We start from the raw sequence: 57,671 nt of genomic DNA, 5'->3' as shown, positions 1-57,671 counted from the left end.
GCCGGCATGGAGGTGCTCGGCATGTCGCTGATCACCAACCTCGCCGCCGGCATCCAGCAGACCCCGCTGAGCCATGAGGAGGTCATCGAGGCCGGACGACTCGCCGAGCCCGTCATCTCCTCGCTGCTCGCGAAGATCGTCGCAGAGCTCTAGGAGACCCGGATGTCGCAGCCAGACGCCTCGACCACCGTCCCGTCCGACGCCGACCGCGAACGCATCGCCCTCGCCGAGGCCTGGATCACGCAGGACCCCGACCCCGAGACGCGTGCCGAGCTCGCGGCCATCGTGGCGCGCACGCAGGACGGCGACCCCGCGGCATCCGCCGACCTCGCCGACCGGTTCGACCAGCGGCTGGCCTTCGGGACCGCCGGCCTCCGCGGCGAGATCGCGGCCGGCCCCAACCGGATGAACCGGGTGCTGGTCTCCCAGGCGGCGGCGGGGCTCGCGGCCTACCTGCTCGAACGCAGCACCGACGGCACGCCCTCGGTCGTCATCGGCTACGACGGGCGCCGCAACTCGGCGGTGTTCGCGCGCGACTCCGCCGAGATCCTCGCGGGTGCCGGCGTCCGCGCGATCCTGCTGCCGCGGCTGCTCCCGACCCCCGTGCTCGCGTTCGCGGTGCGCCACCTCGACACCTCGGCGGGCGTCATGGTCACCGCCTCGCACAACCCTCCGAACGACAACGGGTACAAGGTCTACCTCGGCGGTCGCGACCACGGCTCGCAGATCGTGTCGCCGGCCGACGCCGAGATCGCCGCGCACATCACCGGCATCGCGGCCACCGCCTCGGTGCCCGACCTCCCCCGTGGGGAGGTCGAGATCGCCGACGAGTCCGTCCTCGAGGCCTACGTGCACCAGACGGCGCTCGAGGCCGGGCATGCGCCCGCCGCCCAGCCGAAGGTCGTCTACACCGCCATGCACGGTGTCGGGTGGGAGACCGCCTCCCGCGTGCTCGCCGCGGCCGGGTTCGACGCGCCGACGCTCGTCGACGAGCAGATCCATCCCGATGCGGCCTTCCCGACCGTCGCGTTCCCGAATCCCGAGGAACCGGGCGCGATGGACCTCTCCTTCGCGCGGGCCCGGCAGGTCGGCGCCGACCTCATCGTGGCGAACGACCCCGACGCCGACCGGCTCGCGATCGCGATCCCCGATACCGCGGCCGACGCCGGGTACCGCCGTCTCACCGGCAACGAGGTCGGCCTGCTGCTCGGCTGGCGGGCCGCCCGCCACGCCGCCGGCGCCTCGGGCGACGGCGGAGCCGACGGCACCCTCGCCTGCTCCATCGTGTCCTCGCCGGGGCTCGCCGAGATCGCCGACGCCTACGACCTCGACTTCGAGGCCACCCTGACCGGGTTCAAGTGGATCTCCCGGGCACCGAACCTCGTATTCGGCTTCGAGGAGGCGCTCGGCTACCTCGTGAACCCGGGCACCGTGCGCGACAAGGACGGCATCTCCGCGGCCGTCGCCTTCCTCTCCCTCGCCGCGGAGCTCAGGACGAGCGGACGCACCATCGCCGACCACCTCGACGAATTCGTCGAGCGGTTCGGCTGCCACGTGTCGAGCCAGATCTCGATCCGCGTCACCGACCTGAGCCGCATCGACACGATCATGGCGCGCCTGCGCGCCGAGCCGCCGGCCTCCGTCGGCGGCGTGCGGGTCGAACGCATCGAGGACCTCTCGCACGGCTTCGGTTCGCTCGCTCCGAGCGACGTCCTGCGCTTCGTCATCGAGGGCGGTGCGCGCGTCATGGTCCGCCCCAGCGGAACCGAGCCGAAGCTCAAGGCCTACCTCGACGCCGCCTCGCACACGGGCACGGTCGCCGAGCGCCGGGCCGCGGCATCCGCAACGCTCGAACGGCTGGAGACGGGCATGCGCGAGCTCTTCGCCTGAGCCGGCCCGAGGGCAGCGCCCGATCGATCAGCCGAGCGATTCCTCGAGCTTGCCGCTGATCTCCTCGACGTCGAAGTAGTTGACCACCTCGATGATCTCGGCGTGGCTGCGTCCGAGGGCCGTGCGGACGGCCGCGGCGAGCTCGGTCGAGGTCAGCACCACCTGGGCGTCGGATGCCGCGACGGCGATGGACGCGAGGTCGCTGGCGTCGACCACGGCCGTGAGGCCGAGCCGGCCGAGCGCTCGCTCCGCATTCACCTTCAGGATGGCCGAGGTGCCGATGCCCGAACCGCAGACGGCGATGATCCTCATGCGTGGGCCCCCAGGCCGTCGCCGCCTGGTTCGCCGCTCGGCACCCCGAGGCCCAGGAGCGCACGGACCTCATCGGCCGTTCGAGCCTCCGCGATGCGGGCGATCACCTGCTCGTCGTTGAACACGTTCGCGAGCCGTGCGACGGAGGCCACGTGCTCCTCGGCATTGGCCACCGCGAGGCCGATGACGACGCGCACCGGGTCGTTGTGCGGGTGCCCGAAGTCGACGGGCGTCGCCAGCGTCACGACGGAGAGCCCCTCGTGGAGGACATCGGAGCCGGGGCGGGCATGGGCGAGCGCGAGGCCCGGGGCGATGACGACGTAGGCGCCGAACTCCTCGATGACGCCGATCATGCGCTCGGTGTACTCGTCTCGGGTGGCGCCGGCGCGGGTGAGGGCTCGACCGGATTCGCGGACGGCCTGCCGCCAGTCGTCGACACGTGCGCCGAGGAGCACGGCCGCGTCGGGAAGCGACGGTGTCGTCATGGAGGATCCGTTCCGCACGGCGATCGCGCGTGGTCGTGGGTTGCGGGTGCGGTGGCGTGGATGACGCCCCCGTGGATCGGGCCGCCGGCGGCGGCATCCGCTCAGGCGTCGTCGAAGCCCTCGCGGATGAGCTCGGCGAGCTCGTCGCGGTCGTCGACCGGAAGGAACGTCGCCGCCGCCGCGTTCAGCTGGAACGTCTCGAAGTCGTCGAGGTCGTAGCCGAAGGCGTCGCTGAGCAGCGCGAGCTCGCGGGTGATGCTCGTCGAGCTCTGCAGGCGGTTGTCGGGGTTGACGGTCACCCGGAAGCCCAGCTGGTAGAGCAGGTCGAAGGGGTGGTCGACGAGCTCGTCGCCCCACGCCTCGATGGCACCGGTCTGCAGGTTCGACGACGGGCTCAGCTCGAGCGCGATCTCGCGATCGCGGACCCACTGGGCGATCGGTCCGAGGGAGACGTAGGTGTTCTCGTCATCCTGGCGCTCGATCACGAGGTCCTCGGCGAGGCGCACGCCGTGGCCGAGGCGCAGTGCCCGCCCGTCGAAGAGCGCGCTCCGGATGGACTCGAGGCCGTCGGCCTCGCCGGCGTGCACGGTGACGGGAAGGTACTGCCCGGCGAGGAAGTCGAACGCCGTGCGGTGCCGGCTCGCGGGGAATCCCGCCTCGGCGCCGGCGATGTCGAAGCCGACCACGCCGCGGTCGCGGTGCCGCACGGCCAGCTCGGCGATCTCGAGCCCGCGGTCGGCGTGGCGCATGGCCGTGATGAGCTGGCCGGTGCGGATGCCGTGACCGGCGTCGCGCGCATCGTCGGCGCCCTGCTCGAGCCCCTCCTGCACGGCCGCGACGACCTCGTCGAGGTCGAGCCCGCCCGCGAGGTGCTGCTCGGGCGCCCAGCGCACCTCGCCGTAGATCACGCCGTCGGCCGCGAGGTCTTGGACGAACTCGCGCGCGACCCTCGTGAGGCCCTCGCGGGTCTGCATCACTGCGGTCGTGACGTCGAACGTCTTCAGGTACTCCACGAGCGAGCCGGAGTCGGACTTCTCGGCGAACCAGGTGCCGAGCTGCTCGGCATCGTGCTTCGGCACGTCGACGCCCGTGGCGTCGGCGAGCTCGATGACGGTCTGCGGACGCAGACCCCCGTCGAGGTGGTCGTGCAGTGAGATCTTCGGGAGCGCCTGGATGTTCGCGCCATCGCCCTCGAGCCGGTACTGCGTCGCATTCGTGTTCACGGCTCAACGATACCGGCGAGGCCGCCGCGAAGTCTCGGCAATCTCAGAGCAATGGCGCCGCACGACGCAGCATGGGCGTGTCGGCGTCAGCGCCCGATGCGGTCCGCGATGAGCGGGCCGCCGTCGGCGACCTGTTCTCCCGCGTCGCCGATGCGGTACGCACCCTCGACGGCGTCGAGCGCCCTGGCGAACCGGGCGGGCTCGTCGGCGAGCAGGGTGAACAGCGGCTCGCCCTTGCGCACCGTGTCGCCGGGCTTGGCGTGCAGGTCGATGCCCGCGGCGTGGTGCACCGGGTCCTCCTTGCGCGCACGGCCCGCCCCGAGCCGCCAGGCGGCGATGCCGAACGGCAGCGCCGACTGCTCGACCAGCACGCCGTCGCGGTCGGCCACGACGGTGTGCGTCTCGCGTGCGACGGGCATCGCGGCGTCGGGGTCCCCGCCCTGCGCGATCACGAAGGCGCGCCAGCTGTCCATGGCACGGCCGTCGTCGAGCGCCGCGGCGACGTCGGCGTCGCGGACGCCCGCGAGCTCGAGCATCTCCTGCGCCAGCGCGATGGTGAGCTCCCGCACGTCGGCGGGGCCGCCGCCGGCCAGCACCTCGATCGACTCGCGCACCTCGTTGGCGTTGCCGATCGTGAGGCCGAGCGGCACGTTCATGTTGGTGATGAGGGCGGATGTCGCGACGCCGGCGTCCTCGCCGAGTTCGACCATCGTGCGGGCGAGCTCGCGCGACCGCTCGATGTCCTGCAGGAAGGCCCCCGACCCGAACTTCACGTCGAGCACGAGCGCACCCGTGCCCTCGGCGATCTTCTTCGACATGATTGAGGAGGCGATCAGCGGGATCGCCTCGACGGTGCCGGTGATGTCGCGCAGGGCGTAGAGCTTCTTGTCGGCGGGGGCGAGGCCGCTGCCCGCGGCGCAGATCACGCCGCCCACGTCGCGGAGCTGCGCGAACATCTCGTCGTTCGTCAGGTCGGCGCGCCAGCCGGGGATGGACTCGAGCTTGTCGAGCGTGCCGCCGGTGTGGCCGAGTCCGCGGCCGGAGAGCTGCGGCACCGCCACGCCGAAGCTCGCGACGAGCGGCATGAGGGGGAGCGTGATCTTGTCGCCGACTCCCCCGGTGGAGTGCTTGTCGGTGGTCGCCTTGCCGAGGCCGCTGAAGTCCATGCGCTCGCCCGAGGCGATCATCGCCATCGTCAGGTCGCGGATCTCGCGCCTCGCCATGCCGTTCAGGAAGATCGCCATGGTCATGGCGGACATCTGCTCGTCGGCCACGTACCCGCGCGTGTAGGCGTCGACGAGCCAGTCGATCTCGGCGGTCTCGAGCTCGTGCCCGTCTCGCTTGGCCCGGATCAGGTCGACCGCGTCGAAGGCCTCGACGCCGCTCATGCGCCCGCTCCGCGGTACTCGGCGAGCTGCCTGGGTCCGAAGGCGTCGGGAAGCACCTCGTCGATCGTCCTGAAGCCGGAGACGGTCTCGAGGACCATGCCCTCCGCCGAGTGCTCGAACAGCAGTTGGCGGCACCGTCCGCACGGCATCAGCACGTTCCCGTGGCCGTCGACGCATGTGAACGCGACGAGCTTGCCGCCCCCCGACATCGCGAGCGCCGAGACGAGCGAGCACTCCGCGCAGAGCGTGACACCGTACGAGGCGTTCTCGACGTTGCACCCGCTGACGACGCGGCCGTCGTCGACGATCGCCGCCGCGCCCACCGGGAACTCCGAATAGGGCACGTACGCCTTGGCCATGGCCTCCCGCGCGCGCTCGCGCAGGTCGGTCCAGTCGATCGCATCCGTTGCGGTCATGATGCTCCCCCGTTCCAGGATGGGTGTTCGTCGTGTCCCGCCGCACGTCGGGGTGCGGCGTGGCCGGTCAGGCCTTGATGTAGGGCTTGCCCGCGGCAGCGGGCCCACGCACCTTGCCCACGAGGCCGGCGACCGCGAAGATCGTCACCACGTACGGCAGCATGAGCATGAACTCGCTCGGCACCGGAGACCCGATGACGCCGAGCGTGTTCTGGAGGTTCGACGCGAAGCCGAACAGCAGTGCGGCGAGCGTCGCCTTGATCGGGTCCCACTGCCCGAAGATCACGGCGGCGAGGGCGATGAAGCCGGCTCCGGCGGTCATCTCCTTGTTGAACGCGCCGACGGACCCGAGGGTGAAGAACGCACCGCCGAGGCCCGCGATCGCACCGGCCAGGGAGACATTCCAGAACCGGGTGCCCGTGACGTTGATGCCGACGGTGTCCGCGGCTTGGGGGTGCTCGCCCACGGCGCGCAGCCGGAGGCCCCACTTGGTGTGGAACAGCCCGATGTAGACGGCCGCGACGGCGACGTACATGAGGTAGACGATGATGGTCTGCCGGAAGAACGTCGGCCCGATGAGCGGGATCTCGGAGAGGATCGGGATCGGGATGCGCTCGAACCGCGGCGGGGAGTTCAGGGTGGTCGCGTTCGGCGCCAGGACCTGAGAGAAGAAGAAGCTCGTGAGACCGAGCACCAGCACGTTCAGCACGACACCGACGATGACCTGGTCGACGAAGTACTTGATCGCGAAGGCGGCCAGCACGAACGAGACGAGCACGCCCGCGACGCCGGCGGCGAGCAGCCCGGCATAGGGGTTGCCGGTCGCGGTCGCCACGACGGCCGACGTGAAGGCACCCGCCAGGAGCTGGCCCTCGATCGCGATGTTGATGACGCCGACGCGCTCGGAGATCACGCCGCTCAGCGAGCCGAAGATCAGCGGCACGGAGAGGCTGAGCGCACCGGCGAGCAGTCCCGCGACCGGGATCACGTTCGTTCGGGCGCCCGCGGCGGCCCACGTCAGGAACCCGATGAGGAACACGACCGCGAACACGGCCATCAGCCACACGGGGACCTTGCGCTCGGAGCGCACGAGGAGCGCGCTCGCGACGGTGATCGCGAGGAGCAGGATGGTCGAGGTCCACGCGACGACGGTCGCGTCGAGCACGATCTCGGGCAGCTGGAGGGCGTCACCCGCGGCGGAGATGCGGAACACGGCCTCTCCGCCCTGCCCGGCGACGAGGAAGAGGATGGCGGCGAGGACGGTGATCACGCCGAAGGCGATCGGGGCCTTCCAGCTGACGACGACGGTCCTCGCGAGGGCCGGCTCCTGCGGCGCGGCGGCATTGTGCTGGGTCGCGGTGGTCATTTCGGCTCCACCTCCTTCGTGACGTTGGGTCGCGGTCTGCGCGACGCGCTGCCCGGGGCGGGGAGCCTGAAGATGGCGCGCACGAGCGGCGGGGCCGCGATGAAGAGCACGATGAGCGACTGGACGACGAGGACGATGTCGATCGGGACGCCCTCGGCGGCCTGCATCGCGAACCCGCCGGCCTTGAACGCGCCGAAGAGGATGCCGGCCGCGAGCACGCCCCACGGGGTCGAGCGGCCGAGCAGCGCGACGGTGATGGCGTCGAAGCCGATGCCCGCGTCGATGCCGCTGGAGAACCCGGTCGTCACGGTGCCGAGCACCTGGCTGACGCCGGCCAGTCCGATGAGCGCGCCCGAGATCAGCATCGCGTAGACGTACATCGCCTTGACGTTGATGCCCGCGACGCGAGCCGCGTTGGGGTTCTCGCCGACCGCGCGGAACTGGAAGCCGAGGCTCGATCGGTCGAGGATCCACCAGACGAGCACGACCGAGGCGATCGCGAGGAGGAAGCCGAAGTGCAGGTTGTAGCCGTCGCCGAGGATGGCGGGGAAGATCGCCGTGTCCTTCATGGGCGGCGTCTTGGGGTTGTTCGAACCGGGGGCCTGCAGCAGGCCGGGCGTCCGCAGCATCCAGGTCACGAGGTAGAGCGCGACGTAGTTCAGCATGATCGTGACGATGACCTCGTGGGCGCCGGTGCGCGCCTTCAGGAGGCCCGCGATGCCGGCCCACAGCGCGCCGGCGAGGAGGCCTGCGAGCAGCGCGACGAACATGTGCACGCCGAAGGGGAGGTCGAACGAGAACGCGACCCAGCCCGCGGCTGCGGAGGCCATGAGCATCTGGCCGCGGCCGCCGATGTTGAACATGCCGACGCGGAACGCGAGCGCCACGCCGAGGCCCGCCGCGATGAGCGGGGTCGCGAACGTCAGCGTCTCGGTGAGCGGCCGGATGCCGGCGGCGAAGTCGGGCCGGCGGAAGTTGTAGATCGAGCCCTGGAAGAAGGCCGAGTAGGCGCCGGAGACCGACTCCCAGATCGCGACGAACGTGTCGCCCGGCCGGGCGAAGAAGTAGCCGGATGCCGCCTGCACGCGCTCGTCGGTGAAGGCGATCATGATCGCACCGACGATGAGTGCGAGCACGACCGCGAGCACGGAGATGATGGCGTTGCCCGTCGCGACCTCGCGGAGGGCGCGGTGCCAGCGCGACTCGGGCTCCGGCTCGGGCTCGGCCCGCCTCACGGGCTCCGCCGGCGGGACCTGCGAGCCCGTCTCGACGGCGACGTCGGGGTCGCTCGGTCCTTGCGCGCTCATGCCGCGGCTCCTTCGGGGTTCGGGGCCTCGCCGGCCATCATCAGGCCGAGGGTCTCGCGCGGGGTGTCCCCCGGCACGATGCCCACCACCTTGCCGCGGTACATGACCATGATGCGATCGGCGAGGGCCGTGACCTCATCGAGCTCGGTGGACACGACGACCACGGGCACGCCGGAGTCACGGGTCTCGACGATGCGCTTGTGGATGAACTCGATCGACCCGACGTCGACTCCACGGGTGGGCTGGGCCGCGACGAGGAGGCGCAGCTCGCGGCTGAGCTCGCGCGCGAGCACGACCTTCTGCTGGTTGCCGCCGGACAGCCGGCCGACCTTCGTCTCGATGGAGGGCGTGCGGACGTCGTACTCGGCGACCTTCTCCTCGGCGAACTCGGCGAGGGTGGCGAGCTGGAGGTTGCCGCCCTTGACGAACGGAGCTCCCTCGGCACGGTCGAGCATGAGGTTCTCGGCGATGGAGAACTCCGCGACGAGCCCGTCCTCCTTGCGATCCTCGGGCACGAACCCGACGCCGGCGTCGAGGATGCTGCGGACGCTGTCGCCGTTGAGCTCGTTGCCGTCGAGTCGCATGGAGCCGCGCACCCGGGGCTGCAGGCCCACGAGCGCCTCGGTGAGCTCGGTCTGGCCGTTCCCCTGCACGCCCGCGACCGCGAGGATCTCGCCGCGGCGCACCTCGAAGGAGACGTCGTTGACGACGAGCTGGCCGATCGGGTCGACGACGGTCAGGCCCTGGACGACGAGCGCGGGGTCGCCGAGCTGCGGTGCGTCCTTCTGGACGGTGAGCTCCACGGCGCGCCCGACCATGAGCGAGGCCAGCTCGGCGTTCGAGGCGGTGGGCGATGCCTCGCCCACGACCTTTCCGAGCCGGATCACGGTGATGCGGTCGGCCACCTCGCGGACCTCGCGCAACTTGTGCGTGATGAAGACGATGGAGGTGCCCGACTCCTTGAGCTGGCGCATGATGGCCATGAGCTCGTCGGTCTCCTGCGGCGTGAGCACGGCCGTCGGCTCGTCGAACACGAGCACGCGCGCGTCGCGGGAGAGCGCCTTGATGATCTCGACGCGCTGCTGCACGCCGACGGGAAGGTCGTCGACGAGGGCGTCGGGATCGACGTCGAACCCGAAGCGGTCGGAGATCTCCCTGACCTTGGCGCGGGCGGCCGGCAGGTCGAGCCTGCCGCCGAAGCGCGTCTCCTCGTGGCCGAGCATGACGTTCTCGGCCACCGTGAAGACGGGGATGAGCATGAAGTGCTGGTGCACCATGCCGATGCCGGCGCGCATCGCGTCACCCGGTCCGGCGAAGCTCTGCACCCGGTCGTCGAGGAGGATCTCGCCGCCATCGGCCTGGTACAGGCCGTAGAGCACGTTCATGAGGGTGGACTTGCCTGCGCCGTTCTCGCCGAGGAGGCAGTGGATCTCGCCGGCCTCGACGGTGAGGTCGATGTGGTCGTTCGCCACGAGCGTCCCGAACGTCTTCGTGATGCCCCGGAGCTCGAGTTTCATGTCATCGATCCTACTGATTGGCCTGCATCCGCAGCAGGTGCTGCTCGGATGTCGCTCGCCGTGCGAGCGGGCTGCTCAGATGCAGCCGATCCCGCGCAATCGCGGGGAACGACGACGGGGAGGCCGGCACGAGCCGACCTCCCCGCCGCGGTTGGGCCTTATTCGGCCAGGTAGGACTCCACCGTGATGTCGCCGGCGATGATCTGGTCGCGCAGCTCCTGCACCTTGGCGTCGAGGTCGGCCGGAACGGCGTCCGCCCAGTCGTGGTAATCGGCCAGGCCGACGCCCTCGTTCTCGAGCGTGCCGACGAACGGGGTGGCGTCGAACTCGCCGTTGCCGGCCTCGATGATCGCGTCCTCGACACCGACGTCGATGCCCTTGAGGATCGAGGTCAGGAGGAGGTCGGCGACCTCGGGGTCGGTCTCGAACACGTCGGCGTCGACACCGAGCAGGGCGATCTCACGACCGGCGTCGCGGATGGCGACGGCGGCCGACTGGTAGATCGGGCCGCCGACGGGCAGCAGCACGTCGACGTTCTGGTCGATGAGGCCCTGGGCGACCTGACGGGCGCCGTCGTTGGCCTCGAAGCCACCGGTGAAGGAGCCGTCCTGCGCGTCGCGGTCCCAGCCGATGACCTTGACGGCGGTGCCGTTCTCCTCGTTGTAGTAGTCGACGCCCTGCGCGAAGCCGTCCATGAAGATCGTGACCGTCGGGATGTTCATGCCGCCGAAGGTGCCGACGACGCCGGTCTTCGAGACGCCCGCCGAGAGGTAGCCGGCGAGGAACGCGGCCTGCGCGGTGTCGAAGATGATGGGCTTGATGTTCTCGGCGTCGGTCGTGCCGTCGAAGTCGGTGTCGACCGTGTCGTCGATCGAGACGTACTCGATGTCGGGGTTGTCGGTCGCGGACTCGAGCGCGGCGGGCGCCAGCAGGAAGCCGACGGTCACGATCGCGTTGCAGCCCTGGTCGACGAGCGACTGCAGGTTCGAGGCGTAGTCGGTCTCCGCGGCCGACTCGACCGTCTTCGGCTCGACGCCGAGTTCCTCGGACGCGGCGGTGAGGCCCTCGAAGCCGAGCTGGTTGAAGGACTTGTCGTCGAATCCGCCCGCGTCGGAGACCATGCAGGGCAGGAAGTCCGAGGCCGCCTCGGTGGAACCGCCGGACTCCTCGGGAGCCGACGCGCAACCGGCGAGCAACGCGGCTGCACCGAACATCGCGAGGCCGGCGAATCCGGCCTTCTTGGTCGTGACCTTCACTGTGTCCTCCAAATCGTGCGCCCAGAACCCAGAGCGGGGGGCCGTGTGGGTACGTTACCGAATGTTGCGGGCACGACCGGCGTAGTTGGCGCGCACGACATCCAATGGTTATGAAGACGCGACATTCTGCTCATATGAGCAGACCGGGGCTCCCCCGCATGGGGGACAGCGCTCGGATCAGGGCGCGCTCGGCGACTCCACGACGATCTCGCCGGCGATGATCGCCTGGCGCAGGCCCTCGATCTCACCGTCGAGCTCGGGCGTCACGAGGGACGCGAGGTCGTGGTACGGCGCGATCTCGACGCCCGCGTTCTCGAGGGTCCCGACGTACGGATCCGCGGTGAAGGCGTCATCCTGGACGTCGCCGACGATCGTCACCATCGCGTCCTGCGTGTTCTTCAGCACGCTCGTCAGGATGACCGGCCGGAAGTCGGCGGGCAGCGACTCGTAGCCGTCGCTGTCGACCCACACGATGGAGACGCCGTCGCGCTCGAGCGCCGCGGCCGCCGCGCCCTCGCCGACCTGCCCGGCCACCGGCAGGATGACGTCGGCACCCTGGTCGATGAACCCCTCGGCCAGCGTCTTGCCCTTGTTCACGTCCTCGAAGTCGCCGGTGAAGGCGCCGTCCTGGCTCGCCTTGTCCCAGCCGAGGGCCCGCACGCTCGTGCCGTGCACCTCGTTGTACTTGGCCACGCCGTCGACGAAGCCGTCCATGAACAGCGTCACCGGCGGTTGGTTGCCGCCGCCGAAGGTCGCGACGACGCCGGTCCTCGTGACCCCCGCGGCCAGGTACCCGGCGAGGTACGCCGCCTGTGCCGTGTCGAACACCACCGGCTTGACGTTGGGCGCCTCGACCGACTCGTCGACGATGGCGAACGCGACGTCGGGGTTGGCCGCGGCCTGCTCGAGGGTGGGGTCGGCGAGCTCCCAGCCGACCGTCACGACCAGTCCGCAGCCGGACTGCACGGCCTGCTCGACGTTGGGGGCCAGGTCGGTCTCGCTCGTCGAGACGATCGCCTCGGCCTCGACGCCGAGCTCCTCCTCCGCCTGCTGCAGGCCCTCCCAGCTGGACTGGTTGAACGACCGGTCCTCGAGTCCGCCCGAGTTCGTGACCATGCGGACGCAGCCCGCACTCGCATCCCCGCCGTCGCCCTTCTCGGGCGCCGCCTGGCACCCGGCCAGCACCACGGATGCCGCGACGAGCGCGACTCCGAATCCGACTCTCCTGCGCGACATCCGCTGCTCCCTCTTCGATCCGGTCAGAGCACGTCGCCCGAGCCGCCGAGGCGGAGCGCGTCGACCACGGCCTTCACGCGCTGCGCGTGCTCGCTCGTGGTCACGAGGAGCGCATCGGGTGTGTCGACGACCACGATGTCCTGCACGCCGATGAGGCTGATGACCCGCTTGGACCGGCTGATGACGATGCCGCTCGATGCGTCGGCGAGGACGCGCGCGTGCTCGCCGAGGATGGCGAGCTCGCCGGAGCGCCCGGAGGAGTTGAGCTTGGCGAGCGAGGCGAAGTCGCCGACGTCGTCCCACTGGAAGTGACCGCGCACGACGACCAGGCGTCCGGCATCCGCGGCCGGCTCGGCGACGGAGTAGTCGATGGCGATCTTCTCGAGCTTCGGCCAGATGCGATCGACGGCCGGCCCCCTGGTCGCGGGGTCGTCCCACGCCGCGGCGAGCTCGATGAGGCCGGCGTGCAGCTCGGGCTTCGTGCGGGCGAGCTCCTCGAGGAGCGTGGAGGCCTTCGCGATGAACATGCCGGCGTTCCAGAGGTGGGCGCCCCCGTCGACGTAGTCTCGCGCCGTCTCGAGGTCGGGCTTCTCGACGAAGTTCGCCACGACCTCGACCCGGCCGGCTCCCGGGATGGCGAGCTGCTGCCCGCACTCGATGTACCCGAAGCCGACCGCGGGCTCGGTCGGCGTGATGCCGATGGTCGCGATGTAGCCGTTCTTCGCGGCCGTGATCGCGTCGGCGACCGCCGAACGGAAGAGCGCGTCGCCCGAGATCACGTGATCGGCCGCGAACGACCCGATGACGACGCCGGGCTCGCGGAGTTCGAGGATGGCCGCGGCGAGGCCGATGGCGGCCGTGGAGTCGCGCGGCTCGGACTCGAGCACGACGTTGACGTCGGCGAGCTCGGGGAGCTGGGACTCGACCGCCGCGCGGTGCGCGCGGCCCGTGACGACCATGATGCGCTGTTCGCCCGAGAGGGGGGCGAGGCGATCCCACGTGTCCTTGAGCAGCGTCTGGCCGGAACCGGTCAGGTCGTGGAGGAACTTCGGCGCGTCGGCTCGGGACAGCGGCCAGAGGCGGGACCCGACGCCGCCGGCCGGGATGACGCTGTAGAACCCGTCGAACGGGACGGAGTGGGCTGACATGAGTCCGAGGATAGCCGGACGCGGCCGCGGGACGCCGGGAACCTCGGCACCCGGCATCCGGATTTTACAAACGAGATATCTCGACGTCGAGAGAGTTAGGCAGCCCTAAGCGGCGGCGTGGCGACCCCGGGACTACAATCGCATCGGGTCGTTCGGCCCGTTCGCGCCCTGAGATCGAGGGCCTTCAGCAGCCAGGGAGGGTTGTTCATGCCAGAGAACCCGGCAGGAACCCTGACCACACCCGCGAAGCCGGCGAAGCAGAAGCCTGGTGGCACGCTGTACCGCGGCCGCGAGGGCATGTGGTCGTGGGTATTGCACCGCATCACGGGCGTCGCCATCTTCTTCTTCCTCTTGGTGCACATCCTCGACACCGCGCTCGTGCGCGTGAGCCCCGAGGCGTACAACGCCGTCATCGGCACGTACCAGACGCCCATCATGGGCCTCGGCGAGGTCGCCCTCGTCGGCGCGATCGTGTTCCACGCCTTCAACGGCCTGCGCATCATCCTCGTCGACCTGTGGGCCTGGGCCACGCGCCACCAGAAGCTGCTCTTCTACATCGTCATCGCCCTCTGGGTCATCACGATGCTCGGCTTCACGCCCCGCCACCTCATCAACGTCTTCAGCCACTGAGGAGCCGCGACGTGACTGCCATCAACTTCCCGGGCGAACCACGCCGTCGAGGCACCAACCTCGAGAAGTGGGGCTGGATCTACATGCGCGCCAGCGGCGTCGTGCTGCTCGTGCTGATCTTCGGCCACCTGATCGTGAACCTCATGGTCGGCGAGGGCGTGAAGGCCATCGACTTCGGCTTCGTCGGCGGCAAGTGGGCCGACCCGTTCTGGCAGTGGTGGGACGTCACGATGCTGTGGCTCGCGCTCATCCACGGCGCGAACGGCATGCGCACGCTCGTGAACGACTACACGAACCCCGGCACGACGCAGAAGGTCCTGAAGGGCGCGCTCTTCGCGGCCGCGGCCGTGCTCATCGTGCTCGGCACCCTCGTGGTCTTCACCTTCGAGCCGTGCCCCGCCGGCTCCCCCGCAGACCTGCTTCCCTCGTTCTGCCCCGCTGTCTAGGAGAACCGTGACTTCCCAGAGCGCCCACGTCGAGACCAACGTCATCGACGGAGTCCACTACCACCAGTACGACATCGTGATCGTCGGCGCCGGCGGCGCGGGGATGCGCGCGGCGATCGAGGCCGGGCCAGGCGCGAAGACCGCCGTGATCTCGAAGCTGTACCCGACGCGCTCCCACACGGGTGCCGCGCAGGGCGGCATGGCCGCCGCGCTCGCGAACGTCGAGGAGGACAGCTGGGAGTGGCACACCTTCGACACCGTCAAGGGCGGCGACTACCTCGTCGACCAGGACGCGGCGGAGATCCTCGCGAAGGAGGCCATCGACGCGGTCATCGACCTCGAGAACATGGGCCTGCCGTTCAACCGCACGCCCGAGGGGAAGATCGACCAGCGGCGCTTCGGCGGCCACACCCGCGATCACGGCAAGGCGCCCGTCCGCCGGGCCTGCTACGCCGCCGACCGCACGGGTCACATGATCCTGCAGACGCTGTTCCAGAACTGCGTCCGGCTCGGCATCGAGTTCTACAACGAGTACTACGCGCTCGACCTCATCATGACCGAGGTCGACGGCGTCGAGCAGCCCTCGGGCATCGTCGCCTACGAGCTCGCCACCGGCGAGCTGCACGTCTTCCAGGCGAAGGCGATCATCTTCGCGACCGGCGGCTTCGGCAAGATCTACAAGACGACCTCGAACGCGCACACCCTCACGGGCGACGGCGTCGGGATCATCTGGCGCAAGGGCCTCCCGCTCGAGGACATGGAGTTCTTCCAGTTCCACCCGACCGGCCTCGCCGGCCTCGGCATCCTGCTCACCGAGGGCGCCCGCGGCGAGGGCGCGATCCTCCGCAATGCGAGCGGCGAGCGGTTCATGGAGCGCTACGCCCCCACGATCAAGGATCTCGCGCCGCGCGACATCGTCGCCCGCTGCATGGTCCAGGAGGTCGCCGAGGGCCGCGGCGCCGGCCCGCACAAGGACTACGTGCTCCTGGACTGCACCCACCTCGGCGCCGAGGTCCTCGAGACCAAGCTCCCCGACATCACCGAGTTCGCCCGCACGTACCTCGGCGTCGACCCCGTGTACGAGCCCGTTCCCGTCATGCCGACCGCGCACTACGCCATGGGCGGCATCCCGACGAACGTCGCCGCCGAGGTCCTCCGCGACAACCAGACCGTCGTGCCGGGCCTCTACGCGGCCGGCGAATGCGCCTGCGTCTCCGTGCACGGCTCCAACCGCCTCGGCACGAACTCCCTCCTCGACATCAACGTCTTCGGCAAGCGCGCCGGCCGCAACGCCGTCGAGTACGTCAAGACGGCGGAGTTCACGCCGCTCCCCGAGGACCCGGCTCGCGACATCCGCCAGATGCTGCAGCTGCTCCGCGACTCGGCCGGCACCGAGCGCATCGCGGCGATCCGCAAGGAGCTGCAGGACGAGATGGACAAGAACGCGCAGGTGTTCCGCACCGACGAGTCGCTGGCCCACGTCACGAACGTGATCGCCGGCCTCCGCGACCGCTACCGCAACATCGCCGTCCAGGACAAGGGCAAGCGCTTCAACACCGACCTCCTCGAGGCCGTCGAGCTCGGCTTCCTGCTCGACCTCGCCGAGGTCGTCGTGTACTCGGCGCGCAACCGCCAGGAGAGCCGTGGCGGCCACATGCGCGACGACTTCCCGAAGCGCGACGACGAGAACTACATGCAGCACACGATGGCCTACCTCTCGGGCGACGCGCACTCCTCGGATGCCGCCGACCACATCCGGCTCGACTGGAAACCCGTGACCATCACCCGCTACCAGCCGATGGAGAGGAAGTACTGATCGTGAGCACCACCACGCTCGAGCAGCCGCCCGCCGCCGAGGCGGCCATCCAGTCCTTCACCGTGACGTTCCTGATCCGCCGCTTCGACCCCGACGTGGACACCGAGCCGCGCTGGCAGGACTTCGACGTCGAGATGTACGCGACCGACCGCGTGCTCGACGCCCTGCACAAGATCAAGTGGGAGCAGGACGGCTCGCTCACGTTCCGGCGCTCCTGCGCACACGGCATCTGCGGCTCCGACGCCATGCGCATCAACGGACGCAACCGGCTCGCGTGCAAGACGCTCATCAAGGACCTCGACATCTCGAAGCCCATCTACGTGGAGGCCATCAAGGGCCTGCCGCTCGAGAAGGACCTCATCGTCGACATGGAGCCGTTCTTCGCGAGCTACCGCGAGGTGCAGCCGTTCCTCATCGCCAACTCGAAGCCCGAGGCGGGCAAGGAGCGCGTGCAGTCGATCGCCAAGCGCGAGATCTTCGACGACACGACCAAGTGCATCCTCTGCGCCGCGTGCACCTCCTCCTGCCCCGTGTTCTGGACCGATGGGCAGTACTTCGGCCCCGCGGCCATCGTGAACGCGCACCGGTTCATCTTCGACGACCGTGACGACGCGGCATCCGTTCGCCTCGACATCCTGAACGACAAGGAGGGCGTGTGGCGCTGCCGCACGACCTTCAACTGCACCGACGCCTGCCCCCGCGGCATCGAGGTCACCAAGGCCATCGCCGAGGTCAAGCAGGCCATCATGCGGGGCAAGCCCTGACCTCGATCGACGCGACACCGTCGCGCTGAAGAAGGGCCGATGCGAGAACGCATCGGCCCTTCTTCGTCCCCAGTCGCGTTCCCCCTCGCTTCCGGGTGTCGGTCACGGCCGCCCGGCGGGTTCATCCGCCGGGCAGCCGTGGATCAGTCTCCGGCGATCTCCCTGCGCCGCCGGACCAGGACCCAGACCACGGCGAGCCCGCCGAGGAAGAGCAGCCCTGCGGCGCCCCAGATCCACGGGCCGGTCGAGAACCCGGTGATCGCCGTGCCGCCGAGCAGCGTCACGCTGACCGTGTCGTCGGCGCACTCGGTGACCGGATCAGGGTCGTCCGCCGTCTGCCAGCACACCTCGCCGGTGTTGTCGATCGTCGAGACCGTCGTTCCGGGCTTCACGTGCACGGCCAGGTCGATGACCGGCGCCGTCGTGAAGTTCGGCCCGAGTTGGCCGAGCAGGTCGCAGTGGAGCGTTCCGCCGTAACCGCCCGAGTCCTGGCCCGTCACCTCGCAGTCCTCCCAGCGCGGGAACGCGGGAGCCGGCGCCGTCGTGATCTCGTCGACCCGCAGCATGGCCGGGATCTCGTCGAACACCTCGGTCGGGTCCGTCGCGCCCGTTCCGACCGACGTCACCTGCAGCGAGTAGCTGAAGTCGCCGTCCGCCTTCGTGCTGGTGACGCTCGCGGTCTTCTCGATCTCGAGCTCGGCCGGTCGGTCGACCGCACAGGTCGGGAGCGCCTGCGGGTAGACCGCGAGCACCGTCTGGCTCGGGTTCACCGAGAACTCGATGGACGCCGGGTTCTCCGTGTCCCGCCAGGCGTAGCTGGGCAGGCTGTCATCGAGGATGAGGTCGAGGAACCTGGTGCCGGGAGTCGGCGGGTTCGTGAGGTCCTCCTCGGTGATCGGACGCCAGCCCGGGAACGCATACGGCAGTCCGTCTGCGTCGACCGCGGCGCCCGGCCACAGGAGTCGGCCCTCGCGGTCGTCCCACGGGATCGTCTGCTCCTTGGTCTGCGTGCCGTCGGCCGAGGTCCACGTCACGGTGATGTCGCCGGGGGTGACGTTCTCGGTCGCCCGCACGTCGTAGTACAGCCACGGGACGTCCGCGACGCATCGCACGTAGGCTCCGGCGTCGACCTTCTTCACCGGCACCTCGGCATCGGCGCAGTCGTTGCCGGGGAAGATGTCGCCGATGTTGCCCTCGGGGACCTCGAGCGCCAGTGCCGCGAGCCCGGGCGCCGGCGGCTGGTAACCGCTGGTCGCCACGCACGCGTCCACGTTCGGGATCACCTGGTTCTCGGGGAAGTCAGGCAGCACCGGAGCCGGGTCGTCCGGCCCGACGGCCGGCGGCGCCTCGACCTCGTCCGGGAGCACCCGCACCGGGATCGTGATCGTCGTGACCTGGCCCTCGACGAAGGTCCCGGTGTAGTCGGCCGTGAACTGGTTGCCCACGGTCGACTCCGTCCAGTTCTCGGGAGCCTCGAACACGGCCGGCCCGGTGATCTCGAGTTGCGGATCGATGAGGTCCGTCACCTCGAGGTCCTGGACGTCCACTCCGTGGTTCGTGACCGTGAGCACCCAGTCGAAGGTGTTGTCCTCGGTGTCATCGACGGCCGTCACCCCATCCGGCAGCACGGCCGTCTTCTCGATGCCGACGTCGACGATCGGGATGTCGACGCAGGCGCTGATCGGCGTCGTGATCGTGCCGGTGGTGAACTCACCGCCGTTGTAGAACCCGCGACCGCTCGTCTCCTCGACGCACTTCGCATCGTCGGTGTTCGTGATCGTGTCGACCTTCACCGTGGCGTTGATGGTCCAGACCTCGACGGTCGGGCCCTCGCCGGTCCCTGCGGCGAGCAGGCGACCGTCCGCCAGCACGTCGTCGGGAGCGACACCCGTCCAGCCGACCACCGGGTCGCCGTCGGGATCGGTCGCCTGGGCCGTGAACGTCGTGCCCGCCGGGAAGGCCGGCGTGTCGCTCAGGTCGTAGTACTGGTCCTTGTCACTCGCGTTGGACACCATGATCTCGTAGGAGACGTCGAACGTGCCGTCGCCGTTGTAGACCGGCACACCCAGGACCTGCTTCTCGGCGAACGAGGTGCCGGGCTCGTCGCAGTCGGTGCGGACGGTCGGCAGGTCGTCGACCGTGAGCGTCGCGACGTTGCGGAACCCGCCGGGCTCGAACATCTCATCGCTCGAGCACTGCGTGGTGTCCTCGGTCCAGGCGCCCGCGGTGACCGTCGCGACGACGGTCACGTCGTAGGTGTGGGTCTCGCCCGCACCGAGCGCCTGACCGTCGGCGAGCGTGGTGTCGAGGTCGTCGGGAAGGCCGGTCCACTCGCCGTCCCGCCCGTCGGAGCTCGTCCACGAGGCCTCGTCGACCGTGATGCCCTCACCGAACTGGTCGAGCGTGTCGACGAGGTCGTACTCGAGCGGCGAGACGCCGCTCGTGTTCACGACCTCGATCGCGTACTCGACGAGCCATGTGCCGTCGGGCTGCTGCTCGGCCGACGTCACCGTCTTCTCGAACGTGTACGTGGCCGGCTCCGCCGTGTTCGTGATCGTGCAGGTCACGTCGTCGCCCGGCTGGAGCGTCACGGCCGCGTCATCGAGCGCGATGGGCGCTCCCTCGGCGTTCACGCAGGTCCAGTCGCTCGCCGTGAACTCGTCGGCCTCGTCGAAGCTCGCGGCCTCGGCCAGGTCGTACGCCACGTTCGAGTCGACCGCGCCGGTGGCTCCGCCGTCGCCCGACAGCACCTCGGTGCCGTTGTCGCTGGCGGTCAGGGTCCAGAGCGTCGGCGGGAAGTCGGTGGCGACGTCCTCGGGCTCCACGACCTTCACGAGCGTGAGCTCGGGCGCGATGTCCGTGTTCGTGATCTCGCACTCGACGCTCGCACCGAACTCGTTCACCGTGAGGGTGGCGCTCGTGTCGGTCGCGCCGGGCACCAGGGTGAATGCGCCGTCGCCGCTGTCGGACTCGCAGGTCCAGGTCGCGGAGACCTCGTACTCGACGCCGTTCTCCCAGACCGTCGAGGCCTCGTCGAGCGCGTAGCCCACGCCGGCCTCGACCGTGCCGTTCGCCGTGCCGTCACCGCTGAAGGTGTCGGTGTCGTCTCCGACGTTCTCGCCGCTCAGCGTCCAGTCCTCGGCCACGGCGTCGCCGCCGTGCTGGTTGTCGACGACCTTGGTGAGCGTCACCGTCTGCGTGCAGTCGACGTAGTTGACGACCTCGAACTCGTTGACGGCGCCGGTCAGCTCCTCGTCACCGAGCCCGGTGGTCGAGTCGGCGTCGAGCGAGCATCGGGCGCCCTCGGGCGTCGCGACATCCGTCTCGCCGATGCTCACCGAGTTGCCGACCGAGTACGGTCCGTAGACCGTGTCCCAGTCGGAGGACACGTCGTCGAGCACGAGCGTGGCGCCGAAGCCGGCGGGCAGCTCGTCGCTGTCCCAGGGGATCGGGTCGCCGCCGTTGATCACCCAGAACTTCGTGACCTCGACCGTCACCGGCACGTCGCCGCAGTCGTCGGCCTCGTAGTCGTCACCCGAGGTGACCACCGCGTGGTTCAGCAGGCCCTGGCCGTCGGTCTCGTCGGTGGCGCAGACCAGGTCCTCGGCGGGGGCATCGGCCTCGACCGTGAAGGTGAACTCCACCGTGAAGGTGTGGGTCGCTCCACCGGGGAGCGGCTGGTCGGTGACCAGCGTCGTGTCGGCGTTGCCATCCCAGGCGGGATTGACCGTGACGTCGGTGGAGCTGACGGATGCGCCGGTGATGACCACGCCTTCGGCGAAGTCCGCCGTGTCGCTGAGGTCGTAGACGAGCTCCTGGTCGTCACTCGTGTTGTGCACGGTGATGGTGTAGCTCGCGGTCCACCCACTCGCGTCGCCGGTGACCGGTCCGTTGAAGGTCTTCGTCACCTCGGGCTCCGCCGGAAGCGCACAGCCCGTGTCGTACGTCGGCTGCCCGCCGGGCGTCGTCAGGGCGACCTCGTTGAGGAAGCCGACGTTCGGCGCACCCTCGGAGGGCGAGCACGTGTTGGTCGTCGGGTCCTCGAAGGCCGCGGCATCCACGCTCGCGGTGACCGTCACCGTGTAGCTGTGCACGGCGTCGACGCCGATGATCCGCGGCGTCTCGACGATGCTCGTCGTCGGGTCCGCCTCGGGGTCGGTCCAGGTGCCGTTCTCGGTCGGGTCGTCGGCGTTCTCCCAGTCGGCCGAGAGGATGTCGACCTCCGGCCCGAAGCGGAGCGTGTCGTCGAGGACGTAGCGCGAGACGAACTCGGCGTTGCCCGTGACGGTGACGTCGTAGACGAGGGTCCAGACCCCGTCCCCGCCCTGGGTGACCGTCGGGTCGCCCTTCTCGACCGTCGGCTCGCCGCCGCGGCTGATCTCGGTGCAGTCCACGTCGGTGCGGATGATCTCACCCGACGTGACGATGCCCTCGTTCAGGAAGCCGACGCCGTCGGGGTTGTTCTCGCTCTGGCACTCGAACTCTTCGGGAGCGATGGCGCCGGACGGCGCATCGACGTTGAGGACGACGGTGTAGACGTCGACCTCGCCCGCCGCGATGGCCTGGTCGGCGACGACCGTGAACTCCGAGCCGTCGTACGGGCTCACCGGCGCTCCGCCGTCGATCGTGTAGCTGAGGTAGTCGACGCCGGCGGGGAACGCCGGGTCATCGGTCAGCGTGTAGTACGACGGCCTGGCGCCGGGGTCGGTGTTGGACACCGTGAGCGTGTAGGTCACGTTCCACGTGGCGTCAGGCAGCTGCGATGCCGTCGCTCCCGACTTCACGATCCTCGGTGCGCTGGGCGCGTCGCACGCCGACTTGTCGGAGTCGACGCCCGCGACCGTGAGGGTCGCCGTGTTGAGGAAGGCTCCCGATCCGGGACCGGTCGGGCAGGCCGTCTGGGCCGGCGTGAGCTCGGGCCCGGCGACGGCGATGCCCGTCACGGTGATGCGATACGTGTCACTCGGGTCGGGGTCGCCGGCCGCGAGGTAGGCGTTGTCGGCGAGGACGCCGCCGTTCGTCCACCCGGCGATCGGCACGCCGTTCTTCGTCGCCGAGTAGGTGCCCCCGGTGATGCCGGTGCCGAAGTGCGTCGTGTCGGCGAGGTCGTAGACGCCGCCGACCGCGCCGGTGTTCGTCACCACGATGTCGTAGGCGATGCTCCAGGTGCCGTCGACCGCCTGCGAGACCGACCCCGGCACGACGGACTTCGTGTGGGTGATCGTCGGCGGGTTGATGACGACGCAGCCCGTGGCATCCGTCGACTGGTTGCCCGAGACGACGGTCGCCGTGTTGTTCAGGCCGTCGGCACTCGGGCAGATGAACTCGGCGTCGTCGGAATCGAGGCGCACCGTCACCGTGATGTCGTACACGTGCGCCGCCGCACCGCCGGCGAGGGCGATGTCATCGGCGAGCAGCGTGTTCGGAGCCTGGCCGGTCCACGTGGGAACCGTCGTGACGCCCGCCGGCTTCGCTACGACGACCGGGGTGCCGACGATCTCGGCCGCGGCCGGAAGATCGAGGGCGTCGCCGAGGTCGTAGACCACGCCGGTCGTGGCGGACGGGTTCGTGACCGTGATCCGGTACGGGAGGGTCCACGTGCCGTCACCGTTGTCGACGGCCGTGCCGCCCACCTTGGCGATGGTCGGCTTCACCGGAATCGTGCAGTCCTGAGCCGGGTAGTCGACGCCCGCCACGGTCATGACGGCCGTGTTGAGGAAGCCGACGGTGCCGGGGGTCCCGGCGTCGCAGGCGGTCGGGCTGGTGCCCCCGAAGTCGGATCCCGGTGCGACCGTCGCGTTCACCGTGACGTGCCAGGTGTGCGACGTGGCCTTGACGAGCGTCGGCTCACCGGCGAACGCCTGGACGTCGGTGAACGGAACCGTCCACGAGGTGCTCGCGCCCGGCGGCGCCGGGAGCGTCCGCTGGTAGCTCGCGCTGTTCACGGTGACGTTGCCGCCGAACTGCAGCTGGTCGGTCAGGCTGTACGCGAGGTCCTGGAAGTTGCTCGGGTTGGTCACGACGATGTCGTACTCGACGGTCCAGGTGCCGTCGGCGTTCGGGGTCGGGACCGCCGCCGTCTTCGTGATGGTCGGGACCACCGGCTTCAGCGTGTTCGTGACGACGCAGGATGCCTCGTCTCCCGGCGAGAGCGCCGCGAGCACGGGTCCGGCGATCGCCGGTCCGCCGTTCACGAAGCACTGCCACGTGCCGGCCTGGAACTCGCCGGCGTTCGGGAGCGATGTGGTCTCGGCGAGGTCGAAGGCGACGCCCGCGGGCACGCTCACGAACTGGCCGGACGTGCCGCCGGCACCGGTGGCGACGACGGCGGCGTTGTCGGCGCGGCTCGCGCTCAGCGTCCACGACGTCTTGTCGGCGACGCCCGTGGGCGAGACGACCTTGTCGAGGGAGATCTTCGGCAGTTCGGCGATGTTCGTGAACACGCAGATCGCCGACTCCGTCGGGTCGAGCGTGATGTCGGTGACATCCACGTAGGTGCCCTCAGGCCCGACGTTGCACTGGAGCGACTCGAGGTCGTATCCGGCCGGACCGTTCTCCTCGGAGAGTTCGTACGTCACGCCGGGGCGGACGAGGATCGTCGTGCCACTCGTCACCGTCGACGAGACGATGCCCGCGGGCGGGTCGACCGGCGTGGCGGTGAGGTCCCAGTCGGCGGGGACGGCGTCGCCGCCGTTCGCGGGGTTCACGACCTTGCGGAGTTCGACCTGGGCGGTCTGGTTCACCGCGGTGCACTGCACCCAGTTGCCGAAGCCGACGTTCACGCCGCCGTTGAGGCCGCCGGCGTTGCCACCGGTCGGGTTGCCGTCCGCGTCGAGCGGCACGCACGCCCAGCTGCCCGTCGAGCCGGGCACCGCGAGGACCGGATCACGGTTGTCGACCTGCAGGTAGCGCGGGTCGCCGTCGGACTCGGCGAGGGCGTAGACGACGCCGGGGGTCACGGTGCCGGTGACACCGTCGCCGGAGTCGTTGCCGGCCGGGAAGTCCGTCGGGCCGTTGATCGCGTCGAGGGTCCAGAGGTCGGTCGCCACACCGCCACCGATGACCTCCTTCCGCAGCGTCAGCTTGGTCGGACAGGTGATCGTGTTCGTGATCTCGACGGTGTTCAGTCCGCCCAGGAGGGTGAGGGAGTACGCTCCGCCACCGAGGTCGAAGTCCGCCCCGGCGCCGTTCACCCCCGTGACCCGCTGGCCGACGAGCTCGCACGTCGTGGGGAGCGCCGTGAGCTGCTCGGTGATCGGGATGGACTGCCCGGCGGTGAATCCGCCCACCTCGGTGCCGAACCCGGTGGTCGCGCCGTTCACGTCGGCGTTGCCGACGAGCGAGGGGTCCTGCGAGCCGTTCGGGACGGCGGGCTGCCCGTTGACGGCCCACAGCTTGTCGACCACGACACTCGCGGCGGGGTTCGGAGCCTGGTTGAAGAAGATGCAGCTCACGGCCGTCGTCGGACTGACAGGCACGTTGATGCCCGGCTGGCCCGGAACGGAGTTGTTGTTCGTGACCCCGGCGATCGGGGTGTCGGTGTTGAGATCGCGACAGGTCGCGTTCAACGCGCCCTGCGGAATGACCGTGTGCCCGCTCTGCTGCGTCTCGCGGATGACCACGGTGCCGGAGTTCGTGCCGCCGGCGAAGTCGAGCGGGTAGCTGATGACGCCCGTGACCGGAGCCGTCAGGCCATCGGCCGGGTTCGGGGTGTTCACCGTGATGCCGGTCGACGGTTCGGTCGCCGAGATCGCCCAGCCGCCTGCGGCCTGGGCGTCGTCGATCGTGCCTCCCGGCGGGACGACCGCCTTGGTCACCGACACCGATCCCTGGCAGTTGCCGAGGGCGATCTGCTTGAGGGCGGCCCCGGCAGCCGCGTAGTCGGCGGTCTGGTAGTAGTCGGCCGCGGTCGCGTTGCCTCCGTTGAACGGGATGCCGCCCGAGATCGCCCGCAGGTTGAGGGCCGTGTCCGCGTTCGTGACACCGGACCCGACACCGAGCGCGATCACGCGGGTCGCCTCGGACTTGATCGAGTTCGCCGAGAAGACGGCGTTCTCGACCTCACGGGTTCGCGTGAAGTTGCCCGGGGTGGTCTCGGTGCCGTACACCGTCGGGTTGCCGTCGGTGAGGATGATGGCGACGTCGTACTGCGTCGGGGAGTTCGCGACCTGCCAGAGTCCGCGGTCCCAGTTCGTGGTGCCGCTCGCCGGCGCGGTGAGGCCGTTGATGTAGCCGTTCACGATGTCGGCGGCGGGCTGGTTCGACACCGAAGCGATGCTCCGGTTCTGGTTGTTGGCGCCCGGAGCGGGCGCAGACTGGGCGAAGGTGAAGAGGCCGACGCGCGAGGGCGTGCCCACGAGCGAGTTGACGAGCGTGACACCGGCCGCACGGGCCTGCACGATCGCGGGGTTCACCGACCCCGAGAGGTCCATGATGAGGGCGACGTCGAGGCCGCACTGCTGGGGCAGCAGCGGGTTGACCCGCGAACTCTGCCAGACGCCGCCGGAGGCGTCGCGGTTCGTGTTGCCCGTGCCGACCATGAACTCGGCCGGCGGGGTCGTGCTGTAGGTGTTGCCGGCGCGGATCTGCCAGGTGCCTCCGCTCAGCAGTCCGACGCGGAAGCTGTAGCTGGTCTGCTGGTTGTCGCCGCCGAAGGCGTCGCCGGTGCGGAGCGACGGGTTCGTGAAGTGCGTTCCCGGGGCGGAGATCTGGCGGACCCACATCTGACGGTCGCGGTTCACTCCACCGGTACCGGTCTCGGGAATGACGAAGTTGCAGTCGCCGTCGGCGTCGGTCGTACAGGTGAACAGGAGCGTGCCGCCGGTGCGGGAGGTGTAGAGGCCGAGTTGCACGCCCTGGAGGGCGGAGATCGAGTTGGGGTCGGCGAGCGACCGGACGTCGCCGGTGCGAACGGTGACGACCGCCTCGGTGGGCCCGGCCGGGGGCACGACGAGCGCATTGACCCCGCCCTCCCCGTCAGCCTTCTTGGCGGCCTTCTTCTGAGGGGCCTCGGACTTTTCGTCCGTCGTGGGCTCCTCCTCGGCCGGCGTCTCCTCGACCGGTGTCTCTTCGGCCGGCGTTTCCTCGGTGGGAGCCTCCTCCGCCGGTGACTCCTCTGCGGGCGGCTCGTCTGCCGGCGTCTCCTCGGCGGGGGCCTCCTCGGCAGGCGCTTCCTCGGTCGGCGCGTCGGACGGGGTCTCGGCCAGGGTCGCCGCATCCGTCGGCTCGCTGGTGGTCGTGGCCTGCGGCTCGTCCGCCGGGTCGGCGAACGCCATGGTCGGCAGGCCGACCGCGAGCAGTCCGCCGACCGCGATGGTCGCGATCAGACCGCGAAGGGAACGTGCGCGTCTCGCCTCCCGCCGACGCCGCGCCCGTCGGGGCTGCTGTGCGGAGTCGTCGTGACGGAATCCGAGGAAGTTGCTCATCGTCGTTCAACCTTCGTGTGTCGGGTCAGACATGCGGAATGGAATGTGAGGATTACGCAGGTGCGCCGAGTCAACCACTCGGCAGGGATCGCCCGACAGGGCAGCGCCGTGACCAATACGGGGGGTATTCGAAGCGACTTCCCCGGAAACTCAAGGGTTTCCATGCTGTGTAACCAGTACGGGGGGGTACAGGTCGGCGAGCGGAATCGGTGATCGGACCTCCTTCGGTCGCTGCTGCGCGCGGCCCCGAGCGAGTGCCGCCGCCACGCTCAGTACGCTGGGACGGTGAGCGAGCGCGCGTCGTCAGAGCCCGGGGACGCCCCCGACCGCCACCGACCGGCGACGCGGGCGAACGGCGCGGGACATCCCGAGACTTCGACGCCCCTCGAGGAGGCGGTCGCGCGTTCGGCCCGCGAACGACTCGACGAGCTCAGCGAGCCCCTCCGCGAACGCTTCGAGCAGCCGATCAACCGCGTCACCTCGCTCACGAACCGGACCCTCGCGCTGCTCCCCGTGCGCGTGTGGCGCTACTTCCTGGCGCAAAACGGCTTCATCCTCTCGTCGGGCATGAGCTACCAGGCGCTCTTCGGCGTCTTCGCCGCCGTCTACGTGGTGTTCGCCGTCTTCGGCATCTGGTTCACGAACAACGACGACACCATGGAGGCGTTCGCGCTGCTCCTGAACACCTACGCGCCGGGACTCATCGGCGACGAGGGCATCATCTCGACCGACGAGCTCGTCGCGATCACGTCGACGAGCACGGGCACCCTCGGCTGGACCGGCGGCATCGCCCTGATCGGATTCATCTGGACCGCGATCGGGTGGGTCACCTATACCCGCATCGGCGTGCGCAGCATCTTCGGCCTCCCGAAGGACACCCGCTCCTACGCCCTGCTGAAGGCGCGCGACCTCGTCGCCGGCCTCATGTTCGGCGCGGTCCTCCTCCTCGCGTCCGCGCTCTCGGTCCTCACGACCGGATTCGTCACGTGGCTGCTCTCGCTCATCGGCGTCGAGCGCGATTCCGGCCTGTCGGCCTTCTTCGTGCAGGTCGGTGCCATCGTCGTGGTCTTCGTGATCGACACGCTCGCCCTCGCGGTGCTGTTCCGCTACCTCTCCGGCGCCGAGATGCCGTGGCGGCGCATGGTGATCGGCTCGGTCCTGGGCTCCGCTGCGCTCTCGGTCATGCAGTTGCTCGGCGGCGTGCTCATCGGCTTCGCGAGCAGCAACCCCCTGCTCGCGACCTTCGCCGTCTTCATCGCGCTCCTCTTCTGGTTCCGGATGACGAGCATCGTCATCCTCGTGGCGGCGAGCTGGATCGCGGTCGAGGCATCCGACGCCAACGAGACGCTGCTCTCGCTCAGCCCCGAGCAGCTCGAGGCCGAGCGCCACCGGCGCGAGGCCGAGGCGGCGCTGACGGTCGCCCGGGTCCGGCTCCGAGAAGCCGAAGCGGATGCCGCGGACGCGAACTGGCTCGCGTCCTTCGCCGCTCGCCGGCGGGTGGCGAAGGCGCGGCTCGAGCTCGACGAGGCGGAGGCCGCGGTCGCGAAGGTGGCCTCGGGCCGCTCCACGACGATCGACGTCGGACGCCTCGAATAGGATCGAGGGCATGCCTTCGCCCTCTCGTCTCCGTGTCGCCAGCGTCAACGTGAACGGGGTGCGAGCCGCGTATCGCCGCGGCATGGGCGAGTGGCTCGCCGGCCGCGACGTCGACCTGCTCGCCCTGCAGGAGGTGCGCGCGTCCACCGAAGACCTGCAGGCCCTGCTCGGCGACGAGTGGGACATCCTGCACGACCCCGCCACGGCGAAGGGCCGCGCGGGTGTCGCCATCGCGAGCCGCCGTCGGGCGAGCATCCACCGCGTCGAACTCGGCGGTCCCGACTTCGACACCGCCGGCCGGTGGCTCGAGGCCGACTACGAGGTCGACGGTCGCATCGTCACGCTCGTGAGCGCGTACGTGCACTCCGGCGAGGCCGACACCCCGAAGCAGGTCGAGAAGTTCAAGTTCCTCGACGCGATGCAGGCGCGGCTGCCAGAGCTCCAGGCGCACTCCGAGCTCGCGCTCGTCGTCGGCGACCTCAATGTCGGGCATCGCACCCTCGACATCCGCAACTGGAAGGGCAACGTCAAGCGTGCCGGCTTCCTCCCCGAGGAGCGCGCGTACTTCGACCGCTTCGTCGGCGCCGAGGGCTCGGAGGACCACGGCCTCGGCTGGGTCGACGTCGGGCGCCGCTTCGCCGGCGAGGTCGACGGGCCGTACACCTGGTGGTCGTTCCGCGGCAAGGCGTTCGACAACGACGCGGGCTGGCGCATCGACTACCAGCTCGCGACCCCGGCGCTGGCCGAGCTCGTGACCGACTACCGGGTCGATCGCGCCGCGACCTACGACGCTCGCTTCTCCGACCACTCCCCCGTGGTCGTCGACTACGCCGTCTGAGCGGATGCCGCACGCGGCCGTCGCCCGATTCCTCGACCTCTCGACGAAAGAACCACGATCATGAACTCCGCCAGGCCCGTCATCTTCTCCGGCATGCAGCCGTCGGCCGATTCCCTGCACCTCGGCAACTACCTCGGCGCCCTCGTGAACTGGGTCGCGCTCCAGGACGACTCCGATCCGATCTACTGCGTCGTCGACCTGCACGCCATCACCGTGGCGCAGGAGCCGAAGGCGCTGCGCGAGAACGTGCGTCGCACCGCCGCGCAGTACCTCGCGGCCGGCGTCGACCTCGAGCGGTCGACGCTCTTCGTGCAGTCGCACGTGCCCGCCCACGCCGAGCTCGCCTGGGTGCTCAGCACCATCACCGGCTTCGGCGAGGCGAGCCGCATGACGCAGTTCAAGGACAAGTCGTCGAAGCAGGGCGCGGATGCCACGACGGTGGGACTGTTCACCTACCCCGTGCTGATGGCGGCCGACATCCTGCTCTACGGCACCGACGCAGTGCCGGTCGGCGACGACCAGCGCCAGCACCTCGAGCTCACGCGTGATCTCGCGACGCGGTTCAACTCCAGGTACGGGCAGACGTTCACCGTGCCCGAGGCGCTGATCCCCAAGGCCTCGGCCCGAATCTACGACCTGCAGGACCCGAGCTCGAAGATGTCGAAGTCCGCGACGAGCGAGGCCGGCCTGGTCAAGCTGCTCGACGACCCGTCGGTCACGGCCAAGAAGTTCAAGAGCGCGATGACCGACACTGGCCGCGAGGTGCGGTACGACCGCGATGAGAAGCCGGGCATCTCGAATCTGCTCGACATCTACTCGGCCGTCACGGGCCGGCCGGTGGCCGAGATCGAGGGCGAGTACGCCGGCCGCGGGTACGGCGACTTCAAGAAGGACCTCGCCGAACTCGTGGTCGACCGCCTCGCACCGATCCGCGCGCGCACGCTCGAGCTGATGGCCGACCCGGCCGAGCTCGACCGGCTCCTCGCCATCGGCGCCGACAAGGCCGCCGCACGCGCCGAGGTGAAGCTCCGCGAGGTCTACGACCGCGTCGGCTTCGTCCGTCGCGGCTGAGCCCGGCGCGAGCACACGATGCGCCCAGTCGTCCTTCGCACGCCCCGACTCCGGCTCGACCTGCCCGTACCAGATGACGCCGAGCTCGTCACACGGTACTGCCAGGACCCGATCTTCGAGCGCTGGCTGACGACGCCCTGGCCGTACACCCGAACGGACGCGGATGCATTCCTCGGAACGTATGTCCCGTCGGGATGGCGCTCCGAGTCCGAGCTCACCTGGGCCATCCGCCGCGCTGAGGCGGCTCCGTTGCTCGGTGTCGTGAGCGTGCGCGAGACGCAGCGCGAGATCGGCTTCTGGATGGGCTCCGAGCATCGGGGCGCCGGATTCATGAGCGAGGCGGTCACGGCCGTCGCGGAGTGGGTGCTCGGCGGCGGCATCCCGGGGTCGTCCACGGTGTTCTGGCGTGCCGTCGAGGGCAACGTCGGTTCCGCCAAGGTCGCCAGGGCCGCGGGATTCCGGCGAATCACGCCCGAGAACCCCACGGTTCCGACCCGCGACGGCGAGACCACGCTGCCCGCCTGGTACGCCGTCCGGGAGCGCGTCGCGGACCCGCGCGCCGAGGCGAGCTGGAGCGACCTCCTCGAGGTCGCGAGATGAGCGCGACCGCCGCCCGGGCCGTCGTGCTCTTCGACCTCGATGACACCTTGATGGCCCACCGGGAGGCGGTGGCCACCGGCATCGTCGACCACATGCTCGAACGCGCATACGAGGGCGACGTCGAGGCCGCCCAGCGACTCTGGCACGCCCTCGAGGAGGAGCACTACCACTCCTACCTCGACGGGAGGATGAGCTTCGAGGGTCAGCGTCGGGCGCGGGCGCGGGACTTCGCCCGAGCCCACGGCGACGTCCTCGACGATCCTGCCTCGGGGGCATGGTTCGATCGCTACTTCGAGCGCTACCGCGACGCCTGGGCGCTGCACGGCGATGCGCTACCCGCGCTCGATCGTCTCCGTCGCGCGTTCCCGGGGGTGCGCTTCGGCATCATCACAAACGGCGAATCCGACTTCCAGCGCGCGAAGCTCGAACGCCTCGGCATCCTCGACCGCTTCGAGCACGTGATCGCCTCGGGCGCCCTCGGCGTGACGAAGCCCGATCGACGCATCTTCGAGCATGCGATCGCGTCGTTCGCGGAATCCGCGCCCGTGTCGCACGTCGCGTACGTCGGCGATCGGCTCGGCACCGACGCGCTCGGGGCCGCGGCGGCCGGCCTCGACGGCGTCTGGATCGACCGCTGGGCGACCCCGGTGGCCCCGGCCGAGGCGTCCGCCATCGCCGCCGCGGGGGTCGTCGTGATCACCGGCCTCGACGAGCTCGCCCCCCGGCTGAGCGAGCTCTGGGCGCACCGCACCCATCCGGCACCCGAAGGCGCGGAGGCGCGCGGCCCGGCGCCCGAGGAACGCTCGGCGAACGGCTGAATCACCCGGTCAGGGCATGAGATCGGGTCGGCCGCACCCCCATGCGACCGACCCGCGTCCCCACTCTAACCGCCGGACGCGGCTAGTCCACGTCGGCGTCGACCCAGTCGAGCGTCTTCGTGACGGCCTTCTTCCAGCTCCGGTCGAGGCGCTCGCGCTCGGCGTCCTCCATCGAGGGCGTCCAGCGCTTGTCCTCCTGCCAGTTCTTGGCCAGGTCATCGAGTCCCGACCAGAACCCGACCGCCAGCCCCGCCGCGTATGCGGCCCCCAGGGCAGTGGTCTCCGCGACGACCGGTCGGACGACCGGCACGCCGAGGATGTCGGCCTGGAACTGCAGCAGCGTGTCGTTGGCGGTCGCGCCGCCGTCGACGCGCAGCTCGGTCAGGTCGATGCCCGCATCGGCGTTCACGGCCTCGACCACGTCCCTGGTCTGGAACGCGATCGCCTCGAGGGCCGCCCGCGCGATGTGTCCCTTGTTCACGTAGCGGGTCAGGCCCACGAGTGCGCCGCGGGCGTCGGGCCGCCAGTACGGAGCGAAGAGCCCCGAGAAGGCCGGCACGAAGTAGGCGCCGCCGTTGTCCTCGACGCTCTTGGCGAGCGTCTCGACCTCGGCGGCGGAGGAGATGAGGCCGAGGTTGTCGCGGAGCCACTGGATCAGCGAGCCCGTGACCGCGATCGACCCCTCGAGCGCGTAGTGCACGGGGCCGTCGCCGAGCTTGTAGCCGATCGTCGTGAGCAGCCCGTTCTTGGAGTGGATGATCTCGGTGTCGGTGTTGAAGATGAGGAAGTTGCCGGTGCCGTAGGTGTTCTTCGATTCGCCGGCATCGAACGCCGCCTGGCCGAAGGTCGCGGCCTGCTGGTCGCCCAGGATGCCCGCGATCGGCGTCTCCCGCAGGAGCGAGTGCTCGTTCGCCACGCCGTAGACCTCGGAGGAGGAGCGGATCTCGGGCAGCATCGACTTCGGCACGCCGAACGCCTCGAGGATGTCGTCGCGCCAGGAGAGCGTCTCGAGGTCCATGAACATCGTGCGTGACGCGTTGGTGACGTCGGTCGCGTGCACGCCGCCGTCGACACCGCCGGTCAGGTTCCAGAGCACCCACGTGTCGGTCGTGCCGAACAGCAGGTCGCCGGCCTCGGCCTTCTCACGGGCGCCCTCGACGTTCTCGAGGATCCAGACGATCTTCGTGCCCGAGAAGTACGTCGCCAACGGCAGGCCGACGACCGGCTTGAACCGCTCGACGCCGCCGTCGGCCGCGAGCCGGTCGACGATCGACTGGGTGCGGGTGTCCTGCCAGACGATCGCGTTGTACACCGGCTCGCCGGTGTTCTTGTCCCACACGACCGCGGTCTCGCGCTGGTTCGTGATGCCCACCGCCGCGATGTCATGCCTCGTCAGGTTCGCCTTGCCGAGGGCCTGGCCGATGACCTCGCGCGTGTTGCGCCAGATCTCGGCCGGATCGTGCTCGACCCAGCCCGCCTTCGGGAAGATCTGCTCGTGCTCGAGCTGCCCGGTCGCGACGATCGAACCGGCCTTGTCGAAGATGATGGCGCGCGACGAGGTCGTGCCCTGGTCGATCGCGAGGATGTAGTCGCTCATCTGAGAACTCCGTTGCTGTCAGTGAATGGATGGAGGCGGATGCCGCGGCTCAGCCGAGGATCGGCAGGAGCGGGATGGCGGCGAGGCCGGCGAGCACGCCGCCGATGATCGGGCCGACCACGGGGACCCACGAGTACGACCAGTCGCTGCCGCCCTTGTCCTTGATCGGCAGCAGGGCGTGTGCGATGCGGGGTGCGAGGTCACGGGCCGGGTTGATGGCGTACCCGGTCGGGCCACCGAGGGAGGCGCCGATCGCGATCACGAGGAACGCGACGGGGATGGCGCCGAGTTCGGCCGGCGTGCCGCCGTTCGTGAAGCCGATGATGACGAAGACGAGCACGAAGGTGCCGATGATCTCGGTGACGAGGTTCCAGCCGTAGGAGCGGATGGCCGGACCCGTCGAGAACACGCCGAGCTTGTTCGCGGCATCCGGTTCGGCGTCGAAGTGCTGCTTGTACGCGAGCCAGCAGAAGATCGCGCCGATGAAGGCGCCGATCGTCTGCGCGGCGATGTACACGAGTACCGACACGAGGTTCACCGGGACGCCCATGCCGAACTCGCTGGCGCCGTTGGCGACCAGGCCGAGGGTGACCGCCGGGTTCAGCTGTGCGCCGGAGGCGTAGGAGACGATGACGCCGACGAAGACCGCGAGGCCCCAGCCGATGTTGATCATGAGCGTTCCGCCGCCGAAGCCCTTCGTCTTGGCGAGGATGACGTTGGCGACGACGCCGCAGCCGAGCAGCACGAGCAGCGCCGTGCCGACGAGCTCCGAGAGGAACACGATTCCGAGATTGTCCACGTTGACCTTCCTGTCTGGTGCCCGCGAGGCAGCGGGCCGAGGTACCGGGGCGAGTGGCCCCGAGGTACCGTATCCAGCCGCGAGGGCGTTGCGAGGGCGATTCGGGTGCACATCCGTGCAGATGTGCACCCGCCCCACCGGCCGGTGGCGAGCCGCCACCGGCGGTGGCTCAGGCGGCGGCGACCTCGCTCAGGCGAACGCCGTGACGCGACGCCAGGAGTTCGCGCGCCGCCTCGATCTCGCTCCGACGGCGCGCGGCGTCCCAGCCGAGCTCGTCGCCCGTGAGGTCCGCCAGCTCGTCGAGCAGGGGCGCCGTCAACGACCCGGTGAACGCGATGCTCGTGCGGCGCAGCACCAGGTCGGTGAGGTGCACGACGCGCTCGTTCCGCACGAGCCGGGTGATCTCGCCCTGCGTGTAGCCGGCGTGGTGCTCGAGGGGGCGCTCGGTCTCGCCGTCGACCTCGTCGAGGTACGCCTCGGCGCGGGTCCCGTAGCGCTCGAGCAGGGCCTCGGCGCGGGCGCGACCCACCTCGTCGTCGTGGCCCACGAGCCACACCAGGCGGGCGTCGTCGGTGACCGGGTAGCCGGCTCCGCCGCCGATGGGAACGCCCTCGGTCGAGCGCACCCGGTCCTGTCCGAGCAGCCCGAGCACCTCGTCCGAGAGGTGCTCGGCCAGTGCGCGGAAGGTCGTCCACTTGCCCCCGACGAGGCTCAGCACCGTCGTGCCCGGCCGCTCCGCGACATCCGCCCGCTCGATGCGGTAGTCGCGGCTCACGAAGCCGGGCTGCGTGTCGTCGTGGCGGGGCAGCGGGCGAACGCCCGAGAAGCGGTAGACGATCTGCGAACGGTCGACGGCGATCGCTGGGAAAACGTGCGCGATGAGCTCGAAGAAGTAGTCGACCTCCTCCTCGGTGCAGATCGCGGGCTCGCGCATGTCGTGCTCGAGGTCGGTCGTGCCGACCATGACCCGCCCCTTGAGCGGGTAGATGAGCACGATGCGACCGTCCTCGTGCTCGAAGAAGATCTCCCGGCCACCGGTGGCCTCGAGCAGTTCGGGGTGATCGAGCACGATGTGCGAGCCCTTCGTGCCGCCCATGTAGCGGGTGCCCCGACCGAGGTCCTCGTTCGTGAGGTCGGTCCATGGCCCGCTCGTGTTCACGACGACGTCGGCGGCGATGGAGAACTCCTCGCCGGTCAGCCCGTCGCGCACGCGCACGCCGTCGGCGTCCATCCCGACCGCGGCGAGGTGGTTGGCGGAGCGTGCGTTGGGCCCGGCGGCGAGCCCGTCGAAGAGCACGTCGAGTGCGAGCCGCTCGGGGTCGTGCATGCTCGCGTCGTAGTACGTCGCCGTGTACTTGATGCGCGGGTCCAGCGCGGGCAGCTCGGCCAGCGACCGCGCGCGGCCGTGGAACCGGTGCCGCGGCACGGAGCCGCCGTCGCGCGAGAAGGCGTCGTAGATGGTCAGGCCGGTCTTGATGAGCGCGGCGCCGCGCTCGGTGGGCTTGCCGGAGCGATGGGTGAGGAAGCGCAGCGGTGCCGAGAGGATGCCCGAGAACGTCGAGTAGATCGGCACGGTCGTCTCGAGCGGCTTCACGTAGTGCGGCGCGATGCGGATGAGGGCGTTGCGCTCGGTGACCGACTCCTTCACGAGCCGGAACTCGCCGTTCTCGAGATAGCGGATGCCGCCGTGGATCATGTGCGACGACGCAGACGACGCGCCGGAGACGAAGTCGTCGCGCTCGACGAGCACGACCTCGACGCCCTGCAGGGCGAGGTCGCGGAAGGTCGCGATGCCGTTGATGCCGCCGCCGATGACGACGACCTGCGCCGTCGGGCGTGCGCGAAGGGCGGCGACCTCCGCCCGGGGAGCGGAGGCTCCGAGGTGGTGGTGGTCTGGCGTGTGCTGCGGGGTCGTCGGGTGCGACATCGCTGTCCTCTCGGAGTGTGCGTGGACGTGCGGCTTGCGCCGGCGCGCCCGGTGTGGATGAATACATCGTCGACTCGACCGCACGCTGTTGCAAGCCGCGTGCACAAACGTGCAAGGGTGGGAACATGATCGAACGCGACACGTCGAACGCCTCGGAGGGGGCCGACACGGTCTCGGGGCGGACCAGGGAGGCCCTCCGAGCCGCGCACCTCTACTACATGCAGGACCTGACGATGGATGCCATCGCCCATGAGCTGCACACCTCGCGATCCTCGGTCTCGCGCCTGTTGAGCCACGCGCGGGCGAGCGGACTGGTGGAGATCTCGATCCATTCGCCGCTCGACCTTCCGAGCCGCATCGAGCAGGAGATCCTCGCGAGGTTCGAGATCGTCGCCCACGTCGTCCCGGTGCCCGACCATGCCACCGACGTCGACCGGCTGGACCGCGTCGCCCTCTCGGCTGCACGGATTCTCGGTCGCTTCGTCGACTCGAACCAGACCATCGGCGTCGCCTGGGGTTCGACGATGAGCGCGATGAGCCGGCACCTCGTACCCAAGTCGACCCACAACACCGAGATCGTCCAGTTGAACGGCGCGGGCAACGGTCGCACCACCGGCATCGTCTATGCGAGCGAGCTCCTGCGCCGATTCGGCGACGCGTTCGGCGCGCGCGTGCAGCAGTTCCCCGTGCCCGCCTTCTTCGACGACCCGGCGACGCGGCGCGCCTTCTGGAAGGAGCGCAGCACCCAGCGGCTGCTGGACCTGCAGGCCGGCATGGATGTCGCGATCTTCGGCATCGGCTCCCCGTTCGCCGAGGTGCCGAGCCACGTCTACCAGGGTGGATACCTCGATCGGGGCGACTACGAGGCACTCAGCCGGGACGGCGCCGTCGGGGATGTCGCGACCGTGTTCTACCGCGCCGACGGGAGCACCGACGGCATCGCGCTGAACGAACGTGCGACGGGGCCCGACTTCACGGTGCTCCGCCGGGCGCCGCGCCGGATCTGCGTGGTCTCCGGGCGCGCGAAGCTCGCGAGCCTCGGCGGGGCGCTCGCGGCCGGCCTGATCACCGACCTCATCGTCGACGAGGGCACCGCCCGCGCACTCCTGGAGCCGTGAGCCGCCCCACCACCCGGGTCGACGCGAGGCACCCGCCCCGCGCCCGTATCGCGCGGGATGACGGGGAATACGGCGGCGATCGCGGCGTTGAGTAGAATCGACACGACAAACGTGCTCCGGGGTCGGTGTAATTCCGAGCCGGCGGTGACAGTCCGCGAGCTGCGGGCGCGAGGTCTCGACCTCACGCCCCTGGTTGATCCGGTGGAATTCCGGAACCGACGGTGAAAGTCCGGATGGGAGGCGGCACGTGTCGGCCGTGCTGTGCACGGTCGACGAATTCGGCGCACGCCGCCGTTCCCGGAGCCTGACGACAGGACGACGGATGAGCACGGGCGGCGACGATCGCATCGCGGTGGAGGCGGCGGCCATGCGGCGCGCGCTCGAGCTCGCGGCGAACGGCCCGGCCCGCGGCGTGAACCCGCGCGTCGGCTGCGTCATCCTCTCGCCCGACGGCACCGTGCTCGCCGAGGGCTGGCACCGCGGCGCGGGCACCGCCCATGCCGAGGTCGACGCGCTCGGGCGCCTCTCGCCCGGCGACGCGGTCGGCGCGACCGCCGTCGTGACGCTCGAGCCCTGCAACCACACCGGCCGCACCGGTCCCTGCGCCGTGGCGCTGCTCGACGCCGGCATCGCACGCGTCGTCTTCGCCGTCGCCGACCCGGGCGAGCACTCCTCCGGGGGCGCCGAGCACCTGCGCGCCGGGGGCGTCGACGTCGACGGCGGGCTCCTGGCCGCCGAGGCCGAGGAGTTCCTCGGCGACTGGCTGTTCGCGGCGCGGCACCATCGCCCGTACGTCACGGTGAAGTGGGCGTCCAGCCTCGACGGCCGTGCGGCCGCCGCCGACGGCACGAGCCAGTGGATCACCGGTCCAGAGGCGCGGCTCGACGTCCACCGCCGGCGCGCCGCCCACGACGCCATCGCCGTCGGCACGGGCACGCTGCTCGCGGACGATCCGTCGCTCACGGCGCGAGGCGCCGACGGCGACCTGCTCGACGCGCAGCCGGTCCCCGTCGTGTTCGGCCGCCGAGCCGTGCCCGCCGGGGCGGCGCTCACGCGGCATCCGCACGCCCCCATCATCGTCGACGGCCACGACCTCGACGCCGACCTGCGCGACCTGGCGAAGCGCGGCATCCGCTCGCTGTTCGTCGAGGGCGGTCCGACGCTCGCGAGTGCCTTCCTGTCCGCCGGCCTCGCGGACACGGTGCTCGTCTACCTCGCGCCGGCCCTGCTCGGCGGCGACCGGCTCGCCGTCGGCGACCTCGGCGTCACGACCATCGGCGAGGCCCGCCGCCACGAATTCGCCGCCGTCGAGCGGCTCGGCGACGACGTCCTGCTCGTCGCCCACCCGGTCTCGAGCAGTGCTCCGCGCTCCTCGACCCCTGAAAGGAACTGACATGTTCACCGGAATCATCGAAGAGCTCGGCACGGTCGAGCGCGTCGAGCGCACCGCGGATGCCGCGCGCCTCACCGTGCGCGGCCCGCTGGCCGTCTCGGGTGCGAAGCACGGCGACTCGATCTCGGTCTCAGGCGTCTGCCTCACGGTGGTCGACTTCGACGGCGAGCGGTTCACGGCCGACGTGATGGCGCAGACGCTCGCGATGTCGACCCTCGACTCCGTGGAGGCCGGGCGGGGGGTCAACCTCGAACGCGCGGCGCTCGTCGGCGACCGGCTCGGCGGGCACATCGTGCAGGGCCACATCGACGGCACGGCGACGGTGCTCGAGGTGCGACCGGGCGATGCGTGGCGCGTCATCCGCTTCTCGCTCGACGCCGCGCACGCCGCGCTCGTCGTGGACAAGGGCTCGATCGCGGTCGACGGCGTCTCGCTCACGGTGAGCGCCCTCGGCGACGAGCCCGACGGCTCCTGGTTCGAGGTCTCACTCATCCCCGAGACGCTCACCGCAACGACGTTCGGCGGGCTCGCGGTGGGCGACCGGGTCAACATCGAGACGGACATCCTCGCCAGGCACGTCGAGCGGATGCTGCGCCTGGACGCGCACCGGTCGCTGCCGTCGTCCGTCGACGCGTCCTCGCTCGCGGGGTCGTCCGCCTCGCCCGAGCCGGCGCCGATCGGGGGCACCCGATGAGCCTCGCGAGCATCCCCGAGGTCCTGGACGCCCTGCGTGCCGGCAAGCCCGTGATCGTGGCCGATGACGAGGGCCGCGAGAACGAGGGCGACGCGATCATGGCCGCGGAGTTCGCCACGCGCGAGTGGATCGCCTGGATGGTGCGCCACACGAGCGGCTACCTCTGCGCCCCGATGCCCGACGACGTCGCCGACCGGCTCGAGCTGCCGCTCATGGTCGAGCGCAGTGAAGACGTGCGCGGCACGGCCTACACGATCTCGGTCGACGCCGCCGATCGCACCTCGACGGGCATCAGCGCCTCCGACCGCGCGCACACGCTGCGCGTGCTGGCCGACCCCGAGTCCACGCCCGATCGCCTCATCCGGCCGGGGCACGTCATCCCGCTGCGGGCCGTGGCGGGCGGCGTGCGCGAGCGCGCCGGCCACACGGAGGCCGCCGTCGACCTGATGCGCCTCGCGGGCCTCGCCCCGGTCGGCGTCATCGGCGAGATCGTGACCGACGACGGCGACATGATGCGCCTGCCCGGCCTCATCGAGTTCGGGGCCCGCGAGGGCCTCCCGGTCACGACCGTCGCCGCCCTCATCGAGTGGCTGCGCACGTGGCACGAGGGCCACGACCTCACCGATGGCCCGATCGTCGGCGACGTGCCCGAGTCCTCGCGCGTGCGCTTCGAGGTCGAGACGACGCTCCCGACCGTGCACGGCGAGTTCCGCGTCCGCGCCTACCGAGACCAGGAGACGGGCGCCGACCACGTCGCGATCATCGCGGGCGACCCGGCCGCCGACCCCGCGGGCGCCGTCGTCCGCGTGCACTCCGAGTGCCTGACCGGCGAGGCGTTCGGCTCGCTCAAGTGCGAGTGCGGGCCGCAACTCGACGCCGCGCTCGGCGAGATCCGAGAGCACGGCGGCGTGGTCGTGTACCTGCGCGGGCACGAGGGTCGCGGCATCGGCCTCATCAACAAGCTGCGGGCCTACCGCCTCCAGGATCAGGGCCTGGACACCCTCGACGCGAACATCGCGCTCGGCCTGCCGGCCGACTCGCGCGACTACCGGGCCGCGAGTGCGATCCTCGCCGACCTCGGCGTCGAGCACGTCCGGCTCCTCACGAACAACCCCGAGAAGGTGAGCCAGCTCGAGGCGCACGGCATCCGGGTCGACGAGCGGCTGCCGCTCGTCGTCGGCGTCGGCGCGATCAACTCCGCCTACCTCGACACCAAGCGTCGCCGCATGGGCCACGCGATCGATGACGCCCAGCTCGCGGACGCCGCGGCCGAGGCCCTTCTGGAAGGACACGCATCATGAGCGGAGCAGGCTCCCCCACCCTCGACGTCGACGGCACGGGGCTGCGGGTGGTCATCGTCGCCGGCAGCTGGCACGACGAGATCACCGACGCCCTCATCGCGGGCGCGACCCGCACGCTCGAGGCCTCCGGCGCCCAGTTCTCGCTGGTCCGGGTACCCGGCAGCTTCGAGCTGCCCGTCGTGTCGAAGGCGGCGCTCGAGGCGGGCGCCGACGCGGTGGTCGCCCTCGGCGTGATCATCCGCGGCGGCACGCCGCACTTCGAGTACGTCTCGGCAGCCGCCACCGACGGGCTCACGCGCGTGGCCCTCGACACCGGCAAGCCCGTCGGGTTCGGCGTGCTGACCCTCGACGACGAGCAGCAGGGGCTCGACCGCGCCGGCCTGCCCGGCTCCAAGGAGGACAAGGGCCGCGAGGCCGCGGAGGCCGCCATCGCGACCGCCAGGGCGCTGCGCTCGGTCTGGAGCTGACCCCGCGCGTCGATTCGACTTCGACGCCCGGTAGAACTTAATATCGGCTCCATGGAGATCCTGCGGCACGTCGTCCTGCTCGTCCACCTGGTGGGCTTCGCCCTGCTCTTCGGCGCATGGGCGGTCGAGGCCGTCAACCGGCGGTACGCCGTGACCCGCCTGATGAACTACGGCCTGCTCGTCGCGGGCGTCGCGGGATTCGCACTTGCCGCCCCGTGGGGCATCGAGTACGACCTGAACTACGTGAAGATCGGCGTCAAGCTCGTCGTGCTGCTCGCGATCGGCGCGCTGCTCGGCATCGGTTCCGCGCGCCAGCGCCGCAACGGCTCCGTGCCGCCCGCGCTCTTCTGGTCGATCGGCGTACTCACGCTCCTGAACGCGGGCATCGCCGTCCTCTGGAGGTAGCCGGTCCCCCACCCTCGAACGGCGGATGCCGCGCGCCCTCGTCGGCCCGCGGCATCCGCCGTTCGTCGCACCGTGCCCGCCGTTCGACGATCGAGCGCGCCGATGCGGCCGGGGCATCCGCGAATTCGACGTAGGCTTTCTCGGTTGCCACAAGCGACGATTCCCTCCGCCTGCCCCGTGTCCAGCCAGACCGACCGCCTCGTGGTGCAGAGTTCCCCACCACACTGGAGTCTTCGACAGCAATGCCAGCGACATCCGCGGCCACGGCCGCACCTTCCGCATCGACCACCCCCGCGAACCCGCGCAGCCGCGTCGTGCTCGCGAGCCTCATCGGCACGACGATCGAGTTCTACGACTTCTACGTCTACGCCACGGCCGCGGTGCTCGTCTTCCCGCACCTCTTCTTCCCGACCGGCGACGCGACCACGGCCCTGCTCTCCTCGTTCGCGGTCTTCGGCGCCGCCATGGTCGCCCGCCCGCTCGGTGCCGTCGTTTTCGGCCACCTGGGCGACAAGCACGGCCGCAAGGCGACGCTCGTCGGCGCGCTGCTCACGATGGGCGTCGCGACCTTCCTCATCGGTGTGCTGCCGACCTACGCCATGGTCGGCTGGCTCGCCCCGCTCCTGCTCGTGATCCTCCGCATCGCACAGGGCTTCGCCCTCGGCGGCGAGTGGTCCGGCGCCGCCCTCGTGGCGACCGAGAACGCCCCCAAGGGCAAGCGCGCCTGGTACGGCACGTTCCCGCAGCTCGGCGCGCCGATCGGCTTCATCATCGCCAACGGCCTCTTCCTCGTCATCGCCGCCGTGCTCCCGTCCGATGACCCGTCGATGCCGTCGCAGGCGTTCCTCGACTGGGGCTGGCGCATCCCCTTCCTCTTCTCCGTGGTGATGGTCGCGGTCGGCCTGTGGGTGCGCCTGCGCCTGGTCGAGTCGACGGCGTTCACGAAGGCGTCCGAGCAGGGCAAGCTGAAGAAGCTGCCGCTCGCGACCGTGTTCACCACGTACTGGAAGCAGCTCATCCTCGGCACGTTCTTCATGCTCGCGACGTACGTGCTCTTCTACCTCATGACGACGTTCTCGCTGAGCTACGGCCGCGCCCCCGTCGAGGCGGCAGAGGGCGCCCTTCCCGGCCTCGGGTACTCCTACAGCACCTTCGTGCTCATGCTCATCGGCGGCGTGCTCTTCTTCGGCGTCTTCACGCTCGTCTCGGGCCCGCTCGCCGACCGCTGGGGCCGTCGCAAGACGCTCATCTGGGTCACCCTCGGCATCATCGCGTTCGGCCTGGTCTGGGTGCCGCTGCTGAACGCGGGCTTCGCCGGCGTCATGATCTGGCTCGTCGTGGGCTTCTCGCTCATGGGCCTCACGTTCGGTCCGATGGGCGCGCTGCTGCCCGAGCTGTTCCCCACGAACGTGCGGTACACCGGCTCCGGCATCTCGTACAACGTCTCGTCGATCCTCGGCGCCGCCGTCGCGCCGTTCATCGCGGTCGCGCTCTGGCAGGCGGGCGGCGGCAGCCCGTTCTGGGTCGGCGTGTACCTCTCGGTGATGGCCGTGCTGACGCTCATCGCCCTGCTCCTGTCGAAGGAGACGAAGGACGTCGACATGGACGCCTGAGCCCGAGCGAAGGCCGTCGCCGAGTCGCAGGACGATTCGCGCGACGCGCCGGGGGCGGGCGGCGTGTCGTCGGGATCCACCGGCGGCTCGCGAGGGGCGGATGCTGCGGCATCCGCCCCTTCGTCGTCTCCGCGAGCGTTCACACGAACGTCACGTCGGACCCTTCACGCCCGCGCGCCCCCGGCGTAGCATGGCCGCGAGCAGGGCAGCCGAGACCTCCGCCGCCGCCGGTCGGCACTCGCAGGCCCGGGGAGCGAGCGATCGATGAACATGACGATGGACATGATGAAGGGCGCGATGTCGTCGTCGGAGATGCCGATGAGCGGCATGGATCCGATGATGATGCAGGAGTGCATGGAGGCGCTCTCGGCGTGCATGCAGGCATGCATCATGTGCGCCGACGCGGATGCCGCGGAGGGCATGGGCCGCTGCGCGTCCATGTGCGCGAACTGCGCCGACATGTGCGACACCATGATGCGGATGATGCTGCGCATGCGCGGCTGGGACATGGGCGTGATGATGTCGATGATGCAGTCGACGACGATGATGGCCCGCGCCTGTTCGGCCGAGTGCATGATGCACGCCGAGATGAGCGAGCACTGCCGCATGTGCGCGATGGCCTGCGATCAGCTGGTCATGGCCATGGAGAAGATGATGGGCACGATGAGCGAGGCCATGCCGATGGCGTGAGACGGGCTGTGGCGTCAGGCGTCGGCCGTCAGGCGTGGGCCGTCAGGCGTCAGGCGTCGGCGACGCTGAAGCGCTGCGCGCCGGCCACGAGGACGCCGTAGACGCCGTGCAGGGCGACGGGGTCGCCGGACGCGAGCGCGCCGCCGAACGCGTCGTGCTGCCAGACGCGCCGGATGCTGCCATCGAGCGTCGCGAGCCACGCGGACCCGGCTGCGTCGACCGAGGTCACGATCGCGTCGATCCACTTGCTGGCGGTCACCGCCGCCAGTCGCTCCTGGACCGCGTTCAGGCCGTGCCCGGCACGCTCGCTGGTGCACTCCGCCGCGTGCTCGCAGCCGCGCATGCCCATGACCGCACCCGTGACGGGCGTGGTGGCGGCGTGCGGCTCGCGGTGCGACATGAGGGCTCCTCGGGGTTCGATGCGGCCACGTTACGCCCGCCTCCCCCGGATGTCGCGGGCCGTCGTCACACGCGGAAACAGAGGCCTCGGCGGGCCGCCGGCCGACGGCCGGGGCCGCCTCCTACGATGTCGGCATGCAGACACCTCCCACGGGCATGCGCATCGGCGACGAGGTCCGCGACGCCCTCGAGGACGGCGACCCGGTGCTCGCCCTCGAGTCGACCATCCTCAGCCACGGGCTGCCGGCGCCGCGCAACCTCGAGGTCGGGCTCGCCTCCGAGCAGCAGGTCCGGGCGCTCGGCGTGACGCCCGCGACGATCGGCGTCATCGACGGCGTACCGGTCGTCGGCCTCTCGACCGAGGAGATCGAGCGGCTCTGCATCGCTGAGGGCGTGGTGAAGGCCAGCGTCCGCGACCTGCCCATCGCCAGGGCCAAGCGCCTGCACGCCGGAACCACCGTCGCGGCGACGGCCTGGCTCGCGCATCGCGCCGGCATCCGGGTCATGTCGACCGGCGGGCTCGGCGGCGTGCACCGCGGCGCGAGCGAGACGTTCGACGAGTCCGCCGACCTAGGCACGCTCGCCACCACGCCCATCACGCTCGTGAGCGCGGGCGTCAAGTCGATCCTCGACATCGCCGCGACGCTCGAGCGCCTCGAGACGCTGAACATCCCCGTCGTCGGGTACCGCACCGAGCGGTACCCGGCCTTTTACGTCACCGACTCCGGCTTCGCGCTCGACTACCGCATCGAGACCCCCGCGGAGGCCGCGGCGCTCGCGCTCGCGCGCGACGAGCTCGGGTTGCCGCAGGCCGTGCTCGTGGCCAACCCCGTCGACGAGGCGAAGCAGCTCGACCCCGCCTTCCACGATCGCGTGCTCGCCGAGGCGCTGGCCGCGGCATCCGCCCAGGGGGTCACCGGGCACGACACGACGCCGTTCCTCCTCGACTTCGTCCAGCGGGCGACGGGCGGCGAGAGCCTCGAGGTCAACCTCGAGGTCTACCGCGGCAACGTCGCGCTCGGGGCGGAGATCGCGCGTGCCGTCGCCGGTTGACGCGGGCGGCGGGATACTCGCGGTCGCCGGCGACCTCGTCGAGGACATCGTGGTGTGGGCGAGCGAACCCGTCCACCGGGCGACCGACACCGCGGCGCGGGTGTTCCGCGCGCGCGGCGGCAGCGGGGCGAACGTCGCGGCCCTCGCCGCGAGCCTCGTGCCGACGCGCTTCATCGGCCGGGTCGGGGCGGATGCCGCGGGCGACGCGCTCGTCGCGGCGCTCGCCTCCGACGGCGTCGACGTCCGCGCGCAGCGCGCCGGTCGCACGGGCACGGTCGTGCTCCTCGTCGACGTCGACGGCGAGCGCACGATGTACCCCGACCGCGGGGCCTCCGCCGACCTCCAGCGCGTCGACCCCGAGTGGCTCACCGGCGTCGGCTGGCTGCACCTGCCCGCCTACGGGCTCGAGCGCGAGCCGATGCGCGGCGAGCTCGCGCGGCTGGCGGAGCTCGCCCGTTCCCGCGGGGCAGGCGTCTCGGTCGACGCGTCGTCGACGGGGCTGCTCGGCGCGCTCGGCGTCGCGTCCGCCCTCGAGCTCGTGCGCGGCATCCGGCCCGACGTGCTCTTCGCCAACGAGGACGAGGCGGCGCTGCTCGGCCTGACGGGCGGGGGCGCCGTCGCGGCATCCGTCGCACCGACCGTCGTGGTCAAGCACGGCGCGCTGCCGACCGACGTCATCGCCGACGGCCGGCTCGCGGCACGCGTTGACGTGGCCCCGGTGCCCGGCATCCGGGACCTCACCGGGGCGGGAGACGCGTTCGCCGCCGGGTTCCTGGCCGCGACGCTCGCCGGAGAGGGCGTCGAGACGGCGTGCCTGGCCGGGCATCGTTCGGCGGCATCCGTGCTCACGAATCCGGGTGCCGCGAACTCGGCGTGAGCAGCTCGCCGACGTGACGTACGGCGGCGGCGGCGGCGGCGGCGGATGACGCCTACCAGGATCGGATGCGCGCGGCGCTCCCTCCCCGCCCGACGTTCGAGCCCATGCGCGCGAGCAGGCTGCGCAGCACCCGCTGCTCGTCGTCGGTGAGGTCGCGGAGGAGATCTCGTTCGTACCGGTACGCCGTGGCGCGCAGGTCCTCCACGAGCCGGCGCCCGTCGTCCGTGAGCCGCACGGTGCGGATGCGGCGATCCCGGTCGCTTGCGACGCGCTGCACGGCCCCGCGCCGTTCGAGGTCGTCGATGAGCGCGACGACGCGGCTCGCCGGAATGCCGAGGCGTTCGCTCAACTGCTGCTGGGTGTGCTCACCGTGCGCGACGAGCGCCCAGAGGACGGCGTACTGCCTGGGGCTCACGCCGTGCGGCGCCAACGCGTCGCGGAAGCCCGACGCCACCAGTTCGCCCACCGACGCGGTCACGAAGCCGAGCGGCATGGCCTCGGCCGGACGTTCGGCGTCGGGTCCGGGTTCGCGCACGGGCCCCGAGCCGAGCCCCGCCTCGGTCCCGCGTCTCGAACTGCGTCGCTCACCCATGGCGCAATCCTAGTGAGGCGCGTTATGATTCCGTACGAAACGATTTCGGGGGAAACGAAATGGTGCTCACGCGACGAGGATTCCTGGCTGGACTGACCGCGGGCGGCGTCGGCGTCGCCATGGCCGCCTGCTTCCCCGACGACCGACGTGGCCCGCCCACCGGCGGGGCGGGCGGGGCGGGCGGCAGCGCAGGAGCCGCGGCGGGCAACGTCCTCGCCATCCCACCCCTGCTCGAGCCCGTGGTCCGGGGCGACGGCACGCTCGTCTTCGAGCTGACCGCGCAAGAGGGCGCCTCCGAGATCCTGCCGGGAGTGAGGACGCCGTCGTGGGGCTACAACGGCGCGCTCCTCGGCCCGACGGTGCGGGCCACTCGCGGCGACACCGTCGCCTTCGACATCCGGAACTCGCTCCGTGATCCGACCACGGTGCACTGGCACGGCATGATCCTGCCGGCCGCGATGGACGGGGGCCCGCACCAGGTCATCGAGGCCGGCGGCAGCTGGTCGCCCGAATGGAGGATCGACCAGCCCGCCGCGACGCTCTGGTATCACCCGCATCCGCACGGTGACACGGCCATGCAAGTCTACGCGGGCCTCGCCGGGCTCTTCATCGTCGACGACGACGACTCCGCGACGGCGGGGCTGCCATCGGCGTACGGGATCGACGACATCCCGCTGATCCTGCAGGACAAGACGTTCGCCGACGACGGAACGCTGGACCCCGACCGGATTCCGAACTTCGGCATCATGGGGAACACCATGCTGGCCAACGGCACCGCCTCGGCGGTGTTCCACGCGACCACCGGCGCCGTGCGCTTCCGGATCCTGAACGGCTCCAACGCCCGCAGGTACAACCTCGAGTTCTCCGATGGCAGGCCCTTCCAGGTCGTCGGCGGCGACGCCGGCCTGCTGCCCGCACCGGTCGAGACATCGCGGGTCGCGATCAGCCCGGCGGAGCGGGTCGAACTCGTGGTGGCGCTCGAGGGCGGAGACGACGTGCGCCTCGTCACCCGCGGCGGAGGCCTCGACATCGACGACGGGGACTTCGACCTCCTGCGGATCACGGCGGAGGCCCTCACGCCGTCATCGCCCGTGCCCGCCCGCCTCCCGGGCCCGAAGCCCATCCACGCCCCCTCGACGGCACGCGAGCGGACCTTCCGCCTCAACGGCCACGACGCCATCAACGGCGAGGAGATGGACCTGTCCCGGATCGACACGGTCGTGGCAGCCGGCGCCGTCGAGATCTGGACGATCGAGAACCCCGTGTACGCCCACAACTTCCACATCCACGGTGCGGCATTCACCGTGCTCGAGGTCGCGGGACGAGCGCCGGAGGACGCGATGTCGGGCCACAAGGACACCGTGTTCGTTCCGCCACGGTCATCCGCGAGGATCGCGGTGCGGTTCGCGGACCACCCCGACCCGAGCATGCCGTACATGTACCACTGCCACATCCTCCGGCACGAGGACGAGGGGATGATGGGTCAGTTCGTGACCGTCGCGCCAGGGACCGAGAAGCGCACGCCCCTGCGCCTCGCACTCGAGGGCGGCGGCCACGAGCACTGAGCGGGGCGCGCCGACCGCCGACGCGGGCGTCAACATGAGTTGACGTGCGTTCGACCGTCAACTACGGTTGACGGCATGGATGACACGACGCTCCGCACCGCCATCGCCGCGGCCGACGGCGACGACCCCTACCGGGCCCTCCGAGACCTCCACCGCGCGCGCGTCGAGGTCAACCGCGACCTCGACCGCGCCGAGGCCATCGCGGTCCGCCGCGCCCGCACGGCCGGGTCGAGCTGGCAGCTCATCGCCCTCGCCCTCGAGGTCTCCAAGCAGGCCGTGCACAAGAAGTACGGGCGCAGCTGAGCGACGTAGGCTGTTCGGGGCGAACGCCGCGGAACCCGGTCGCATCGACCGCCGCCGCGTCGCCCAGGAAGAGACGATGAGCCAGACGCAGAACCGCACCACCAGCACCGCCCCCCGCCGCAACCCCTTCGCCCGGCCCGCGAAGACCGACGGCCCTCGCGCATCCTTCCGCCAGTTGCTGCCGTTCATCTTCGAGCACCGCCCGGTGCTCATCTGGGTCGCGGCGCTCTCGATCGTGGGTGCGCTCGCGAGCCTCGCCCAGCCCCTGCTCGTGAGCCAGGTCATCACCATCGTCGAGGCGAACGAACCGCTCGGCGGCATCGCCTGGGCCCTCGTCGCGCTCGTCATCGTGAGCGGCGTCATCTCGGGCTACCAGCACTACCTGCTGCAGCGCACCGGCGAGGGCATCGTGCTCTCGAGCCGCAAGCGCCTCGTCGCCAAGCTGCTGAACCTGCCGATCTCGGAGTTCGACACCCGGCGCACGGGCGATCTCGTGTCGCGCGTGGGCAGCGACACCACGATGCTCCGCGCCGTGCTCACGCAGGGCCTCGTCGAGGCCATCGGCGGCACGGTCACCTTCATCGGCGCGCTCATCGCGATGCTCATCATCGACCCCGTGCTGCTCGGGCTCACGCTGCTCGTCGTCCTCATCGCGATCACCACGGTGACCCTGCTCTCCCGCAAGGTGCGCGACGCGTCGCACGCCGCCCAGGCGAAGGTCGGCGACGTCGCCGCATCCGTCGAGCGCGCCATCGGTGCCGTGCGCACCATCCGCGCCGCCGGGGCGACCGACCGCGAGACCCGCGCCATCGACGCCGAGGCCGAGGGCGCCTGGCAGATGGGCGTCAACGTCGCGAAGATCTCGGCGCTCATCGTGCCCGTGGCGGGCATCGCCATGCAGGTCTCGTTCCTCGTGGTGCTCGGCGTCGGCGGTTTCCGCGTGGCATCCGGGGCGCTGACCGTCGCGAACCTCGTCGCGTTCATCCTGTTCCTGTTCATGATGATCATGCCGCTGGGGCTCTTCTTCGGTGCGATCACGTCGGTCAACCAGGCGCTCGGCGCCCTCGGGCGCATCCAGGAGATCCTCGACCTCCCCGACGAGAGCGCGAACGACCGCGATCTCGCCCCGCTCGCGCTCATGGTCGGCGAGGCGAACGCGGGCGTCATGCCCGACGCCCCGGCGATCGCCCTCGACGAGGTGCACTTCGCATATGCGTCCACGCGCAGCGACCCGGCCGATCCCGACAACGACTCGCCCGACGAGCACCTTCCCGAGCCCGACGTCACCGACCGCCAGCCGGTGCTCCGCGGCGTCTCGTTCGAGGTCCCCCGCGGGCAGCGCGTCGCGCTCGTCGGCCCGTCCGGTGCCGGCAAGTCGACGATCCTCGCCCTCATCGAGCGCTTCTACGACCCGTCGGTCGGCACGGTGCGCATGGGCGGACTCGACCTGCGCTCGCTCGACCGCGCCGAACTCCGCGCGCAGATCGGGTACGTCGAGCAGGACGCACCGGTGCTCGCGGGAACCCTGCGCGAGAACCTCCTCCTCGGCAGCCCCGAGGCCACCGACGAGGAGTGCGAGCACGTGCTGCGCTCGGTGAACCTCGGCGCGGTGCTCGACCGCGATCCGGCCGGACTCTCGGCCGCCGTGGGCGACGACGGGATCATGCTCTCGGGCGGCGAGCGCCAGCGCCTCGCCATCGCCCGCGCGCTCCTCGCCGCCCCGCCGATCCTGCTGCTCGACGAGTCGACCTCCTCCCTCGACGGCGTGAACGAGCGCATGATGCGCGAGGCGATCGACCAGGTCTCGGCCGGCCGCACCCTCATCGTCATCGCGCACCGGCTCTCGACCGTCATCGACTCCGACCGCATCGTCGTGCTCGACGACGGGCGCGTCATCGGCGAGGGGACGCACGCCGAGCTGGTCGCCTCCGTGCCCCTCTACCGAGAGCTCGCCGAGCACCAGCTGCTCGTGTGATGGGGGCGGATGCCGCCACCCGACGCCGTCGAATCGACGTCGGCCGCGACATCCGCATCTCGGGGTACGCCCGGGCGAACCTCAGTGCCGGCCCGGATGGGAGCCCGGCGCGACCTTCGTAACGTGTGGTCCTGCGTCCGATTCCGGATGCCGAGAACCCACCCGCACCGAAGGACCCATCCCCATGAGCATCGCACCCGTGACCGACCTGCGCGACGTGCGCGACGCACGAGACGTGCGCGCCACCGCCGACCTCGACCAACTGCCCCTCGACCTCATCGACGACCTGCCGAACGCCGCCGACGACGGCGGACGGCGTCGGAGCCCCGGCGAGTCGTTCGACCGCGTGCACGGCGAGGTCCAGGCGTGGCTGCGCACGTGGCACCCGCGCCGCCTGCCGACGTTCACCCCGGTCCGCGACGTCGCACCCGAGACCGAGCGCGGCACGTCGGGACTCAAGAGCTCGGTCGCCGCACCCGACGGCGCCGTGCGCGTGAGCGCCTCGCTCTACGACCCGCCGACACGCCACGGCGAGCCGCTCGGCTGGTCGCGCAACTGGGCGAGTGCGCTCACGTTGCCGACCGCGCGCGAGGCCGGGCGACTCTACTACCGGTTCCGCGTGTCGAGCCGCCTCGTGCTCGACGGGCAAGCCGACCTCAGCCTCGTCTCGACGGCCGTGCACTTCGGCATCGTCCCGGATGCCGCGAAGGGCAGCCCCTTCGAGGCGCCCGGCTTCTCCTCCCCGCTCGTGCGCCCCCTCGTCGGCGTGCAGTGCCGCGCCGACCAGGATGCGTCGTCGACGCAGGTCGTCGAGGGATCGATCGCCGTGCGCCAGGGCGAGACGCCCGCCATGGCGTTCGTCGTCGGCACCGAGCTCCTGTTCGAGAACGGCTGGGTGCGCGTGCACGAGGGATCCAGCACCTGGATCGGCCCCGTCGAGCCCGGCGCCACCGGCACGATCGAGTACCGCTTCGCCCCGGCATCCCTGCTGCGGGTGCTCGGGCACCTCGCCTGAGCCTGGGGCGGAGACATGCGGAGCCCCGGGCGTGCGCGCATTCCCGTACGCGCCCGCCCGGGGCATCCAGTGGTGGGGCCGCCCGCTTGGAGCACCGTGCGACCCCGGTGCGCTACGCCTGGTGGTCCAGGTGGTAGCGCAGGCTTGCGAGCTCCGCGCGGAGCGCGGCCGGGACCCGGTCGCCGAACTGCGCGAAGTACTCCTCGGTGAGGTCGCATTCGGCCAGCCACGAGTCGCGGTCGACCTCGAAGAGCTGCTCGAGCGCGGCATCCGTGATCTCGAGGCCGTCGAGGTCGAGCGACCCGGATGCCGGGAGCAGGCCGATCGGCGTCTCGACGACGTCGGCGCGACCCTCGATGCGGCCGACGATCCACTCGAGCACGCGCGAGTTCTCGCCGAAGCCGGGCCAGAGGAACGAGCCGTCGTCGCCCTTGCGGAACCAGTTGACCTGGAAGATCTTCGGCGCGTTCGTGCCGAGCACGCGGCCCATCTTGACCCAGTGGCTCCAGTAGTCGGCCATGTTGTACCCGCAGAACGGGAGCATCGCGAAGGGGTCGCGACGGAGCTCGCCGACCTTGCCCTCGGCCGCCGCCGTCTTCTCGGACGAGATCGTCGCCCCCATAAACACGCCGTGCTTCCAGCTGCGCGCCTCGGCGACGAGCGGGACGTTCGTGGCCCGTCGCCCGCCGAAGAGGATCGCGTCGATCGGCACGCCGTCGTGGGCGTCCCAGTCGTCGGAGATCTGCGGGCACTGGTCGGCGGCGACCGTGAAGCGCGAGTTCGGGTGCGCGGCCGGGCGGCCCGACGCCGGGGTCCACGGCTTGCCCTCCCAGTCGATGAGCTCGGCGGGCGGGGTGTCGGTGAGGCCCTCCCACCAGACGTCGCCATCAGGGCGGAGCGCCACGTTGGTGAAGATCGTGTTGCCCCAGAGCGTCTGCACGGCGGTCGGGTTCGTCGTCTCGCCGGTGCCGGGGGCGACGCCGAAGAAGCCCGCCTCGGGGTTGATGGCGTAGAGGCGGCCGTCTTCGCCGGGGCGCATCCACGCGATGTCGTCGCCGATGGTCTCGACGCGCCATCCGGGGATCGTGGGCTGCAGCATCGCGAGGTTCGTCTTGCCGCACGCCGACGGGAACGCCGCGGCGACGTGGTACGCGCGCCCCTCGGGCGAGGTGATCTTGATCAGCAGCATGTGCTCGGCGAGCCATCCCTCGTCGCGGGCCATGACACTCGCGATGCGGAGGGCGAAGCACTTCTTCGCCAGGAGGGCGTTGCCGCCGTAACCCGAGCCGTACGACCAGACCTCGCGGGAGTCGGGGAACTGCACGATGTACTTCGTGTCGTTGCAGGGCCAGTCGACCTCGGCGACGCGGTGGCCGACGCCGTCGACGAGCGGGTGCCCGACGGAGTGGACGGTGCGCACCCACGGGTCGCCGGCCTCGATGAGGCGGTACACCTGCTCGCCCATACGCGTCATGATGCCCATGGAGAGCACGACGTAGGGCGAGTCGGTGATCTCGACGCCGAGCTGGCTGATCGGCCCGCCGAGCGGGCCCATCGAGAAGGGCACGACGTACATCGTGCGCCCCTTCATCGAGCCGTCGAACACGTCCTCGAGCTCGCCGCGCATGGCCTTCGGGTCGCGCCAGTTGTTCGTGGGACCGGCGTCCTCCTCGTACGTCGAGCAGATGAAGGTGCGGTCCTCGACCCGGGCCACGTCGCGCGGGTCGGTGCGGGCGAGGTAGCTGTTCGGGCGCCATTCGGGGTTCAGCTTGATGAGGCGTCCGTCGGCGACGAGCTGCTTGGTGAGCAGGTCGGCCTCGTGCTTCGAGCCGTCGCACCAGACGATCGCGTCGGGCTTGGTGAGGGCGGCGATCTCGGCGACCCAGGCGCGCAGGTCCTGGTCGGTGGTGCCGCCCGCGGGGGTCGCCGTGGCGGTGGCGCGGGTCGCTGATGCGTCGTTGGCGGACGTCGCGGCGGCGGATGCCTCGGTGCCGGATGCCTCGGTGCCGGCGAACTCGGAGATGGTCATCGTCGTCCCTTCTGTGTGTCCGGTGTCGCACGTCGCGAGCCTCGGAGTCGGTTCGTCTTTCAAGAATGCGTTGAAATGCGGCTTCTCGTTGACCAATTCGTTGGTTAAGAATTTGCGATCTTTCGATAGCCTTAAGCCATGAAGGCTGGAACCCCCGATCTCGCGACCCTCGGTCAGCGCATCCGCCATTTCCGCGGCGAGCGCGGCATGACGCTCGACCAGACCGGTGAGGCGGTCGGGCTCGCCGGTTCGCAGCTCTCGCTCATCGAGAACGGCAAGCGCGAGCCGAAGCTCTCGACCCTCGACGCCCTGGCGACCGCGTTCGGCATCGGGCTCGGCGACCTGCTCTCCCCCGAGGCCCCGAGCGCCAGGGCCGCGCTCGAACTCGAGCTCGGTCGGGCGCAGTCGAGCCCCCTGTACGCGAGCCTCGGGCTGCCGCCGATCCGTGCGGGGCGGGGCATCTCCGACGAGGCGCTCGAGGCGATCGTCGGCCTGCACCGCGAGTTGCAGCGGCGCGCGAGCGAGGCCATCGCGACGCCCGAGGAGGCACGACGGGCCAACACCGACCTGCGCGAGCGCATGCGCGCCGAGGCGAACTACCTGCCCGACATCGAGCAGCTCGCCGAGGACCAGGTGCGCGCCGCGGGCCACCGCACGGGCGCAGTCACGCACCGCGAGGTCAGCGTCATGGCCGAGCGCCTCGGGTTCCAGCTCATCTACGTGAACGACCTGCCAGACTCCACGCGGTCGATCACGGACCTCGCCAACGGGCGCATCTACCTGCCGCCCGCCTCGATCCCGGGCGGGCACGGCCTGCGCTCGATGGCGCTGCAGGCCATGGCGCACCGACTGCTCGGGCACCAGCCGCCCGCCAGCTACGACGAGTTCCTCTGGCAGCGGCTCGAGATCAACTACTTCGCCGCCGCGTGCCTGATGCCCCGCGAGGCATCCGTCGCCTTCCTGCAGCAGGCGAAGAAGGAGAAGCGGCTGGCGATCGAGGACTTCCGCGACGCCTTCGGGGTCACGCACGAGGCCGCGGCGCTCCGCTTCACGAACCTCGGCACGTCGCACCTGGACATGACCGTGCACTTCCTGCGAGTGGCCGGCGACGGCGCGCTGCTCAAGGGCTACGAGAACGACGGGCTGCCGCTGCCCACCGATGTGACCGGCAGCATCGAGGGCCAGTGGGTGTGCAAGAAGTGGAGCGCCCGCACGGCGTTCGAGCACACGAACCGCACGACCGAGAACTACCAGTACACCGACACCCCGGCGGGCACCTTCTGGTGCGCGACCCAGACCGGGCGCACGGATGCCGCGGAGTTCTCGATCTCGGTGGGCGTGCCGTTCGCGCAGGCGAAGTGGTTCCGCGGGCGCGAGACGACGCTGCGGGCGGTGTCGACCTGCCCAGACGAGGCGTGCTGCCGGCGGGCGCCCGGGGGGCTCGCCGAGCGCTGGGCGGGCCGGGCGTGGCCGAGCGCGAGACTGCACGCACATGTGCTCTCCCCCCTGCCATCCGGCACGTTCCCCGGCGTCGACGACGCCGAGGTGTACGAGTTCCTGGAGGCCCACGCCGGGGAGTAGCCCGGCGACGGTCACACCGCGCGATCGGATGTCCCGTGGCGAGCGTCCCGAGCGAGGCATCCGTCACACCATGAAGTCTCTTTTGCAATAGTGTGTGTCACACAGTATCGTGTGACACATGAACCTCGATGAGACGACCGTCGCGCACCTGCAGGAACTGCGCCGCGGTACCGTCGTGCTCGCGTGCCTGGTGCGACTGCGCACCCCCGACTACGGCTACGCGCTGCTGGAGTCGCTGAACGGCCTCGGCATCCTGGTCGACGCGAACACCCTCTACCCGCTGCTTCGGCGACTCGAGAAGCAGGGGCTGCTCACGAGCGAGTGGAACACCGACGAGGCACGGCCCCGCAAGTTCTACCGCACGAGCCCGACCGGCGACGCGCTCGCGATCGCCCTCATGACCGACTGGCGACGCATCGACGACGCCCTCGCAGGACTCACCACAGGAGACGAATCATGACCACCCTGACCGACCGCTACGTGTGGGGCGCCGTCCGCACGGTTCCCGAGCGACAGCGCGCCGAACTCGATCGCGAACTCCGCGAGCGCATCGGCGACGCGGTCGACGCGCAGGTCGAGGCCGGCATCGCCCCGCCCGATGCCGAGCGTGCGGCCCTCCTCGAGCTCGGCGATCCGGCCGGCCTCGCGGCGCAGTACATCGACCGGCCGCTCCAGCTCATCGGGCCCAAGTACTACCTGACCTGGCTGCGGTTGCTGAAACTCCTCATCGCGATCGTCGTCCCGTGCGCGGCCGTCGGCGTCGCGATCGCGCAGGCCATCGCCGGCGAGAGCATCGGGGGCATCTTCGGTGCCGTGATCGGCATCGCCATCTCGGTGGGCGTTCACGTGGCCTTCTGGACGACGCTGGTCTTCGCGATCCTCGAGCGCACGCCGACTGAGAGCGGGCAGCGGGGCGTCGACGTCGCCTGGACGCTCGACATGCTGCCGGCACTGCCGGAACCGGCGAAGGCGTCACGCCTGGCCGAACTCATCACCTCGGTCGTGTTCCTCGTGGCCTTCGCGGTCGTGCTCGTCCTGCAGCACTTCGTCGGCGTTCCCTGGGTCGACGACCTGGAGTCCGTCCCGCTGCTCTCCCCCGAGCTCTGGACCTTCTGGATGCCGTACTTCCTGGTGCTCATCGCGGCCGAGATCGTCTTCGCCTTCGCGCTCTACGCCTGGGGTTGGAACTGGTGGCTCGCGGCCGTGAACCTCGTGCTGAACGTCGCGTTCACCGTTCCGGCGCTGTGGCTGCTCCTCACCGGACAGCTCATCGACGAGCAGGTGCTCGAGGTCATGAAGTGGCCGTGGGGCGAGTCGGCGCCGATCATCGTCGCGATCCTCGTCGCGGTCCTGATCGCCGCCGCCATCTGGGATGTCGTCGACGGCGCCGTCAAGGCATCTCGGCGAGGTCACTCCACCGGGTCGCCTGCGCGGGGCGCTGCGACATCCGGAACCTCGTTCGAGGGGAGCGCACGATGACCGCGACGACGGACCTCACCGATCGCTACGTGATCGCGGCCGCCCGGAGCCTGCCCCGACGGCAGGGTCGCGAGTTCGCCCGCGAACTCGAGGAACGCATCCGCGATGACATCGACGCCCGCATCGCCTCCGGAGACTCGACGCCCGACGCGGCCGAGTTCGACGCGCTCGCCGCCCTCGGTGACCCCGCGCTGCTCGCCGCGAGCTATGCCGATCGCCCGCCGATGCTCATCGGCCCGAGGTGGTACGCAGCGTGGAAGCGCGTGCTGGTCATCATCGAGTGGAGCGCCGTGCCCGCGATCACCGGCGCCTACCTGCTCGCCCAATTCATCTCGGGCGAGGCCGATGCCGGCACCATCGGCCGAACGTGGTTCGTGCTGCTGACGAGCGCCATCTACATCGCGTTCTTCACGACCGCGATCTTCGCGGCGATCGACCGTGTGCCGACGAGCCCCGAGGCCGACTCGGTCCCCTGGACGCCGGCGTTCCTCCCCGCCGCACCGGTGGCGAGCAGAACCGACCGCCGCGCCGGCCTGATCGCGAAGCTCTCCTGGCTCGCCGTCCTCGTCGGGCTGCTGGTGTGGCAGCAGTTCGGCCCGGACAGCTGGGGCGAGACCGACGGGGTGCTGCCCGTGCTGGATCCGGCGCTCTGGTCCTTCTGGCTGCCGTACTTCCTCGTGCTCACGGCACTCGAAGCGGCGATGGCCGTCTGGCTGTTCCGCTCCGGACCGACCTGGCCGATCGCCTCGGCGAACCTCGTGCTCGCCCTCGCCTGGGCGGTGCCGTCCACCTGGCTGATCGTCACCGGACAGCTGTTCGCGCCCGGCTTCGTCGAGCTCTTCGAGGCGAACCTCGACGCCGATGCGCAGCAGGTGCTGCCGATCCTCCTCGTCGGCGGCATCGTCGCCGGCGCCGTGGCCGACGCCATCGTGGGCTTCACAGCGGCGGCCCGAACGAGCCGCATCGCGTCCCTCGGGCTCGGCGGCATCGAAGTGGACACCGCGGCGGGCACGGGCGCGGGTGTGTAGGTTCCCGCGGTAGATGTCCAGTTCCCACTGGGTCTGTCATCGATGTGTCCAATTGGACCATTGATCGGGATTCGATCCGTGTTGCAGTAGGCGTACCCCGGATTCTATTGATCGATGCAACACCCCTTCTTGGAGGTTGTTGCTCGTGGTGTTGTCGTTCTCTTCTCCTGCGGCGGTGCGGTTTCTGGCTGCGATTGGTCAGGGGCATGGTCTGAAAGGATCC

47 protein-coding genes and 1 riboswitch (1 of these 48 running past the window's edge) are annotated in these 57,671 nt (G+C 70.5%); of the genes, 29 read left to right on the top strand and 18 right to left on the bottom strand.

The window, feature by feature from the left end:
- Positions 1–153, top strand: the end of a protein-coding gene (locus GQQ95_RS04745) for a purine-nucleoside phosphorylase (RefSeq protein ID WP_157426516.1). It extends 675 nt beyond the left edge of the window; only the last 153 of its 828 coding nucleotides appear in the window; its start codon lies off the left edge, out of view; it ends in the stop codon at positions 151–153.
- Between the two features lie 9 nt (positions 154–162).
- A complete protein-coding gene (locus tag GQQ95_RS04740) occupies positions 163–1,890 on the top strand; it encodes a phospho-sugar mutase (RefSeq protein WP_157426515.1) in 1,728 nt (575 codons plus the stop codon).
- Positions 1,891–1,917: 27 nt separating this feature from the next.
- On the opposite strand, the gene GQQ95_RS04735 is transcribed toward GQQ95_RS04740, so the two are convergent.
- The 11 genes from GQQ95_RS04735 to GQQ95_RS04685 form a co-directional block, all read right to left on the bottom strand.
- Positions 1,918–2,202 carry a PTS sugar transporter subunit IIB gene (locus tag GQQ95_RS04735; protein WP_157426514.1) on the bottom strand — a complete coding sequence of 95 codons (285 nt, stop codon included), beginning with the start codon at positions 2,200–2,202 and terminating at the stop codon, positions 1,918–1,920.
- A complete protein-coding gene (locus GQQ95_RS04730; protein WP_157426513.1) occupies positions 2,199–2,687 on the bottom strand; it encodes a PTS sugar transporter subunit IIA in 489 nt (162 codons plus the stop codon). Before GQQ95_RS04730 ends, GQQ95_RS04735 begins: the two co-directional genes overlap by 4 nt.
- A 101-nt stretch (positions 2,688–2,788) precedes the next feature.
- Complete coding sequence (locus GQQ95_RS04725; protein WP_157426512.1) at positions 2,789–3,910, bottom strand: adenosine deaminase; 1,122 nt, start codon at positions 3,908–3,910, stop codon at positions 2,789–2,791.
- A gap of 86 nt (positions 3,911–3,996) precedes the next feature.
- A complete protein-coding gene (locus tag GQQ95_RS04720; RefSeq protein ID WP_157426511.1) occupies positions 3,997–5,298 on the bottom strand; it encodes a thymidine phosphorylase in 1,302 nt (433 codons plus the stop codon).
- A complete protein-coding gene (locus tag GQQ95_RS04715) occupies positions 5,295–5,714 on the bottom strand; it encodes a cytidine deaminase (RefSeq protein ID WP_157426510.1) in 420 nt (139 codons plus the stop codon). Before GQQ95_RS04715 ends, GQQ95_RS04720 begins: the two co-directional genes overlap by 4 nt.
- A 67-nt stretch (positions 5,715–5,781) precedes the next feature.
- A complete protein-coding gene (locus GQQ95_RS04710) occupies positions 5,782–7,080 on the bottom strand; it encodes an ABC transporter permease (RefSeq protein WP_157426509.1) in 1,299 nt (432 codons plus the stop codon).
- On the bottom strand, positions 7,077–8,387 hold the full coding sequence (locus GQQ95_RS04705) for an ABC transporter permease (RefSeq protein ID WP_157426508.1): 1,311 nt from the start codon (positions 8,385–8,387) through the stop codon (positions 7,077–7,079). The genes GQQ95_RS04710 and GQQ95_RS04705 overlap by 4 nt, the downstream gene beginning before the upstream one ends.
- Positions 8,384–9,904 (bottom strand): ABC transporter ATP-binding protein, encoded by a 1,521-nt coding sequence (locus GQQ95_RS04700; protein WP_157426507.1) that lies wholly within the window; start codon positions 9,902–9,904, stop codon positions 8,384–8,386. Before GQQ95_RS04700 ends, GQQ95_RS04705 begins: the two co-directional genes overlap by 4 nt.
- Positions 9,905–10,062: 158 nt before the next feature.
- Positions 10,063–11,160, bottom strand: coding sequence for a BMP family lipoprotein (locus GQQ95_RS04695; RefSeq protein ID WP_246205185.1), 1,098 nt, complete (start codon positions 11,158–11,160; stop codon positions 10,063–10,065).
- Positions 11,161–11,337: 177 nt separating this feature from the next.
- Positions 11,338–12,396, bottom strand: coding sequence for a BMP family lipoprotein (locus tag GQQ95_RS04690; protein ID WP_157426506.1), 1,059 nt, complete (start codon positions 12,394–12,396; stop codon positions 11,338–11,340).
- Positions 12,397–12,419: 23 nt separating this feature from the next.
- Entirely contained in the window at positions 12,420–13,544 is a 1,125-nt protein-coding gene (locus GQQ95_RS04685) for a mannose-1-phosphate guanylyltransferase (RefSeq protein ID WP_157426505.1), read from the bottom strand.
- Between the two features lie 207 nt (positions 13,545–13,751).
- Here GQQ95_RS04685 and sdhC point away from each other — a divergent pair, with 207 nt between their 5' ends.
- Genes sdhC through GQQ95_RS04665 form a run of 4 tightly spaced genes read left to right on the top strand, consistent with a single transcriptional unit; the run spans position 13,752 to position 17,200 of the window.
- Positions 13,752–14,174 (top strand): succinate dehydrogenase, cytochrome b556 subunit, encoded by a 423-nt coding sequence (gene sdhC / locus GQQ95_RS04680; protein WP_157426504.1) that lies wholly within the window; start codon positions 13,752–13,754, stop codon positions 14,172–14,174.
- An 11-nt stretch (positions 14,175–14,185) separates the two neighbouring features.
- On the top strand, positions 14,186–14,620 hold the full coding sequence (locus tag GQQ95_RS04675; protein ID WP_246205184.1) for a succinate dehydrogenase hydrophobic membrane anchor subunit: 435 nt from the start codon (positions 14,186–14,188) through the stop codon (positions 14,618–14,620).
- Positions 14,621–14,627: 7 nt separating this feature from the next.
- Positions 14,628–16,436, top strand: coding sequence for a succinate dehydrogenase flavoprotein subunit (gene sdhA, locus GQQ95_RS04670; protein ID WP_157426503.1), 1,809 nt, complete (start codon positions 14,628–14,630; stop codon positions 16,434–16,436).
- A gap of 2 nt (positions 16,437–16,438) precedes the next feature.
- Positions 16,439–17,200, top strand: a complete 762-nt coding sequence (locus GQQ95_RS04665; protein ID WP_157426502.1) for a succinate dehydrogenase iron-sulfur subunit — start codon at positions 16,439–16,441, stop codon at positions 17,198–17,200.
- Positions 17,201–17,343: 143 nt separating this feature from the next.
- Here the strand turns inward: GQQ95_RS04665 and GQQ95_RS04660 are convergent, their stop codons facing one another.
- Positions 17,344–26,625, bottom strand: a complete 9,282-nt coding sequence (locus GQQ95_RS04660; RefSeq protein ID WP_157426501.1) for a VWA domain-containing protein — start codon at positions 26,623–26,625, stop codon at positions 17,344–17,346.
- Positions 26,626–26,910: 285 nt separating this feature from the next.
- On the opposite strand from GQQ95_RS04660, the gene GQQ95_RS04655 reads away from it, so the two are divergent.
- From GQQ95_RS04655 to GQQ95_RS04635, 5 genes are read left to right on the top strand one after another with little or no spacing between them, the layout of a single operon-like run.
- Positions 26,911–28,221 (top strand): YihY/virulence factor BrkB family protein, encoded by a 1,311-nt coding sequence (locus GQQ95_RS04655; RefSeq protein WP_157426500.1) that lies wholly within the window; start codon positions 26,911–26,913, stop codon positions 28,219–28,221.
- 10 nt (positions 28,222–28,231) lie between these two features.
- On the top strand, positions 28,232–29,059 hold the full coding sequence (locus tag GQQ95_RS04650) for an exodeoxyribonuclease III (protein ID WP_157426499.1): 828 nt from the start codon (positions 28,232–28,234) through the stop codon (positions 29,057–29,059).
- 60 nt (positions 29,060–29,119) lie between these two features.
- Entirely contained in the window at positions 29,120–30,130 is a 1,011-nt protein-coding gene (gene trpS, locus GQQ95_RS04645) for a tryptophan--tRNA ligase (protein ID WP_157426498.1), read from the top strand.
- Between the two features lie 18 nt (positions 30,131–30,148).
- Complete coding sequence (locus tag GQQ95_RS04640; protein ID WP_157426497.1) at positions 30,149–30,730, top strand: GNAT family N-acetyltransferase; 582 nt, start codon at positions 30,149–30,151, stop codon at positions 30,728–30,730.
- The gene (locus GQQ95_RS04635) at positions 30,727–31,548 is read left to right on the top strand and encodes an HAD family hydrolase (protein WP_157426496.1); all 822 of its coding nucleotides are present in this window, start codon (positions 30,727–30,729) and stop codon (positions 31,546–31,548) included. Before GQQ95_RS04640 ends, GQQ95_RS04635 begins: the two co-directional genes overlap by 4 nt.
- A gap of 82 nt (positions 31,549–31,630) precedes the next feature.
- Here GQQ95_RS04635 and glpK read toward each other — a convergent pair whose 3' ends face one another.
- The 3 genes from glpK to GQQ95_RS04620 form a co-directional block, all read right to left on the bottom strand.
- A complete protein-coding gene (gene glpK / locus GQQ95_RS04630; RefSeq protein WP_157426495.1) occupies positions 31,631–33,145 on the bottom strand; it encodes a glycerol kinase GlpK in 1,515 nt (504 codons plus the stop codon).
- Positions 33,146–33,194: 49 nt separating this feature from the next.
- Entirely contained in the window at positions 33,195–33,944 is a 750-nt protein-coding gene (locus tag GQQ95_RS04625; protein ID WP_157426494.1) for an MIP/aquaporin family protein, read from the bottom strand.
- A gap of 169 nt (positions 33,945–34,113) precedes the next feature.
- Positions 34,114–35,871, bottom strand: a complete 1,758-nt coding sequence (locus GQQ95_RS04620) for a glycerol-3-phosphate dehydrogenase/oxidase (protein WP_157426493.1) — start codon at positions 35,869–35,871, stop codon at positions 34,114–34,116.
- A gap of 125 nt (positions 35,872–35,996) precedes the next feature.
- Here GQQ95_RS04620 and GQQ95_RS04615 point away from each other — a divergent pair, with 125 nt between their 5' ends.
- The 8 genes from GQQ95_RS04615 (at position 35,997) to GQQ95_RS04580 (ending at position 43,552) form a co-directional block, all read left to right on the top strand.
- Positions 35,997–36,989 (top strand): sugar-binding transcriptional regulator, encoded by a 993-nt coding sequence (locus GQQ95_RS04615; protein ID WP_157426492.1) that lies wholly within the window; start codon positions 35,997–35,999, stop codon positions 36,987–36,989.
- Positions 36,990–37,096: 107 nt separating this feature from the next.
- A riboswitch (FMN riboswitch) is annotated at positions 37,097–37,240 on the top strand.
- Positions 37,241–37,311: 71 nt separating this feature from the next.
- A complete protein-coding gene (gene ribD, locus GQQ95_RS04610; protein ID WP_246205183.1) occupies positions 37,312–38,382 on the top strand; it encodes a bifunctional diaminohydroxyphosphoribosylaminopyrimidine deaminase/5-amino-6-(5-phosphoribosylamino)uracil reductase RibD in 1,071 nt (356 codons plus the stop codon).
- 1 nt (position 38,383) lies between these two features.
- Entirely contained in the window at positions 38,384–39,076 is a 693-nt protein-coding gene (locus tag GQQ95_RS04605) for a riboflavin synthase (RefSeq protein WP_157426491.1), read from the top strand.
- Positions 39,073–40,377 carry a GTP cyclohydrolase II gene (gene ribA / locus GQQ95_RS04600; RefSeq protein WP_157426490.1) on the top strand — a complete coding sequence of 435 codons (1,305 nt, stop codon included), beginning with the start codon at positions 39,073–39,075 and terminating at the stop codon, positions 40,375–40,377. The genes GQQ95_RS04605 and ribA overlap by 4 nt, the downstream gene beginning before the upstream one ends.
- Positions 40,374–40,844: a 6,7-dimethyl-8-ribityllumazine synthase gene (ribH, locus tag GQQ95_RS04595; protein ID WP_157426489.1), complete on the top strand. Its 471-nt coding sequence runs from the start codon at positions 40,374–40,376 to the stop codon at positions 40,842–40,844. Before ribA ends, ribH begins: the two co-directional genes overlap by 4 nt.
- 51 nt (positions 40,845–40,895) lie before the next feature.
- Positions 40,896–41,249, top strand: coding sequence for a Fe-S protein (locus tag GQQ95_RS04590; RefSeq protein ID WP_157426488.1), 354 nt, complete (start codon positions 40,896–40,898; stop codon positions 41,247–41,249).
- Positions 41,250–41,491: 242 nt separating this feature from the next.
- Complete coding sequence (locus GQQ95_RS04585; RefSeq protein ID WP_157426487.1) at positions 41,492–42,862, top strand: MFS transporter; 1,371 nt, start codon at positions 41,492–41,494, stop codon at positions 42,860–42,862.
- A gap of 264 nt (positions 42,863–43,126) precedes the next feature.
- The gene (locus GQQ95_RS04580; RefSeq protein WP_212275291.1) at positions 43,127–43,552 is read left to right on the top strand and encodes a four-helix bundle copper-binding protein; all 426 of its coding nucleotides are present in this window, start codon (positions 43,127–43,129) and stop codon (positions 43,550–43,552) included.
- A gap of 49 nt (positions 43,553–43,601) precedes the next feature.
- Here the strand turns inward: GQQ95_RS04580 and GQQ95_RS04575 are convergent, their stop codons facing one another.
- A complete protein-coding gene (locus GQQ95_RS04575) occupies positions 43,602–43,952 on the bottom strand; it encodes a hypothetical protein (RefSeq protein WP_157426486.1) in 351 nt (116 codons plus the stop codon).
- A gap of 134 nt (positions 43,953–44,086) precedes the next feature.
- On the opposite strand from GQQ95_RS04575, the gene GQQ95_RS04570 reads away from it, so the two are divergent.
- Both GQQ95_RS04570 and GQQ95_RS04565 read left to right on the top strand, forming a co-directional pair.
- Positions 44,087–45,004, top strand: coding sequence for a pseudouridine-5'-phosphate glycosidase (locus GQQ95_RS04570; RefSeq protein WP_212275289.1), 918 nt, complete (start codon positions 44,087–44,089; stop codon positions 45,002–45,004).
- Entirely contained in the window at positions 44,988–45,881 is an 894-nt protein-coding gene (locus GQQ95_RS04565) for a carbohydrate kinase family protein (protein WP_246205182.1), read from the top strand. The genes GQQ95_RS04570 and GQQ95_RS04565 overlap by 17 nt, the downstream gene beginning before the upstream one ends.
- 52 nt (positions 45,882–45,933) lie before the next feature.
- On the opposite strand, the gene GQQ95_RS04560 is transcribed toward GQQ95_RS04565, so the two are convergent.
- Positions 45,934–46,473: a MarR family winged helix-turn-helix transcriptional regulator gene (locus tag GQQ95_RS04560; protein ID WP_157426485.1), complete on the bottom strand. Its 540-nt coding sequence runs from the start codon at positions 46,471–46,473 to the stop codon at positions 45,934–45,936.
- Positions 46,474–46,532: 59 nt separating this feature from the next.
- On the opposite strand from GQQ95_RS04560, the gene GQQ95_RS04555 reads away from it, so the two are divergent.
- The 4 genes from GQQ95_RS04555 (at position 46,533) to GQQ95_RS04540 (ending at position 51,331) form a co-directional block, all read left to right on the top strand.
- The gene (locus GQQ95_RS04555; protein WP_157426484.1) at positions 46,533–48,038 is read left to right on the top strand and encodes a multicopper oxidase family protein; all 1,506 of its coding nucleotides are present in this window, start codon (positions 46,533–46,535) and stop codon (positions 48,036–48,038) included.
- 75 nt (positions 48,039–48,113) lie between these two features.
- Positions 48,114–48,341, top strand: a complete 228-nt coding sequence (locus GQQ95_RS04550) for a hypothetical protein (protein ID WP_157426483.1) — start codon at positions 48,114–48,116, stop codon at positions 48,339–48,341.
- A 76-nt stretch (positions 48,342–48,417) separates the two neighbouring features.
- On the top strand, positions 48,418–50,316 hold the full coding sequence (locus GQQ95_RS04545) for an ABC transporter ATP-binding protein (protein ID WP_157426482.1): 1,899 nt from the start codon (positions 48,418–48,420) through the stop codon (positions 50,314–50,316).
- 184 nt (positions 50,317–50,500) lie between these two features.
- Positions 50,501–51,331, top strand: a complete 831-nt coding sequence (locus GQQ95_RS04540) for a hypothetical protein (protein ID WP_157426481.1) — start codon at positions 50,501–50,503, stop codon at positions 51,329–51,331.
- A 112-nt stretch (positions 51,332–51,443) separates the two neighbouring features.
- Here the strand turns inward: GQQ95_RS04540 and GQQ95_RS04535 are convergent, their stop codons facing one another.
- Positions 51,444–53,360, bottom strand: a complete 1,917-nt coding sequence (locus tag GQQ95_RS04535; protein WP_157426480.1) for a phosphoenolpyruvate carboxykinase (GTP) — start codon at positions 53,358–53,360, stop codon at positions 51,444–51,446.
- A 138-nt stretch (positions 53,361–53,498) separates the two neighbouring features.
- Between GQQ95_RS04535 and GQQ95_RS04530 the strand changes: the two genes are divergently transcribed.
- From GQQ95_RS04530 to GQQ95_RS04515, 4 genes are all read left to right on the top strand, one after another.
- The gene (locus GQQ95_RS04530; protein WP_157426479.1) at positions 53,499–54,941 is read left to right on the top strand and encodes a helix-turn-helix domain-containing protein; all 1,443 of its coding nucleotides are present in this window, start codon (positions 53,499–53,501) and stop codon (positions 54,939–54,941) included.
- Between the two features lie 118 nt (positions 54,942–55,059).
- Complete coding sequence (locus GQQ95_RS04525) at positions 55,060–55,401, top strand: PadR family transcriptional regulator (RefSeq protein WP_157426478.1); 342 nt, start codon at positions 55,060–55,062, stop codon at positions 55,399–55,401.
- Positions 55,398–56,420 (top strand): permease prefix domain 1-containing protein, encoded by a 1,023-nt coding sequence (locus tag GQQ95_RS04520; protein ID WP_157426477.1) that lies wholly within the window; start codon positions 55,398–55,400, stop codon positions 56,418–56,420. Before GQQ95_RS04525 ends, GQQ95_RS04520 begins: the two co-directional genes overlap by 4 nt.
- Positions 56,417–57,448: a hypothetical protein gene (locus GQQ95_RS04515; RefSeq protein ID WP_157426476.1), complete on the top strand. Its 1,032-nt coding sequence runs from the start codon at positions 56,417–56,419 to the stop codon at positions 57,446–57,448. The genes GQQ95_RS04520 and GQQ95_RS04515 overlap by 4 nt, the downstream gene beginning before the upstream one ends.
- Positions 57,449–57,671 lie beyond the last annotated feature (223 nt).

This window comes from Agromyces salentinus (genome assembly GCF_009749395.1).
Taxonomy (GTDB): Bacteria; Actinomycetota; Actinomycetes; order Actinomycetales; family Microbacteriaceae; genus Agromyces; species Agromyces salentinus.
This window is presented reverse-complemented; position numbering and strand designations above follow the sequence as displayed.

Bases quoted from the DNA above. Each gene is read 5' to 3' on its own strand.
- GQQ95_RS04740 (WP_157426515.1), top strand. From the start codon at position 163: ATGTCGCAGCCAGACGCCTCGACCACCGTCCCGTCCGACGCCGACCGC.
- GQQ95_RS04735 (WP_157426514.1), bottom strand. From the start codon at position 2,202: ATGAGGATCATCGCCGTCTGCGGTTCGGGCATCGGCACCTCGGCCATC.
- GQQ95_RS04730 (WP_157426513.1), bottom strand. From the start codon at position 2,687: ATGACGACACCGTCGCTTCCCGACGCGGCCGTGCTCCTCGGCGCACGT.
- GQQ95_RS04720 (WP_157426511.1), bottom strand. From the start codon at position 5,298: ATGAGCGGCGTCGAGGCCTTCGACGCGGTCGACCTGATCCGGGCCAAG.
- GQQ95_RS04715 (WP_157426510.1), bottom strand. From the start codon at position 5,714: ATGACCGCAACGGATGCGATCGACTGGACCGACCTGCGCGAGCGCGCG.
- GQQ95_RS04710 (WP_157426509.1), bottom strand. From the start codon at position 7,080: ATGACCACCGCGACCCAGCACAATGCCGCCGCGCCGCAGGAGCCGGCC.
- GQQ95_RS04705 (WP_157426508.1), bottom strand. From the start codon at position 8,387: ATGAGCGCGCAAGGACCGAGCGACCCCGACGTCGCCGTCGAGACGGGC.
- GQQ95_RS04700 (WP_157426507.1), bottom strand. From the start codon at position 9,904: ATGAAACTCGAGCTCCGGGGCATCACGAAGACGTTCGGGACGCTCGTG.
- GQQ95_RS04690 (WP_157426506.1), bottom strand. From the start codon at position 12,396: ATGTCGCGCAGGAGAGTCGGATTCGGAGTCGCGCTCGTCGCGGCATCC.
- GQQ95_RS04685 (WP_157426505.1), bottom strand. From the start codon at position 13,544: ATGTCAGCCCACTCCGTCCCGTTCGACGGGTTCTACAGCGTCATCCCG.
- sdhC (WP_157426504.1), top strand. From the start codon at position 13,752: ATGCCAGAGAACCCGGCAGGAACCCTGACCACACCCGCGAAGCCGGCG.
- GQQ95_RS04660 (WP_157426501.1), bottom strand. From the start codon at position 26,625: ATGAGCAACTTCCTCGGATTCCGTCACGACGACTCCGCACAGCAGCCC.
- GQQ95_RS04650 (WP_157426499.1), top strand. From the start codon at position 28,232: ATGCCTTCGCCCTCTCGTCTCCGTGTCGCCAGCGTCAACGTGAACGGG.
- trpS (WP_157426498.1), top strand. From the start codon at position 29,120: ATGAACTCCGCCAGGCCCGTCATCTTCTCCGGCATGCAGCCGTCGGCC.
- GQQ95_RS04640 (WP_157426497.1), top strand. From the start codon at position 30,149: ATGCGCCCAGTCGTCCTTCGCACGCCCCGACTCCGGCTCGACCTGCCC.
- GQQ95_RS04635 (WP_157426496.1), top strand. From the start codon at position 30,727: ATGAGCGCGACCGCCGCCCGGGCCGTCGTGCTCTTCGACCTCGATGAC.
- glpK (WP_157426495.1), bottom strand. From the start codon at position 33,145: ATGAGCGACTACATCCTCGCGATCGACCAGGGCACGACCTCGTCGCGC.
- GQQ95_RS04620 (WP_157426493.1), bottom strand. From the start codon at position 35,871: ATGTCGCACCCGACGACCCCGCAGCACACGCCAGACCACCACCACCTC.
- GQQ95_RS04615 (WP_157426492.1), top strand. From the start codon at position 35,997: ATGATCGAACGCGACACGTCGAACGCCTCGGAGGGGGCCGACACGGTC.
- ribD (WP_246205183.1), top strand. From the start codon at position 37,312: ATGAGCACGGGCGGCGACGATCGCATCGCGGTGGAGGCGGCGGCCATG.
- GQQ95_RS04605 (WP_157426491.1), top strand. From the start codon at position 38,384: ATGTTCACCGGAATCATCGAAGAGCTCGGCACGGTCGAGCGCGTCGAG.
- ribA (WP_157426490.1), top strand. From the start codon at position 39,073: ATGAGCCTCGCGAGCATCCCCGAGGTCCTGGACGCCCTGCGTGCCGGC.
- ribH (WP_157426489.1), top strand. From the start codon at position 40,374: ATGAGCGGAGCAGGCTCCCCCACCCTCGACGTCGACGGCACGGGGCTG.
- GQQ95_RS04590 (WP_157426488.1), top strand. From the start codon at position 40,896: ATGGAGATCCTGCGGCACGTCGTCCTGCTCGTCCACCTGGTGGGCTTC.
- GQQ95_RS04585 (WP_157426487.1), top strand. From the start codon at position 41,492: ATGCCAGCGACATCCGCGGCCACGGCCGCACCTTCCGCATCGACCACC.
- GQQ95_RS04580 (WP_212275291.1), top strand. From the start codon at position 43,127: ATGAACATGACGATGGACATGATGAAGGGCGCGATGTCGTCGTCGGAG.
- GQQ95_RS04575 (WP_157426486.1), bottom strand. From the start codon at position 43,952: ATGTCGCACCGCGAGCCGCACGCCGCCACCACGCCCGTCACGGGTGCG.
- GQQ95_RS04570 (WP_212275289.1), top strand. From the start codon at position 44,087: ATGCAGACACCTCCCACGGGCATGCGCATCGGCGACGAGGTCCGCGAC.
- GQQ95_RS04560 (WP_157426485.1), bottom strand. From the start codon at position 46,473: ATGGGTGAGCGACGCAGTTCGAGACGCGGGACCGAGGCGGGGCTCGGC.
- GQQ95_RS04555 (WP_157426484.1), top strand. From the start codon at position 46,533: ATGGTGCTCACGCGACGAGGATTCCTGGCTGGACTGACCGCGGGCGGC.
- GQQ95_RS04550 (WP_157426483.1), top strand. From the start codon at position 48,114: ATGGATGACACGACGCTCCGCACCGCCATCGCCGCGGCCGACGGCGAC.
- GQQ95_RS04545 (WP_157426482.1), top strand. From the start codon at position 48,418: ATGAGCCAGACGCAGAACCGCACCACCAGCACCGCCCCCCGCCGCAAC.
- GQQ95_RS04540 (WP_157426481.1), top strand. From the start codon at position 50,501: ATGAGCATCGCACCCGTGACCGACCTGCGCGACGTGCGCGACGCACGA.
- GQQ95_RS04535 (WP_157426480.1), bottom strand. From the start codon at position 53,360: ATGACCATCTCCGAGTTCGCCGGCACCGAGGCATCCGGCACCGAGGCA.
- GQQ95_RS04530 (WP_157426479.1), top strand. From the start codon at position 53,499: ATGAAGGCTGGAACCCCCGATCTCGCGACCCTCGGTCAGCGCATCCGC.
- GQQ95_RS04525 (WP_157426478.1), top strand. From the start codon at position 55,060: ATGAACCTCGATGAGACGACCGTCGCGCACCTGCAGGAACTGCGCCGC.
- GQQ95_RS04520 (WP_157426477.1), top strand. From the start codon at position 55,398: ATGACCACCCTGACCGACCGCTACGTGTGGGGCGCCGTCCGCACGGTT.
- GQQ95_RS04515 (WP_157426476.1), top strand. From the start codon at position 56,417: ATGACCGCGACGACGGACCTCACCGATCGCTACGTGATCGCGGCCGCC.